This window comes from Pseudomonas saxonica, from assembly GCF_007858365.1.
Classification (GTDB): Bacteria; Pseudomonadota; Gammaproteobacteria; order Pseudomonadales; family Pseudomonadaceae; genus Aquipseudomonas; species Aquipseudomonas saxonica.
This window is the reverse complement of record NZ_VFIO01000003.1, coordinates 1-57,671: the sequence shown is the minus strand read 5'-3', so window position 1 is coordinate 57,671 and position 57,671 is coordinate 1. Positions and strand designations below refer to the sequence as shown.

Sequence of the window (57,671 nt, the reverse complement as noted above, 5' to 3'; positions counted from 1 at the left end):
AGGGTGCTATTCATGGCTGCCACCTCTGAGGGCATGGACGGAATACTGTTAATAGAGCAGTCTTCGTGCCAACTTGAATTCTCGATAAAATCCTTTAAATACAGCGTGTTACGGTAATTTTTAGGGGGTCTTGGATTGCAAATTGCAATGATGGCATTTGGCTGTAGTGCAAATTGCACGATGTGAGTGATGCGTGATTTATTGTTCGTATCGATATTGGCTGCAGAGTGTTCAGGCAGGGGACCCTGTCGCGCAGCGCCTGACAGTTAAAAAGCCCAAGGACGACATGACAAATTAAGGGATGCCCGTTACCATGCACGCCGTTATTTGTCTCAGTAGCTCAATTGGATAGAGCATCCCCCTCCTAAGGGGAAGGTTGCAGGTTCTTATCAGGACAAAAATCTGCTGCACATTGGAGAGAGAGCATCAGCCCCTGCTGCTGGGGGAGCTCAGCCTAGTTCCGTCAGGATCTGTCTGAGTTTGCTGCGCATTGGTGAGCATTGCCGCTCATCTTGTTTTTGAAGCAAATGTGAAGGAAAATTCTGCTGTCGTGTCCTCTTAGTTCAACGGATAGAACGAGCCCCTCCTAAGGGCTAGGTGCAGGTTCGATTCCTGCAGGGGACATATCCTCGCTTCAGTAGCTAGCTGTTTTTTATGGTTTTTCTTAGATAAGAGCCATCCCCTCCGACGGCTTGGCCAAGCCGGCCCGTGATTTATTTTTTTGCGTAATGACACGATTCGCCGTCTAGCCGAATTGCCTAAAGCCTCTCCTTAACTCGCCTCTCGTCAGATCCCTGGTTCCTGAAAATGAGCATTTGCTCGACTCCTTGGATACAGTTGATTGACATGCTCGCGTTAGAGGTTGCCTCAAGATTCGTTAAGCCAGTGAGCCAACCCATGCCGGGCGCGTATGACCGGTAGTGGCTAGTTGTAGGTGATCGAAAATGCGACGCTCCTTCACGCCTATCGATTGACCTGCTGCTCCTGGCTCAAAATCCGCTTCCAGTGACGATTGACAACGCTAGGGGAGAAACCCAATTCCTGAGCGATCTGCGCTTGTGTCATACCTTCCGCCTTGAGCTTCCTGACGGCCTCGAGGTTTTCAATTTTCTGAGGTTTTCCACGCGTACGCTGAATCAGCGCTCCATCCGCGAATTGCTCTGCTAGCAGCCCTATACCCCCCTCAGCTTCAAATGCTCGAAGCTGCTCTAGTGCCTCTTCTATGAGGCGAGGGTAGGACGTTCCAAGGCGTGCAGACATGCACAAAGCCATCAGGGCAAGCGGATCAATCTCGAGTGCTTCAGCCAAGCTTTCAAATTTTTCGAGCGTAATACTCGTTTCTCCACGCTCGAGAGCGCTGATTTTCGATCTCGCGCTGGCGTCAGATAGCTTTTCATACCGAAAGCGGCGATTCAGCCTAAGAGCCCTTAGGGCGCCGGCTAGGGCAATTTTGAGGTGCATGGGTTGGCCAAAAGTCAGGATATAGCCATACCACAGGGTTTCCGATAAACATCAATATGAGGTATTATTGTATATGTGATGGCAACTCCACTCCCGCTTCCTAAGGTCAAAGCCTCCATTTGGGGGGAGTTGGTAGCGACACGGGTCTGACAATTTATGAAAAATTCAGTGATCGGGGAGGTGGACGTGGATAGTCCCATTCAAGACGGTCTGCTGGGCGATCCCGGTGTCAGCCTGATGGGTTCTGACCTGGGTCTCGAAGCCGTGATGGCTGCAGCCAGAAAGCGCTACAAATGGATGCCCCTCTGCGCCGTAGAAGAATGGACAATCCTCGACGCCATCGTCACCGACGAAGAGCGAGCAAAAGTAACCGCTGCAGGCTGCCAGCCAATGTTTATGTTTGCCCACAAAGTCGTGGAGGATGAGCAGCGCCGTTTCGAGCCTGGTCATTGGGTGCGCTCAAGTATGGGTACGACCTTCGAAGAGGGCTTCCTGTTTGCCACACGCAACTCCGTCTACGTCTTGCTCGGGCCAGGCCATCGTAAGTCTGCTTCTATCGAAGCGATATTTTCCCTTTTCTGATTACCCACCGGTTCTGCTGGGCAACTGACGTGCTCCAGCAGCTTGAGGCGACACATGTTCAGAACCTTAGACAACGACCTGATAGGCGTCCCAGGAATGTTCGGGGAAGGCGTGTCCCATTGGCGCGGAGTCTCAAGGCTGCTCCGAACGCCTTGGTATCACTTAACCCTTAGCGTCGAAAACGAGGGTCGGCTCAGCGAGTGCGCGGTGATGATTGACGACACCCACCAGCTTCAAAAAATGTTGGTAAGCCAAGGTGCGGATTTAGCTATCACCGAGATTATGGCTGTGACGCCATCTTGGATGAATAAGTCCGGAGGCTGGCAGATGGAGCGGTTAACTAGAGTAACCGTAGGTGAGGACAGGTCTGGTTCTGAGGTTTGCTTGCTGGAAGTGGCTAAGGGGGCGGTGTATCACACCTCACACCAGCGAGACTTCAAGATTGAAGCGCTGGCCAACCTGAGGCCCGTCTTTCTCTCAAGCATGATTCGATCAGCCTGAAATTTACCAGTAATCCCCCACGATACCAGCGCGCCTGGTTGCGTGTGCAATTCTTGATAACTCCATACAGACCGCAACCGGAGCCCAACGATGCTGGACACACTAGATGTGAATTTTCACGGCAAACGCCATACAGATTTTGATCTGAAGCGAATTATAAGGGCTCAAGAGCAGGGCTTCGACATACCGGTCACTGCGTACCTTTGCGGAGTATCCATCAGGGCGCGCGCAGGTATTGGTGTGGTTTTTGGCCACAAGCGAAAAGACCAGTACGGTCGATTCGGCGATGGTCATCTGATTCGTACTTCAGACGTCTTGAAGGTCGAACGCGAGGGTAAGTTCTGGGTGATGACTACCGAGAACTCCCGCTACGTGCTTGCCACGTTTCAGCGGGGTAATGGTCGTTCGAGCCTGCATGAGTTCCTGCGGTTGTCACGAACGCTCCACCCAACCCCACGGATTTTACAGTGATTTGGAAGGGGCTATTTGCAAAAAATGTCTTTTTGTCTGACCTTGTAAGTAGCTCCTCTAAGGCTAAAAGCTCGAATCACCATTTTATGAAATGATCCTCTTGGTGAATGTAAATTCTGATCTTCTCGAAGACCCTTGTTTGTATGGTATTGTCACCTCGGTCATTCGGTTAACGCACAAGCGCTTCGATGAATGGCAACTGTTCGCTGGACAACCCTATGAAGAAATACATCCTTATCTTGGCATTGTCTGGATCGTATTTCTTACTAATCCAGACGCGCCCGCCGCTATCACACCTATTCGTTTAATATTTTATCAATGGCAGTTGTTTCATCGACAGGAATAACACCTCGAGATGCTCCATTGCCTGTCGACGACCTATGGTTATATTCAGCTCGCTGGGAGGCTATTTTCTGCTCCGTAATTGCACAGTCAGCATCCGAAATACTTTGAGATCTAATGATTTTAAGCGGTTCACTATCGATTTCGTTCGTGCCCTTTTCAAAGTACATTGCCAAATCGGCGTACCACAAAATTTCCCTTGCCAAAACCCATCGGTAGTGATTATAGATAGAGCTGCTTTCAATGAGATTAAAGCCGGTGTACCGATTTTGCGGCTGTGCACCGATTTGCCTGCGGTTTGATATATTTAAAACTTCTGAGCTAGTCGATAGGAGCCGTATCTTGGGATTTCCGCCATCCGGGGGCGACACGCCAGGCCTTGGGCTTGGATTGAAGGCCCACGCTTCAGTGATCACCTCCCCGGTCTCTTGATGGTTGGTCACGTGCGCGGCCAGTCCCCCACCGAGCGAGTTACCAGTTACAACAACCTTGTCTCCGAATAACTCTCGATGGGAGTTTCTATATTCAACAGCTTTTTTAACATACTCCCGAGCTGGCTTGTTCTGCAGTTGCCAAACAGAAAAGTTCTGAAAAAAGTAGTCTATAAATAATTGATCGGAGCCCCGAAACGCAATAATCATCTCGTTTTGGCCGGTCATTTGATTTCGATAGTTAAACGTCTCGGCTTGAAAACCATTCCACTGATCTTCGGTTAACTCTGGTATGGATTTCAAATACCCTAGTGTACCAAAGTTGTAAGGATTTTTAACGTCATCGTGCTGGAGTGTCAGTGTGGCTGCCAGCGCGTAAACATAACCGTCCTTCGCAAGCTTAAGTTTTCGTGCGGTTTCCCCGCTTGGGTTGCGTGGCGGTGTCTGGTATGCATCTACCATATCTAGGTAGCGAGAGCTGCACCATGCGTAGCCTTCGATCTTACCCCCGAATTTTGGGAAAGGTGAATATTTGAACCCACTACATCCGCTGATCGCAATCAGCATAAAAGAAGCGCATGTATAAGTAATTTTTTGTTTGAGATTCATCGCATGCCCTCTGAATTTCTCATGAGTGTAGTCAGCAAACGAAAGCTAGAGATCTTGATTAAAAAATGCATACGTTATGCCAGCGAGACTAACGCCCCCGACGAGCGGAAACAATGCTATCCATTCAATCACTTTAAGGCTGGCTTTAAGGCTTTTTGAACCCTACAAAAAATCACGGTATCAAGGCACCTGCCTCAGGATAAAACTGTCGCCGCAAGAAAATACGTTTACGCCTGATTGAGGCTGAGGCCTCTTAAACACAGGATGAATAATATTCAGCCGCCTTCGCGCACTCCCTTTAACACCGATGAATGAATCACGGGTAGCCTAGCAAGGCTTCGCCCGTGTCGTGGAAAACATCATGGCCGCAGGGGGGGCTTCGAGAGACTCTTTAGGATCGATATGCGGCTGAAGACGCACATGTTGGGATCAAGAGCTGTGCTTCACTCCATACGTCACCCAGTCGAAGAATTCTTTATCTTTATTTGTATAAGTTATGCTGTGAGGGAATTCGTAAGGTTTACTGTCGAGGTCGCGAATTTTAAGGGTTACTTCACCCTTCTGCCAGTTGAAAAATATGTGCCTAAGCTGTTTTGTACCTGACTTGTCTGTTACACAAGTGTCGATCTCATATGGGTGTCTCACCGACCATCTATCTGTTGCACTTAAAAATAGGTGTGCTACTCCAGTATAGATTTCTACCATTTCGAGTGATGGAACTTCGTAGCTATGCTCGGTAACATTTCTAAGCTTGTTGAATTTCTCCAATACGCTTGGCGAGGGTAGGCCGCATTTAAGTATATAGTCCGAAAGAAGATGGAAGTTTTTAACACGAGTTAATGAGATGCAACCGAAACCTAGGCATACATCTTCCATTCGTAGATGAAGTGCTCTTTTAGCGTTTGCTAATGCATTAATGAGATTTCTTGACTCCGTTCCATCAGCCAGATCCATTCGAGCGTATTCCAAATAGTCTTCGGCAGAAGGTGTTTCACGGCAGCTGTAGCTAGACCAGTTATAGGTGACGTCATCGGAGTCAACATCTTTCGGTTCAAACATATACTTAACATCATCATTGGTAGGGGGTACTAAGCTAGCATGGCCGTGAAGCCTAGTAAAAAGGAGTCAGTCCGACGAAGTAGGTTTCTGTTCTTGGTCGATGTATTGTAAGACAGCGCGCTCATGTGCAGCGCCGGGAGAAATGGATGACGTCGGCATTGCAGGATTTCCAGCAATTCGTTCATTGGCTTCACCGCCCAGACAGCGGAGCTTCCGACGACGCTCGTCGATTCGCCAATATGGTGTCGGAGAATTTCCCTGCCGTCGCAGCAAGCTCCAGGCAGCGCAGCCAACGATCCTCTGTGTTGAGCGAATTTGCACGCTTATCCCTCACTGCAACGTCCCCTGATGAGCCAGTGCCCCAGGCCGCCGAGGCCAGAGCAGGATGGGCTTTTCGTAAGCTGCATCATCTTACAGTGGGGCCATTTCGAGGGTTCAGACAACCTGAGCCATTCGAGCTGCAAAAACGGATTGTCATGTTTTACGGCCCGAATGGCAGCGGAAAAACCAGCCTGTGTGAGGCGTTGGAGTTTGCCTTGCTCGGGGCTGTGGACGAGGGGGACATCAAACGGATTGCAGCTGACCGTTATCTTGCCAACTCGCACGAGGGCCGTTTTGCCCGGCCAGTATTACTCGCAACCGATTTTGATGGTCGGCATAGACCTGTGATGGCGGACGCAGACACGTACCGCATCTGCTTCGTCGAGAAGAATCGAATAGACGCATTCTCTCGCATAGCTGCAAAGCCTGCAGGGCAGAAAACCGAGCTGATAGCCGCTCTCTTTGGTATAGATCAGTTCAATGATTTCGTTGGGCACTTCAATGATTCTATGGAGGGTCAACTAACGTTGGTGGCTGTGAAAAACCAGGAGCTCGTGGCCAAGCAAGCGACGTTGAATCAAGATAATGCGACCGTTGCGGACGAGGGCGCTGCATTAATCCGACATGCTCAGGCAGAGCAGAACTACGCCAATGCCTACAGCCAAGGAATGACCTATGCGCAGCTTTTGGCTGCCATAGGCAGCGCAGAGTATCCAGGGCGCTTGCAGGAACTCGAGCAGGCGATCAACCAGCCAGCCCCTACAATATTCGGCGTGAGTGCTACCGCTCTCATCAATGCCTACAGCGCATCGGAAACGGCGCAAAAGGCTCTAAATGATCTTGAAGGTCAGCTAGCAAAGCGCAGTAACGACATCTCATTTCAGGATCTATATACAGCTGTCCTAGGTCTTCAACAGGTCGTTGGCGATCAATGTCCTGCCTGTGATACCCCGCTTGCTGGCGACTATCAGGCTCTCCACAATCCGTATCAAAAGGCCAACGATGGCCTAGCAGGTTTGAGGGAGCTGGCTGAGCTGCAAGCACGTCAGCGGACTGCAATTGCTGCACGAAACGCCGCGTCGGAAGCATTGCGGATATTTCTAGCTACCTTCGCGCAACGTGTAGGAGCAACGATTCAGAGTCCATTACCTGTGCAACGCTATCTTGCGGATCCAGGTGTCGATGCTCAGCGGGCGTGGTGGGTGGATGGTTTCCAACCTGATGAAACAGGCAAATCGTTAGCCCAGAGAGCAGTTGATTTGGCAACCGAACTCGAAGCGCGTGACGTCGCATCTCGAGTGATCCTGGATAATCGCCAAGATTTAATCGACGAGCGCGACGGGCTTAATCAGGCTCGCATCGGTGTAACTACATTAGCTTCCAATCGCCTGCAAACCTTGCAAGCTGTCACAGATGCCAGAGCTAGAATCGTGGCGTTCGCTGCTGACAACGCACCGCTTATCCAACAGGTTGCTGAGGAGGTGGAAGCGATTGCTCGCGATACACGTATACGCAACGCCTACGACCAGTTTTTAAGTCTCTTGCGCCGTTACCGTACCGAACTGCCAGGTACTTTAATGGCCGGCCTGAATGCCCTGACGTTGGAGCTTTACAACGAGTTCAATGTGCGCGATTTGGACGCAGACAAGCTGTCAGCCCTGTACCTACCAGTGACAGGGGAGGGACGTATCGAGTTGAGCTTTCGTGGCACACCTGCTGCCCGCATCGACGCACTACAGATTCTCAGTGAAGGTCATGTGAGATGCCTGGGCCTTTCCATTTTGTTGGCAAAGTGTCTGAGTATCAGAGCTCCCGTAATCGTATTCGACGATGCCATTAACGCTATTGATCACGAACACCGCCAGGGCATAAGAGAGACGATATTTGAAAGCGACCGTTTCACGGGTACGCAAATCATCGTGACCTGCCACAGCAACGAATTCATCAAGGACATCCAGAACCACGTCGCGCCAGAACACTGGGCTGCTTATGCATTCAGGCATCACAGTGGAAACTACCATCCTCGCGTCCTAGGAAATGCGATGACGCAGTCCTACCTGCTCAATGCCCGTGCGGCTGTTGAGCGAGGTGATGATAGGGCGGCGTTGGGCGCGTCGCGACAAGCGTTGGAAATGCTGACCAGCAAAGTGTGGGGTTGGTTGGGGCGTTGTGAGCAAGGCATGCTGACTTTGAAAATCGCAGGCTCCGGAGCAGAGCCTGGGCTTCGTAATCTCTGCGAGGGTATTAGAGCGAAGCTGAGGGGGGCGCCGAATTTTGAACACGCAGACAAAGCACCTATTATCCAAGCCCTAGACCATATCTTGGGTATACCTGAACAGTCCTTGGTTTGGTTGTATCTGAACAAGGGGACTCACGAGGAAGCTAACCGTGAGGACTTCGACGTAGGTGTAGTCGAATTGGTGGTACAGACGCTTGAAACGCTGAACGCATTGCAGCTACGAGCCAGGTAACGGATACCCGCACTTCAGGTGCGTCTGATGAATGTTGCTGGTGAGGCTCAAACGCTCGCAGCGGCCCTTAATCACGTGCATTCAACATATCCAACGCCGTCGGTGCATCGCTTGGCGGACTCGCCATTGCTGGTGGACTCGGCTGGGCATCAACGGGTTGGGTTGGCGCAGGCCTAGCCCTGCTCGGCATCATCTTTTTCGCTATTTCCATCGGTGTTGAAAAGCGTTCCATGTCGACCGGCGCTGCAACTTCGTGATCATGAGGGCGAGACACTACCCGGTAAGCCGAAAGCATCTCACTTTGCACAGTAAGAATTTAGGAGATTGATTCATGGTAAAGCCACAGCTGACCATTCAACTATCTGACGCACAGCGCATACCCCAAATTGGTCTAGGTGTATGGCAGGCCAGTGACGAGGAGGCGCGTGCTGCTGTCCGTGTCGCGCTGGAAGAAGGTTATCGTCATGTGGATACCGCATCGATCTACGGTAACGAGAAGGGTGTCGGCGAAGGTCTACGAGGTGCAGGGGCACCTCGAGAGCAAGTATTCCTAACACCAAGATCTGGAATGACGCCCACGGATTCGAATCGGCTACCTCTGCACTGGATGCGAGTCTGGAGCGACTGAATGTCGATTACGTAGACCTGCTGCTTATCCACTGGCATACCCCCAGCCAAGATAATTACGTGGATACATGGCGTGCACTGATCAACGCACAACGTAGTGGGAAGGCTCGTTCTATTGGAGTTTCCAACTTCAATGCTGACCACCTACAAAAGCTGATCGATGAGACTGGAGTCGCGCCGGTTCTGAATCAAATCGAGCTACATCCTTTCATGCAGCAGGAGGCCCTTCGGAGTGCCCATGAATCGATGGGTATCGCTACGCAGTCCTGGAGTCCGTTGGGGCAGGGTAGTGCGCTGAGCGACCCGGTCATATTGGAAATTGCTCGAAAGCACGGTAGAGCCGCCGCTCAGGTCATCATCCGCTGGCACATGGAGCTCGGACTGATTGCGATCCCGAAGTCCATCACGCCTTCGCGTATTCGTGAAAACTTCAATGTCTTCGATTTTTCTTTGGAGACGTCTGACCTCGCCGCCATAGTTGCACTGAATAGCGGAAAAAGACTGGGCCCTGACCCAAGTACATTTGCCTGACCACTTATGGGGGGGGGTAAGGTCTAGCCACCTTTTAGCCCTGTGCTCGACATTCTTAGGAAGCGTTCGACATCTAGTGTCAGAATTTGGATTTGCAGTTGCACTCTGGATCAATCGCTGAAAACAAAGTCCCGAAATTCCGGAGTGAACCCCATTACTCCTAATTCAGGGCCAAAATGCCGTGAGGCCATTATGCTGGGATGGATCTCGTCCCAAACAGTGAGAATCTCTTTGGAGTAGGCCTTGAATTCTGGTCGCTGCAGGAATCCTTTGACGAAAAGATGAATGGTTTCATCTTTGCCGGTTGCTTTGCTGTAGTTCCAAAAAAATGACCCTAGATCTGCTGCTTGTTTTGTCATGCTGACCAAGCGTCTACGCTCTCCATCAAACTCAGATGCTTTCAGTAGGAGCTCAGTGAGCTCGTAAATGTGAGGCGCACTGAGTTCAAGCCGATAGATAGGGCTGGGATGGGAGCCCGTTATCGGTGTTACGACGTGCGGACTGGAGCCAGCGTTGAATCGGTAAAAAATGCAGGCGAGGCTGCAGGTCAGCAAATACACGCTGCCAATGAATACTTCAGCGCCATCACCTTCATCCACAAGTGGCCCTTTCAAAAAGTGGCGAGCTGATGCAATCAGACACTGAGTAATTGCCTCAGAGTCAGCTGCCAACTCTGTGGCGTGAGAAATCGAAGCCTGCCGACCGGTAAGGATTTGAGCAGCATGGGCGTCAAGCTCCTGGATGGTCGTTGTGGCAGAAGCCGAGCTCCCGTTATTTCTGACTCTCCCGTGCTCTTGCATCAGGTGCCCGAGCTCATGGAAATACACCCATGTCAGCGATCCGAGGAACATATTTTGAATGCAATCGTCAAGCGTGAAGCACTCAGGTAGGAGGGCGGTTGCGTCATCAGCAAATGTCGTATGGATCAGGCGCTTCGTTTGCTCATTCGACGCAAATGAGCAAAAGTCCTCTGCATCTCGGTAGAGCAGGCGGGCCAGCTCATAGTGCAAAACAATCTTATGCTGTGGAGGGCCGCCGACAACCGTGTCTGACTCTGCCCATGCATTGAATTTCGGTGCGGTAGCCCAACCGAACGACAGGGAACCATGGAGTTGTTTATAGATTCCATCTGTCAGGTTTTGAGTTATTTCGGCTAGCACATTGTTGGCTAGCTCATAAATTTCAGGATCTGTCCGGCTCAGCAAAGTAAATTGCTCCCTGTGATGCTTTGATGTGTCAGCTTGGCTTTCGCTGATTATACAGACTGAGACTCGGCAGTCCGCGACGATGCTTCCGCAAAGATCGAGTTACGAGAAGCCAGTTACCGCATGAGGTACGTATGGGGCCTCGAGGCGTTTGATTTCATCGCCGCTAAGCACCAGTTCGAGTGCTGTAATTGCATCGTCCAGTTGTGCTGCTTTCAAGGCGCCAACGATGGGAGCTGATACTCCGCGCTTTGCCAGTACCCATGCCAACGCTATTTGCGCCATCGGCACGCCTCTTTCATTGGCAACCTGCTCTACGACGTCAATCACCCGACCGTCTTCAGATTCTGTAGCTTGGTAAAACGACTGTCCGCTGACATCAGTTTTGGTGCGCTCGGTTTGTTGGCCATGAGGCCTGGTCAACCTGCCGCGTGCCATTGGGCTCCATGGCATCAACCCAACGCCCTGATCGAGACAGAGCGGGATCATTTCTCGCTCCTCCTCTCGATACACCAGGTTCGGGTAGTTCTGCATGGATACAAACTTGCTCCATCCGTTGGCCACGGCAACCTGCTGAGCTTTAGCGAATTGCCACGCGTACATGGAGGATGCGCCGATGTATCTGGCTTTACCTGCCTTGACGATGTCATGCAAAGCTTCCATCGTTTCCTCAATCGGGGTGTCGTAGTCCCAGCGATGAATCTGATAGCCATGATCAATGCCTTGTCGGTGACCAAACCCGGTTGAGGGTAGAATGGCCTTATTGCCTCATTAGCTGGATGTCAGTGAGCTGAATTTCCCATTTGTTAGATGTGATCCGAAAAATACACGCTAAGGAGCTACCTGCTTTTGATAATGCCAAGCGCGCGAATCCAGCAAGAAATGTATTCGTCTGAAGCAGGAGTATGGTTTATTCCCACTACGGATGGTGCATCAGTTCTGATCAAGGCCCCCATCAGCAGCCTCAAGGCTTTATCGGTGGGCTGTTCATTCGAAGTCGGTATAGGTGTGTTAGAAAATAAAGTCTGCGTTGCAGGGATTATTCACGACGCTCCAGACACACCACTCATTGTTTCTCGACCTCAGGCACATGCTGAAGAACACCAAGCACTCATAGAGGTCTTGAGTCGTGGTGACGTGAATTTTTTTCTGTTTAATGAGATGGATCACTGCGTCGGCTGGTCGCCAGGATCTCTTGCCCCGGACGATTCTGAACAAGCTTCCGAACACCTTCAGCCTATCACCAGGCTTTACACCGGAAGCGTTCTAGAGTTTGGTGAAAGTCTTCTAGATATCTTCAATGACGCAATGCACGACAACAGTACGGTGGCGAAAAATCCTGAGTTAGCTGCTGTGAAAATCCCCGTAAAACTTGTCGACTGGCATCCCAATTTTTTGTCGTACGTGGGAATGGGCACATATCAAACTGTCCAGGTTGATCATCCAGATGAGGGGGGGATGCTTGAAAATTCAGTGTGGGCGGCACTCTCCTCCGTTTACCCAGCACAACTATATAAGAGCCCTGCCGTAGAAAATGGTGAGAAAACCAGAGAGCTGACGGACGTGCTGGCCCTTTCCAGCCAAGGGAATATTCTCATTGAAACTAAAGATCTCGCGATGCTTGCCTCAAAGGGCTCCAGGGCGCATGCAAGGCGGGTTTCTGGAGTAAAGAAGCAGGCTCTTAAAGGGGTAACGCAGCTCGTAGGTGCGGCCAAAGCGCTTCGACGAAACTGCAAGATCAGCTCAAGCGAGGGCAAAGTCCTAAACGTGGATTTGTCCGATAAATTGCATTGTGTTGCGATCGTTTCAGAGCTATTTGCTGAAAACTGGGATGAGGTATATGAGGCAGCTGTTGCTGCAATGCGCGAAACCGGTGATCTATTTCACGTAATTGATTATCGTGAATTAGTCGCTGTCCTGAAAATTGCCAGGGGCCGTGACGGGACGCTCCAGATGGTTTTGACAAAGCGTCTAGAGCATGTGCTTCGTCAGCAAACGTTGAATGTGAGAAGCCGGCAGGCACCTGACTCTTCTGCGTAACGGAGACAGAACGCAATGGCGGCCACAACGGACGCCTTTGCTTAATGCCTAGATTCAGAAGATATCTTCGCCGACGGCTTGCGACGCGTGAATTACAGTTCGATCACAATCTTACCGATCTGCGCGTTGGACTCCATGTACTGATGAGCCTCAACCATTTCGCTGAGCGGGAACGTTTTTGAAATGATCGGCTGGAGGGCGCCACCTTCAAGCCCTTTAGTGATGAAGTCCTTCGCACGGTTCAGACGTTCAGGATCTTGGGTGATCTCAAAGAGCTGATAGCCGCGAATGGTCAGGTCTTTGCCCAGCAATTCCATGACCGGAACACTCAAGTCGGTGGTTTCAAGTGCTCCGTATTGCTCGGACACCTCGGGTATTTCAAATCGCAAATTTGGAGCCAGGCGCTCGAAAGGGAAAGTCCTCCTGTCTAGATCACAAGACTCCCGCCTTGAGGTGAATCGCCTTGAGGCTCCAAGCATCATCGCTTCAAGCTGCCTCTTGTCGCAGCTCCGCCATCTATAACTGAGTACAAATGACCAACTCGCTTACCCGTGTCGCTACCAGGTATCGCAAATGCGTCGAGTATTCGTGTTGATGCGAGCGTAGCCTTCACATCCGAAAGTCCCGGAGTCCGAGGGTACCTTTGGCACATTATGTAGTGCTTGAAAGTTTTTTAAATACTACATATGGTGGAGGCTACTTGGAATCACAGCAGGGCGATCCATGTCAGGTTTCATTCAATGGGCTATCACGCTCATCAGTACCTACGCCGCTTGGCACATGCGTAAGCGAAATCTAGGGCTGGCGTTAGCAACCCTTTGCGTAGGTGGGCTCGTTAGCATGTCTCTCGGCGATTTCACAGTCGAAGGTCGACAGATAGGCGGTTTCATCGAGTTCTTGAAAGTTTCCGTTACCGGTGGATTGCCGACGGCGGTTACAACATTGATCGCATGGGTTCTAATGCTTGGCTTCCTTGTCGGGGTTGTGCTCACCCTCGTGATCTATAGGAGGGAGGCAAAGGAGGCTGATACCAAGCGGGTTGCGGTCGTTGAACTTCGAGGCTTGATAGATACTTCTGATGCCCCATTGGTTTCCGCTATTCCTGCGAGGTTCATCGGGCGTAGAGAAGACTGCCGAGTAGAGCTGCGCAGCATGGTTTCGCCAAGCGAATTAAATGTTCCAGCTGCGCTCGCAGAATTGGCACATATACCTCGCAACCTCAGGCTTCGGCGCGGTGACACTTCGAGATCCGATGTACAGGTTTTCGCTGGCGGCGTGATGCAGGTTCCGCTCTTGTTTTACGCGGGGGTGCTGCTTGATGACGAAGGTCGCGTGACGCTTATGGATTGGGATCGTACAAAGGAACAATGGCGGGAGTTGACGGACATTGACTCTGGCAATCGCTTCGAGGTCGACGGACTGGATGACACAAAGCGCAGTACCCCGGTCGTAATGGCAGTTTCCGCTTCTTACACTGCAGAACTTGCTGATATTGCAGAAACGTTTCCGAGTATGCCCCTGATACATCTCTTTCGCCCTAACCCACGTGTTAACGCCTTGTGGTCAGAGAAAGAACAAGTCGCTCTTACTGATCAGTTCCTCGGCGTTCTGTCCGAGCTCCAGAATCGTGGGGTATCGTGTATACATCTCGTTCTCGCCGCCTCAGCCAGCTTGTCCATTCGATTCGGTAAAGCCTATGACGCTCGCAATATGCCAGCGCTGCAGTGTTACCAGTGGGAGAAAGGACAAACACCTGCTTACCCATGGAGTGTCCGGATGCCCTTGACGCTAGGCGCTTCTGCTACCTACGTTCCCACAGAAATTCAAACCGCTAACGCCTGAGGTGTCCATGCTGCCCATGTTCGAGCCGAAAACCCGCCTCTTGGCGAAAACCATTCAGGTGGCGAATGAGGAGACTCAGTGGGAGTCCTTTATTGTCAAGCTGCTGAAAAAACTTGAGCTGCCAGAAGAGAAGAGAAGGGCCGCTGAGGCTCGGTATTACGAGCTCGCCCGACATGTGGCGCATAAGCTCAATATGCGTGAAGAAAACGTGCATGTCGTCGTACAGGGTTCGATGCGTACCCAAACCACCGTTGCGTGCTACGGGCCGGAAAAGTTCGACCTCGATATAGTGATTAAGGTACGCGGTGGGCCTCTATCAGTTATGCCACCCGACATGTTCTTCAATGCCTTCGGGGAGGCACTCCGGGGGATCCCTGGGGCTGGTGAACCTGAGGCGAAGAACCGTTGTTGGCGACTGCGATACCCCGGGGAGTCGTTCTACTTCGACGTTACTCCTGCCGTTCCCGTTTCGTACGCCATTACGGGTGCGGACTTGCGGGTACGCGATCAGGAGAAAGGTTGGAGCCCTTCAAACCCTGAAGAGTTCGCTAGCTGGTTCTGTTCAATTGCTCAGCTCAGATTTGCTTTTGAACAGCGCCGGTGGTTGATCAAAGCCGAAGACGCTGCTGTTAAGGTAGATCCACTCCCCAGTGAGCCTGTGCGGATCGATGACATTTTGCGTCGGCTGGTACAGTTAATGAAGCTGCACCGTGATAGCTATTTTCGAAAGCTACCCGATAAGCGCCGCATGGCAATGCCGATTTCTGTGATCTTAGTTACGCTTGCGACCAAGGCGTACCAGGATATGGCAACTCAGGAGCCCAATGCTTTTGTATCGGCAATTGACGTGGTTTTGGAAGTTGTCGAGCGCATGCCTGGCTATATCAAGCGTGACCGCCAATTCGAGGTTAACAACCCTGCTTTAGAAGGCCCCTATCCAGAAAACTTCGCTGATAAGTGGAATCATGACGGTGGACTTCGTGCCCGAGAGTTCAATACTTGGCACCGTCAACTGAGCGATGATCTCTTCGCGCTCTTCGTGGCCGGTTACAGTAAGCGCTCGGAAGAAAAAATTCGTGCCGTTTTCGGGGAGGTCGGTGTGTCTGGGTGGAAGGAAATGCAGCCCCAGCCAACAGGTATTTTAGGTGGCCTCCTGGCAACTGCGCCAGGCAACTCGGCAACGCAGCCTCAACGGCCTCGCTCTACAGGGGAGCGCGACACGCTTGCTTGATCCGGGATTTGGAAGGACGCCGTATGAGCTTGCGGCACAAGCCATACAAGATTGGCTTGATGGGCCAGGCTCGACATTCGCGGTACCCTCTCGCCGCGCGCACAACAGGGGAAAGATGCATGTCTGGGATCTTGAGTTGGTACATCCCAGCCAAGGTTCCCAACGTGCCGAGATTTGTATTTCTATAGATTTTCCGGCTGTGCCCCCAGCCGTATATTTATCCAAGCGACTTTGCCTAGTATGGCCGCATGTGGAAGAGACAGGCTTGTTCTGCCACGGTGTGCAACCCTCGCCGGATGACTACGACAACCCTGTGGGTGCCGTGAAAGCAGTGCTGACAAAGCTAGAGGACTTCTGGCAAAACACTCAGGATCCAGCTTGGATTCAGGCAGAGTTCCAGAGAGAAAGCTTGTCGTACTGGGCGCGTTTTTGTCTGAGGCAAAGAGCTTTAAATGGAGGAGTGGCGCCATTCTGTGCTCGAGTAAATTATTCGCAGGTAGATGATCCAGTGGAAGGTCGGGTCGCAGCGTATTTTTCAGGGCAGAGAGAGAAACGAATTACGAGCCTGCTCGCCAACCTAGGTGATACAGATCCGCATTCCCTTGCCACCCGTCACGACTGGTCGCACGGCACTTTGAAAAGGGGGGGCTCGTTATTTCTTCCTTTACCGGACTCGTTTCTTTGGACTCCCGACGCCTGGCCGACCTCAATCGATGAACTCAATGCGCTAGTAAGCCATTTGACCGGCGATACTCACAGGCTTAAAGCTTGGCTAATAGAAAAGAGCCACAAAATTGAACAAATTCTGATGGTTGTTTTCGTTCAGTCCGATGTCTGTTATGGCTACCTACTTGAGGCTCCAACGATTCCGGGTATGAGCAGGCCGCGTATCACGCCGATTTACTTTGACCGTGTGGATGCTAATTGGGCCCTAGCGCGGGATCAAAACCTGGGGGCGGTGGATCGGCGCCGAAGCGTTAAGGCTTTGGTTCTAGGTTGTGGCTCGCTCGGCTCAATGGTCATTGAACACTTGGCGAGAGCAGGAGTGGGCAGCATTGACATCGTCGACAAGGAGAGTTTCGACGCTGCGAACTGCGCCAGACATGTGCTCGGTGCTGATAGTATCGATTTGGGCAAGGCGAATGAAATGGCTTCCCGTCTGCTGCGACTCGTCCCTTCAGTACAGGTGAATGCACATCGCGTTAAGGCAGAGCGCTGGGTTCCTTCACAGTGTAGGCCAGGACAGTACGAGGTTGTGGTTGATCTGACGGGTGAAGCTGCCGTGCGCAGCATGCTCGTTCGGTATCGCAATCTGTGTTTCGATGGCTCAGCAATTTTCCACGCTTGGATGGAACCGTTTTGCGCAGCAGCCCACCTAGTCCACCTGGCTCCGGCGGATCAATACCCCGTTGAAGAGCCAGCGGTTGGTGTGAACGTCGCCCAGTGGCCATCCAGCACCCTCATCCAGCTACCTGCTTGCGGAACAGGGTTTCATCCCTATGGATCATCTGATGTCGCTCAGGTCGCAGGATTTGTATCAGAGCGTACGCTCGCTGTAATAGACGGTGTGGCTAAAGACTCCCAAGTGTGGAGTTGGGTTAGATCTGAAGGGTTTTTCAGCACTCTCAGCGTTGCAGCAGTATGTGGCCCGTATGTCCCAAAGACGAAAAGCATATTTGACTCTGTTCAGTTGACTCGATCATTCCATGATATTTATGGAGGGTAGATATCCTTTGCGCTTCCAAATACCAGATGCAGCCTGGTGTCTGGAGTTTCCTAAGGAAGCGGTGCTTCAGCTACAGGCGTTTGCCCAGAAGGGTGGGCAGTCACGCGAGTTGGTTGGACAGCTATACACCCGTGATCTTCAGGCTCTTTCAGTGCAGGTAGACCACGTAACGCTAATTGCGCCACTCTGGGCCAGGTTCACTTCTGTCCGTTTAGATATGAAGGCTGTACGTCGTGAGCGAGATCGCTTGTTTGTTCAGGGGCTTCACTGCATCGGCTTCTGGCATTCGCATCCCGAGCTTGAGCCACATATTTCGCCGACTGACGTTGCCATGGCTGAGGAACAGGCACGAGCTGGAAAATCAGATTACCAGGGGCTGGTATTCATGATCCTTGGTACCGCACCTGCACCAATGGGATTTGGAGTGTGGGTACATGACGGAGCAACGCTCTGGCGTGCTGAAAGCCTCATTCGGTAACCGTCATTGAGTTGAGCTATCTAGAAGTTGCAGAACCAGCGAGGCCACATTTTTTGCATCATCAATTCCGCGATGATAAGTCCCGTCCCATACGATCCCCAGCTTTTCTATACAAGGCTTTAGGCCAGAGGGCCGTTGACCAGAATCGTATTCCACCCAATTTTTTACATTGAAGTGGGGGATGCTTTCCAGGATGGCGCTGCACTGATTGATTGCCCCATCGCGTTGAATCTGGACGGCGTCGTAACTACCCCATGAGGCCCAAGCAACATCATCATAGGCACTAATGAAGTCCCTGAGTCGCTGCATTGCGTCAGTAAAGCTGGGCGCCGAATCAATATCGCGTTGCGCTATGGTCGTCAGCTGCTTACAGAAAGGAGTGAGCACCGGGTGCAGGTGGGGACGTACAAAACTCTGAAAGCTTTTCGTCTTTTGCTTCCTATGAAGATCTATCACGACAAGGCCGATCTCAATAGTCTCCATTTCACTGGGCTTCACAACCAAGGCCCGCGAATGATCACCCTCCTGTATCTCATCACAGGTAGCCTCAAGGTCAACACACAAGAGGTACCTGAACGGCTCGAGGTCTTGGTAGATGCTCTGTATTTCTTGGTTATGCATTGGTCAGCACACCGTTTGATTGGGGTCGACTGCGACTTTACGGCTTTTTTCACCAATCGTGGCGACCTGATAGCCCATCCGACAAGAGAGGCTTAACTTCACCGCCTCCACGGAACAGTTAGCCCTCTTCAGGGGGAATTCTCTCCAAGGCGGCTTTGAGCTCGTCGATGATCTGCCGATGCCCAGCCAAGTCTGGCATGGCATTCTCCAGTATGAAAGGCTCTGATTTACCTAAGCGCTGTTGCAGGTTTGAAGACCAGATTTCCACCGACGCATTACAGTACAAGGCGAATTTAAACTCCTGTAGAGAGAGCTCCGACTGGATGTCACTTCTGCTATCACGCCGTTCATTTAGTAAGCCACAACCCGCTAGAGGATCAATTAGTAAACGCTCGTTTCTGAAATCCATCCAGAAAATAAACGCCACTCGACCGTTGGCCGACTCCAGACGAACACCTATCTTCCCGTCATCCATGCCAGCGGATATAAGGCGCATGTTTCCAAGGGGAGTGCATGACTTTCCTTTGCGTGCGAGTACGTAAAACTCATCCGGAATTTCGCATTGCCGATTCGGAGCGAGCTCACCCCGCTTCAGCCCCTCCAACTGCTCCTGGTCAAACAGAGCACGAAATCCTTCGAGCTCATACAGGTGCTCCTGTTCATATGCCCACCGTGCTGGCACTTCAAGACGCTCCTCCATAGCGAGCTCAGCAAGATGTCTCATCAGTGGCTTGTCCATGTGAATCCGCTGGTGATCATCCGGGTCATCCGGATCTACGATATCGTCGCGTTCGGCATGGGCGATAGCATGGCGGCCTTGTGTTGCTAGGTAGTCGGAAATGTCAGTCCCAAGAGCCTGCAACTCATCACGACGCGCAATTGAGTCTCTGTCCGTTAATACCGGTAGGGCTTGCCGGATCCACGGCCCTCGTTCTCGGCCAACAGGCAGAGAGCGGGCAAACGCTTTGTAGAATCCGAGAAACGAGTAGAAGGGATTGCTGAGTGACAGCCCTTCACGATAGTAGGCCATTGCTTTGCTGGCTTCATCGCTTTGAGGGGAGTGGAGGTTCTCCTCAGAAAAAAACTCTGTAAAAGCGTTGTTACGAAGCATGCCAACACGGTGTGGATGGCTACCACCACCCCACATGACGATCTCTACTTTCGCACCCTCACGCCAGGCAATTGCAGTCGCCAGGCGCATCACTGCAGCTCGCCCTTCATTGACAGTCATGCCTTGACCGTTAACTCGAAGCGCGATTGCAGGGAGGCTCCGATGCTGCCCTTCGGATATAGCCGGTTGCAGCAGAAACTCTAGCCCCTCAAAGGTTATCAGCTGAGCCCTATTCGGCCAGAAAACCTGGGTTTCCAGCCCGCCAACCACCCATTCACCTCGCTGGGCCTGATATTGCTCTGCTCGTTCGAATGGATCATCGGTCGCCAGCATTGTGAAGCTCCTAGGGTTTGGCGGTTACAGGGTTCAACCTCAGTTTATATTGGTTGCCGATGTGAGCGTGACCTGAAGGCCTAGCCATTTAAGATCGGCTCCTGCAGAACATTCGATCATGCCGGCCCATGGGAAGATGGATGCCTCTTAGCCAAGATGCATCTGAGGGAGAGCACCTGGGTTCACACCGCAGGCTTTTAAGACGCGCCCCTCTTTGGCTTAACCGGCCACGTGTTGGGGCATCGGAGTGAACGTAAGCGCCTGATCGCCCGCCCAGGCTGACATCGCAACCATCACCTCTTTACCATCTACAAGAGCGATGTCACACGTGCTCGAGACTGTTTCGCTGATGGCCGAAACTTCACTAATCAACTTAAGCATGTAGGAGACCACCAACTCTCTCACCTGATCAGTAGGATAAGAATCGAGTGCTGCAGTCACCACACTCTGTAGCTCGGCCTGCAACTCTTGCGCCTGCTCCAAGGAAAAACCGCCAGGGAAGCACATCACTCTTCCCTCGGTTAGCCCGCATAAGGATTCGGCGCTGTGATGCTGGTGGAAGTAGACGAACCGAGTAATCGCCTGATCATTTACCACAGTCGGATATGTGAACATCCATGAGGTCTCGGCTAGATCTGCATGAAGGCGAGGGCTTTCGGCATGGAATTCTGAGAACGAGTCGCGGGTACGCAGGATCAAGTCCAAGACATCATCAGGGCTATTGAAACCGTGGTCTCTGACATACGATTTGACGGGATCTAGCATCGCCACTGAGCCTGCGCCAGTTATGACGCCAACTTTAGTCCTAACAATTTTTTCCTCGGTGTCACCGTGAGGGATTTTCACGCCGTCTTGGGTGATTTGGGTGACACGCTTGTCAGCCGCGATGATGACCTCATCGCCTAGATGGGCAACCAAGATACAGGTCATGAATTCCCTCTCTATTCATGTGAGCCAGGCCGGCGAAGCCGAAGGCGTGAATGTTGAAGCTTCTCGGGTCAAGACATGGCTTGGTTCACTACAGCCAACCCAGCAAGGCGTTCACCATTGGATATGGTTTTCAGAGCGCATTCAGCAGGTTCTCAAGCGTCTGATGCTCCCACACAGATAGCAGCGCAATGGGATTTGTGCCAAACCGATCTCCGGAGTTGAATGACCAGCGGCGTGCATCCGGGCTCACACACGCTTAGCAGTAGTCCGCTCATCACAGTCGTTGAAGATCATAATGCTCTACCTGATAGCCACATTGGTGTCCTCGATGCCCTGGTGTAGTCTGAACAGTCCAGAGGGAGTCCCAATTTTATGATCGAACAGCTCTTCAAAGCGCTACATCACTACAACGAAGCATACCGCGAACTGATCAACGAAAAAGCGATGCGGCACACGCCTGATCACGGCGACTTTGAGGTCTTTATTCAATCTGCGCTCAAGCTTACAAAGCCTGAAGACTGGGGCTTCATTTGCTCATCGATGGACATTATCAACGACAGCCTTTTAGGCATTGAGCATTTTCGCAAGTATGGCCTTGATGGCCCCACGAAGTATGACGACTTCGGGGAAAAATATATCCGTTTGTACGGCGTCTTAAATGCAACATACATCCAGCAACAAGCTCTGCTCAACCTGCATCGGATTGCAAATGTCATGAACCTTCGCGACATTGAGAATACCGTAGCCAACCTCAAGGTTCGCGAAGTCAGGAATAAGCTTGGTGCGCACAGTGTAGATTATGCTAATCGCGAAGCAGGAAACACTGAAAGCTTCGTTCCAGTTCGATTTACCCTTTCGGGTATGCGTTGTGATTACTACAATAATACAACACTACAACATACCGAAGTAGATCTTAAAGTAATTCTCGGTGAGCATATTGAACTGATGAATGATATGTATGACGCCATATATCGAAAGTCAGTTAGCACAATATATAAATCCAACAAAGATAAAATTGAAGAACTTCTAGAGAAAATCGATGATGCCAAGGTACTACGAAATGGCGGTATCGTCATGAGAACACCTGACGGGAAAAGAATCTTTATTACAGCATTCGAGTCAGACAAACAGGAGTAAAGTTCACAATCACTTTGACGTAATAGAGGTAAACCTGTCCAGAAGAAGGCTTACCTCTCCATCATATGATGTATCTTCTGTCGCCTCCAAGAATCCAACCATGATTGCAAGAGTAGGCTGTGTACAAAAGTTAGCTGCACTAAACACCTCATCTTTAGTGCCAGGCCCAAACCTATAGCCACTCCACGTGTTATTTTCCTTGTCGGAAACTATATAACGCTTAAGTGAGGAGGCTGAATAGTGCATGGCATCGTCGGAAAGATGCTTATACATGAGGTAATTATTCGAAAGAGAAGACATGTCGGCTATATCTTTCCACTTCAAATATTGTCCTTTATTTCCAGATATGCGCTCATCCATAGCTGCCTCAACATCAGCAGTTAAAGAGTAGCTCCCCTCTTTCAAAGCTACAGCCTGCCCACGCTTTGCAGCTATGTTGTCGTGTTTAAGTAGAGGGATGAACTTATCCGGATTATCTACCAAGGCACCGATACAAAATGAATTCTCATATAGACACCTGGCCATGATTCTTGCTTCTACTACCATGCCGCGCTCAAGATTCATTACTGCGGACTGAAAATTGCTCAGTGACCTAATGGCAGAGAACATGGTTAGCACCTTTACATCCATGGTTTTACCATGATGCTTTTCAAATCCTGAGATGACTATCTTTTGCAGGAGCTGGTTGATATCCCTGAGCAGAGAAAACCACTCTGGATTTTCACCAGCAACCTGATCGATGGTTTCTTGTATGTCGCCAGTCAGAAATCCATGGATTCTAAATCCGGTATGGCCTGTAGCTTTGGTGCTCAAATCGATCTCCCTGCCTGGTGATTTCATAATCAGCTTAGTTTAGCAAAAGCGAAGGACTGTGTGGCCTGCATTCAAGCATTACCAGGCAGATGCTTCCTTCTTCCTGCGGATGAAGCGCGATGTTGGAACCTAGCCCCCCGGTTGAGCCGGGGGGTGGGGACGTATTAACAGTGGGGAGAGGTGATCAGGATGATCGGGATGGGTTGAGTTGTTGGTACGGTTGGAGGAAGTACGGCCATAGTGATGTTCACGGCCAGAAGAATGGCATTAAGAAGGCCGGTGATAGAGTTGATGAATTTGGACATTGTTTTTTGTCATAGTTGTCCTTTATTTAGTGTCCCTATCACAGAGCTGACCATTAAAATTGAGACTTTTTTGAAAATAAATCTACCATCCACCTCTAATCGGTTTAGAAGAATTTTGGTACAGCTTTCGACGCTACGAATTTGCGATACACATCCTGTGCCACAGCATAATTTATAATATGCCAGCCGTGTGCAGTGGGATAAATAAAGCTTTTAATCTCAACCGGGGTAAAGGTAAAATTTTCAGGCAGTCGTAGCTTTTTCTTTGCAGAGGAATCTGCGGAATTACACTGTTCACAAATTATTACCGGGGCGAATCTTGCGGCTGCAGCTCCTTGAAAGGTATACATCCCTCCATAGGCATCACTGGCGTGATCATGATGTGTATGAAGTCCAACAACCCAACCTTCAAACCGTGATGGGCTTTTAGGAAATCTCATAGTCCAGCGAAGCAACTGGAATTTAGTCCGGTTGCAACACGGGCACTGCCAATCCTCGGTTAAAGACTTATATTTCTGCTTGCAGTGACCGCCATCAAATTCCAAATACTCAATTTGTGTTGGAAGCTTTCTGACTCGATTACGGAGAATAGTAGCTTCGCGATCTCTGTTGCGTACCTTGCTACCATCGCAAGCTATGCAAAACTGGCTTATCAGGAAGTCTTGATGACAGCTGCAAGTAGTGTCGAAAGAACTCATTTCGCCTCCTTTGACCACATAGCCCGATTGCTATGTGGTCAAATTGTAGATCAGCTTGGCATATCGTTCTGGGGGCCTCCATCTCGCGTCTCCACACGTCATCCGGCGACAATACTTCACCTAGCGCGGCCATGGATCATGCCGGGATTTCTCTGACAATGTCCCCCTTGATCACGTATTGGTTTTTCACGTACTCACCATCATCACCAGGGGCTTTAACCATCATGCGCCGCCCGAAGATGGCATCGTGCAGCACCTGGAAAACCTCCCTTGCTGTGATTGCAGGCATAGGCTCGTCAGGACAATCGGTTAAAATCATAAAAGAAACCAGTCGGCTTTGATCGTTTTGCCAAAGGCACGCCGGCATGCATGAACCAGGTACCAACAGGGGAGGAGGGGATGAAGCTATTTTTGGACTGCGAGTTCACTCAGCTCAACCCAGACACTGAATCGCCTCGGGTTTCGTAGACACCTCTTTGCCTTAAACTGAGGCCAATTAGGAGGTGCTATGAGCAACCCACGTTATCCCGAAGAATTCAAAATCCAAGCGGTCAATCAAGTGACCGAAAAGAAGCTGCCTGTCGCTGATGTGGCAGCACGTCTTGGTGTGTCGACGCATAGCCTCTATGCCTGGATAAAGCGCTACAGCAAACCTCTAGAAGAGCGACAGCAAGACGATGATCAACACGCTGAACTGCGTCGTCTGCGAGCGGAGCTCAAGCGCGTCACTGAAGAGCGAGATATCTTAAAAAAGGCCGCCGCGTACTTTGCCAAGGAGTGCGGTTGAAGTACGCCTTTATCAAGCAGCGAGCCGGCGACTATTCCATTCGACGGCTTTGCCTGACGCTGAAAGTCCATCCAAGTGGCTATTACGCCTGGTTGTCTGAGCCGCAATCTGCACGCGCCAAAGACGACCAGCGACTGCTGGGTTTGATCAAGCATTCATGGCTGGAAAGTGGCGGCGTCTATGGCTATCGCAAAATCCATGACGATCTGCGCGAGGTCGGTGAAATTTGCGGGCGCCATCGCGTGGCAAGGCTGATGCGTCTTGAAGGGCTGCGCTCTCAGACAGGTTATCGACGCCGCCCTGGAAAGTACGGCGGTAAGCCAGCGGTCGCCTCACCCAATTTGCTGAAGCGCCAGTTCGATGTCGTGGAACCCAACAAGGTTTGGGTCACCGACATCACCTACATTCGTACGTATGAAGGCTGGTTGTATTTGGCGGTGGTGCTGGATCTGTTTTCTCGTCAGGTCGTTGGCTGGTCAATGAAGGCGCAGATGACCAGTGATTTGGCTATCGATGCGTTGTTGATGGCGGTTTGGAGGCGTAAACCGAAGCAAGAGGTGATGGTTCATTCCGACCAGGGCAGCCAGTACAGCAGCTCAGATTGGCGCAGCTTTTTGAGCGCAAACAATTTGGTTGCCAGCATGAGTCGCCGAGGCAACTGTCATGACAACGCCGTGGCCGAGAGTTTTTTCCAGCTTCTAAAACGGGAACGGATCAAGCGAAAAATCTACATCACGCGGGAAGATGCTCGTAGTGATGTGTTCGATTACATCGAGATGTTCTACAACGTAAAACGCCGCCATGGTTTCAACAATCAGCTGTCACCGGTAGAGTTTGAAAAGCGTTACGCAATGAGCTTGCAAGGTGTCTAGAGAATCCGGGGCGATTCAAGCAGCTGCGTATTGCATCTCATTGAAAAATAAGGGGACGTTAGTTTTTCATGGGGTGTTGTGTCCCGATTATGGTTCGAACCCCGCCTGGGACACCATATTTTCTCGCTTGCCGGTTTTAATCCTCTTTTAGCCGTAAACGAGGTTGCTTGAACCTCGCAGTATTGATGAGCCTTTCTCACAAGGCCTTGCCTTTTTCCCGCCTACTCTCAACTCACTTTATCGTCTAACGTTCTTTGCGACGTTGCAGCGTTCGGCTATCCGCTGGGTGCCTATGAGCCTGACAGGGCGATAGGTTACGCACACGCGTCGATATTTCAGGCGGTACGCGATTGCACCCCCGCAGTCGCTGGATGTTCTTTGACAGGAGTCGCGTTGATGAGACCTTTTATCGCACCACTGGTGGCCTTGACACTGATGGCGGCATCTTCCACTTCAATGAGTACAACGTCTGCCAGCGGCACGCTGTCGAACAAACAGTTGGCCATTCCTGTGATCGCCGCGTTTATGGCGTCCAGTGACCTTCCGCGGCTTAATCAGGCCTTAAACCAAGGGTTGGACGCGGGGCTGACCGTCAGTGAAACCAAGGAAATTCTGGTGCAGTTGTATGCCTATGCTGGGTTTCCGCGCAGCCTCAACGCACTCGGCGAGCTGATGAAGGTGCTGGAGGCGCGTAAACAGCGCGGTATCGAGGACGCACAGGGGCGTGACCCGGTACGGGAGATCCCCACCGGTGATGCCTTGCTTGAGGCAGGGATTGCCAATCAAACCCGCATTTCGGGGGGTGTGGTGAAGGGGCCGCTGTTCGAGTTCGCGCCGGTCATCAATCAATACCTGCAAACCCATTTGTTCGGCGACATTTTTGAGCGCGACAACCTTGACTGGCAAAGCCGTGAGCTGGCTACCGTAGGGGCCTTGGCCGCGACACCCGGTGCCGAGCCTCAACTGCTTGCCCATATGCTGGCCAGTCTGCGGGTCGGTTTGACGGCTGAACAATTGCGCCAGGTCACCCATGTGCTCTCTGAGCGTGTGGATAAGGCTGTAGCGGATCGCGCGAATGAAGCACTGACTCAAGCCTTGGCGTCGGAGAAAACAACCCGGCCATAATCGTCGACGGTTGATGAGCATTCACGGCAGTCTGCGCACTGCCTCAATGGCCTCGTACTGAAATCATCAAGCGAGGCCTTTTTGCATTTCAGCACTGTTGCTCAGCCAACACTGGCTGAACATTCGACGGCCATTGCAACACAATCACGTCTTGTAACTTGCCCTTAACCCTCCTGAAAACAGGCACTTGGCCAGTTGGCACGCTCGCTGCAATGGCTCTGTCATCGTGAGATTGACTATGCCCATAGAAACTCGCCTATCTCTTAATTCAGGTGGGGAGCAAGACTTTGAACCGTGCGCAATTGGTAACTTCGACTGTATTCCGACATTCATCCTTATTCGCTGTCAGCAGCGCTTTATTAACCTTGGCCCCCTTTGTCTCGGCCGATGATGCAAACCCCAATGCCGAAAAGCGCTTAAGTACGGTCACCGTACAGGCCGCTAAACAGAGTGATGTGCAGGCCGCTCAGGCCAAGCTCGACGAAGTCGCTGGCGGCACCAGTCTGGTGACTCAGGCTGAAGTCGAAAAAGGTCGGTCGGCCACCCTTGAAGATACGTTGGCCTATCAGCCGGGTGTCTATGCACAGGCGGCTGGCGGTAACGACGCGATCAAGATTTCGATCCGCGGTTCTGGGGCCAATACCTCACCCGGTTATTTTCGTGAAGGCACCAAATTTCTCTTCGACGGACTCGCCCTGACCGGTGCGGGCGGCACACCTTATGAGCTGCTCGATACCCAAGGCCTGAACTACACCGAAGTTCTGCGCGGCGCCAATGCTTTTGAGTACGGCGCCTTGTCGTTGGGCGGGGCGATCAACTTTGTCACCCAGTCCGGGCTGACCGCGCCGGGCAATCGGGTCAAGCTTGAAGGCGGCAGTTTTGGCTGGCAGAAGCAGACGCTGAGCACTGGCGGGGTAGTGGGGGACGGCGATTATTTTGTCAGTGTCGATAACTCACGTCGCGACGGTTATCAGGATTTCACCTTGGCCAAGGCCCAAGGTGTGGTCGGTAACTTCGGCTACCGCTTCAACCCCAAGCTGGAGACCCGCCTGATCATTCGCTACCGCGAGGAATATCACGAAAACGCCGGTTTGCTGACACTGGAGCAGTTGAAAAAGAACTCGCGCCAGACCAACATCGCCACCCGCGACACCCGTGGCGACTCGACCAAGCCCGGCTCAACCTGGGTGGGCAGCAAAACCACCTATACGTTTGACGATGACGCCACGCTGGAAGCCGGGCTGGTCTACCACAACTACCCGCAGGTTCTCAGCCGCAAAAGCACGGTCAACCCCAACTATTGGGACTGGCGTGACATCAACTACTCGCTCAAATACACCCGCAATGACGAAGTGTTCGGCCTGTCCAGCACCAGCACGGCAGGCTGGAGCAGTACCGAGCACGTTCGTGCCGGAGTGCGCACGTATCAGGGCAGTAAAGACCTCGATATCTTGCAAAAGCAGGTCAAGTACGACGGTTCTTTCGACCACGTGTTCAGCCTCGGCAATGACTTGGGCCTGACCGATAACCTGTACCTGGCCACCGGTGTGTCGGCGATCCAGATCAAGCGCGATGTCAACGTGACCTACAGCGACCGCGCCAACACCAGCGGCTTGCCCAACCATTACGACTATGACGAATGGAAGCTCGCGCCGCGCATCGGCCTGCGTTACTACATAGCCCCGGACGTGCAACTGTTCGGTAACGTCAGTCGCTCCATCGACCCACCCAGCTCGTGGTCCATCTCCGGTTCCGGGATCACCAGCAACTACGCCAAGCCGCTGGTGCCGCAAGCGGCCAACACCGTGGAGTTCGGCATCAAAGGCAAGTCGGGCATTTTCGACGGCAGTCTGGCGTTCTATAAATCGTGGATTAAAAACGAGCTGTTGAGCGTTGAAGTGCTACCGGCCACAACAACCTCGGCGGCGGTGGTCTCCACCTCCAATGCCACGCCGACCATTCACCAAGGCATTGAAGCGGGTTTGAGCACGCGACTGTGGGAGGGCAGCAATGGCGACACCCTGACGTGGCGTCAGGCTTACACCCTCAACGACTTCCATTACGAAAACGACCCGCTGTTCAACAAGAACGAACTGCCCGGCTTGCCCAAGCACGTGTATCAAGGCGAGTTGCAGTACCAGTTTGCCAGCGGCTTCTATGCCGGGGTCAACGTGCGCTCGGTGTCGAGTACGGCCGTCGATTACGCCAACACCTTCTACGCACCGTCCTACACCCTGTGGGGCGCGCGCATGGGCTATGACGATCCGGGTAAAACCTGGCAGGTGTACCTGGACCTGAAAAACCTCACCGACAAGGATTACGTCACCGCCGTATCGCCGGTCTACAACGCGCAGGGCAAGGACGTTGCGGCGCTGTATCCGGGCGATGGCTTTGGTGCCTTCACCGGCATCACTTACAACTTCTAAGCCATGCGGCGCGAGTGGAGAACCCACATGATCCTGATTACACGGCTCGCACAGCTAACGGCACTCGCCAGTGTGCTGGCGCTGGGTGCTTGCAAACCGGCCAACGAAGCGCCGCGTGCAGGGGGTGCGAACGCCGCCAGCATCAGCGACGCGCCTGATGATTATCGCGAAGTCAGCCCCGGCAAGCCGGGTGGAACGCTGCGGCTGTCGACCTCGTCTGACACCACCACCCTGGACGTTCACTCCATTTCACACGGCAACACGCAGTGGCTGGGGCGCATTCTGTTCGACTGTCTGGTGTACCAGGACGAGCACGGGAATATTTCGCCCTGGCTGGCCAAGTCCTGGGACATCTCGCCCGACGGCAAGACCTACACCTTCCACTTGCGCGACGACGTGACCTTCAGCGACGGCGAGAAATTCGACGCTCGTGCGGTGCAAGTCAACCTTGAACACATGCGCGACCCGGCGACCAAGTCGCCGTTGGCGGCTGCCTATATCGCGCCTTATGTAGACGGGCGAATCGTCGATGACTACACCTTCGAAGCCCATCTGCGCGAACCCTATTCACCTTTTCTCGACGTGCTGGCGCAGTCTTACCTGAGCATGTTGTCGCCGCGCCAGATTACTCAAGCGCCTAAATCCATTGCCGAGCATGCCATCGGTACGGGGCCGTTTGTGCTCGAAAGTTACACCCGCGATCAAGGCCTCACCTTCGTCAAGCGCAAGGGCTATCACTGGGCGCCTGCGGTCACCCGGCATCAAGGTGAGGCCTACCTTGATCGTCTGGAGGTGAGCATTGTTCCCGAGCCGATGATCCGCTTCAGCGCCCTGGAATCGGGGCAGTCGGACTTTACCGTCGATGCCCCCACCCAAAATGCGCAGGCCATTCGCAACAACCCGCAGTTGCAGATGCTCACCCGCATTCGCAAGGGCAATCCGTTTCGCAGCCTGACGTACAACGTAGAGAAATTTCCGTTTCAAGACGTGGTGGTGCGCCGAGCGGTGGCCAAGGCGATTGATCGTGATGGGCTGGCCTGGATCACCGGGTTTGGTGAATACCAGCCCAAGGGCGATTTTCTGGCCGCCAACACCCGTTACTACACCCCGGACTTCAAAGACGTACTGGCCTACGACGTGAGCGAAGCCAATCGTCTGCTGGACAGCGCCGGTTGGCAGCAGCGTGATGGTGAAGGTTATCGGGTCAAGGACGGCCAGCGTCTGGCGGCGCGGTTGGCGACTTACGAGTCCGGTGCTTACCCCAGCAGCGTGGCGGTAGCCATACAGGCCGACCTGAAAAAAGTCGGCTTCGAACTGACCATCGACATGCTGCCACTGGCGCAGCTGACTGAACGGCGATACGCCGGTAATTTCCAGCTCTTGGGCGGTGGTTATTGGCACACCAACACCCCGGACGGGCTTTACATCCTCTATCACAGCAATGCTGTCAGCACCCCCACATTTATTGGGCAAAACGTCGGTGGTTTTCGGGATGCCACGCTGGACGCGGCCTTGACGGCGGCGCGCCAGACCAGCGATCCGGTGGCGCTGAGCGGACTGTATCGGATTGCCCAGCAGCAACTGGTGGAGAACGTCCCAGCGATGCCGGTGTTCGAGAGTTATGTGCTGTTGGCCTACCGCAAAGCGGTCAAGGGATTGATCTTTGATACTTCGCACAACACCCCGGTGTTTACCACCGTCTGGCTCGATCAGGAGGCCCCATGAATCTGTTGCGTTTGGTCATGCGTCGGGTGTTGTCCGGCATAGGGGTGTTATGGGGCGCTGCCACCCTCACGTTTTTGGCCATGAACCTGAGTGCCGGCGACCCGGCGCTGGCCATACTGGGCGGCCCCGGTGCCATGCCCACGGCTGAACTGATTGCCAAGGTGCGCGCTGAATATGGCCTGGATCAATCACTGATCGTGCAATACGGCCATTATCTGGGGCGTCTGGTTCAGGGTGATTTGGGCGACTCCTACCGTCTGGGCACGCCGGTCGGCAACGTGATTGCCGGGCAATTGGGCGCCACTGTGCAACTCTCGCTCAGTGCCGCAGCCTTGGCTGTGCTGCTGGCCGTGCTGGTCGCGGTGCTGAGTGCCCATCGGGCGCCGTGGATTCGCTCGCTGGTGTCGGGTACCGAACTGGTGGTGGCCTCGGCACCGTCCTTTGTGATCGGGCTGGGCCTGCTATTGGTATTTGCCTTCGGCTGGCACCTGTTGCCGCCGTCCGGCTCCAACGGCTGGCAGGCGTTGATCCTGCCCAGCGTGGCGCTGGCCTTGCCGGTGGCGGCCGTGTTGAGCCAAGTACTGCGCCAGGCCCTTGAAGACATCCTCGAACAACCCTTTATCGCAATGGCGCGTGCGCGTGGCATGTCCGAAACCGGCGTGCGCCTCAAGCACGCGTTGCGCCATGCGCTGGTGCCGTTGGTCACGTTGTCCGGCTTCGTATTCGCCAGCTTGCTGGGCGGTGCCGTGGTGATCGAATTGCTGTTTTCCCGCCAGGGCATTGGCCGTCTGATGCTTGACTCGGCCGTGTCCAAGGATGTGCCGCTGCTGCTGGGGATAACCTTGATGGCTGCAACCATTTACGCGGTCGTGAACCTGTTCGTCGACCTGATCAACCATTGGGTGGACCCGCGAGCCACCGCCGTGTAATGCCAATCCAAGCAAGGAACTGCCATGACTGATCTCACTTCCTACCGCGCGCTCAAGGCGCGTTTCCAGCCGCTGTTCGAGCAGATCGGCGCGGGCGCCGTCGAGCGTGAACAGCATCGCCAACTGGCCTTCGAGGCGGTCAACGTATTACGCACCAGCGGCTTCAGTGCCCTGCGTGTGCCCCAGGCGCACGGCGGTGCCGGTGTCAGCCTGCCGGTGCTGTTTGGCCTGTTGATTGATCTGGCTGAAGCCGACTCGAACCTGCCGCAGATCGTGCGGGCGCATTTCGGCTTTGTCGAAGGTCGCTTGTCCAGCGGCGATGCGGCCTCGCAGGATTACTGGTTTGCCAAAGTGGTGGCGGGGCAGTTGTGGGGCGCGGCGATGGCGGAACGCAGCGACAGCAGCACCAACTCGGTCAGTCTTCACGCGCAGGGCAATGGCTGGCGTTTGAACGGTGAAAAGTATTACTGCACCGGCACGATCTATGCCGATTGGGTGGCCGCGGTGGCCATGCACGACGAGGATTTTGTCAGCGTGGTCGTGGCAGTGGACGCCCCCGGCGTCACCCGCGAAGACGACTGGGACGGCTTTGGTCAGCGTCTGAGCGGCAGCGGCACCACCCGTTTTGATCAGGTAGACGTACCGCACGCGCACATCTTACGGCGTTTCAAACCCGGTGAACTGCGGGCCGAGTCGTATCTTTCATCGTTCTACCAACTGTTCCACCTCGCCACGCTGGCCGGTATCGCTCGTGCGGCCCTACGCGACGCCACTGCGTTTGTGCAAGGACGCACCCGCGCCTTCGGCGTGCCGGGTCAATCCAGCCCCAAGGATGACCCGCTGGTGCAACGGGTGATCGGTCGCCTGTCGAGCCTGGCCTACGCCAGCGAAACACTGGTGCTGGCGACTGCCGAAGTGCTTGAGGCAGTTCACCAGCGCGAACTTGAGGGCCGTGCAGAGGAGGCGGATTACGTCGAAGCCGACATCCGTACCTTCCAGGCCCAGCAGGTGGTGCTTGAACAGGTGCTGGAAGCCACCACGCTGCTGTTCGAAGTGGGCGGTGCTTCTGCCACCAGTCAGGCGCGGCGCCTTGATCGCCATTGGCGCAACGCCCGCACACTGGCCTCGCACAACCCGGCGATCTACCGCGAGCGGGCGCTGGGCAATTACTACCTCAACGGCATCAGCCCCGGCGCTGCGTGGCGTGCACTGCATGAGCAGGACGGCGCAAACACTGCCACCCGTGATGAAGCCAGCGCGGTTTGATCCCACCCCTCAGGAGTCGTCGCCATGAACCCGCCTGTCAATCACACCGCACGCTTAGGCCTGATCGACGTCGCGCCCGTGTTCGCGGCCCACGGGGTACGCTCACGGCGCTGGACGGTGCGTCCGGGGCTGGCGTTGGCCGGATTGTTCGTATTGTTTTTGCTGATTGCCGCGCTCCAGCCCGCTTGGCTGGTGAGCGGCGATCCATTGCAGGCCAGCGCCCGAGAGGCCTTTCGTGCCCCTGACAGCGTGTATTGGCTGGGCACTGACGAAAATGGTCGAGACATCCTTACCCGGCTGGTGTACGCGGTTCGCCCGTCACTGGTGCTGGGCCTGAGCGCCACGGCCATCGGTCTGCTGGTGGGCACCGTGTTCGGGTTGGCGGCGGGGTTGGGGCCGCGCTGGCTGGACGGCGCAGTCATGCGCACGGTTGATGTGTTGCTGGCCTTTCCTGACCTGTTGCTGGCACTGGTGATCATCACCTTCTTCGGCCAAGGCCAGCTCAACCTGATTCTGGCCGTGGGCATCGCCAGCGTGCCGCGTTACGCCCGTCTGGTGCGTGCGCAAACCTTGGGGGTACGCAGTGCCGGGTATGTAGAAGCGGCCACTACCTTGGGCTTGAGCCGAGCGGCAGTGATTGTTCGGCACATCCTGCCCAATGCGATCAAGCCGGTGCTGATATTGGCCACCATCGGCATTGGCGGCAACATCGTCAACGGTGCCGCGCTGAGTTTTCTGGGCTTTGGCGCGCCGCCGCCAGCGCCGGAGTGGGGCGGCATGCTCGCGATGGGCCGCAACTATTTGGCGAACGCCGGGTGGCTAGTGGCATGGCCCGCGTTAGCCATCACCTTGACCGTGGTTTCAATCAGCGCGATCGGCCGTGAGCTGTTGCGCCGCAGCGAAGGAAAACGCCCATGAGCAACGTTCCCCTGATCGAGGTGCAAGACCTGCACGTTCGCTTTGGTGCACAGACCGCACCGACCCTCAAAGGCATCAGTTTTGAGCTACAGGCGGGTGAGTGCCTGGCGCTGGTGGGCGAGTCCGGCTCGGGCAAAAGCGTGACCTCGCGCACCCTGGCGGGGCTGACCGGTGCGAACGCTATCATCCAGGCCCGGCGACTGGCGTTTGCCGGGCGCGATCTGCGTCAGTTCGATGAACGCAGCTGGCGTCAGGTGCGTGGCGCGCAGATAGGCTTTGTGATGCAGGACGCACTGGGTTCGCTCGACCCCTTGCGCCCGGTCGGTAAGGAAATTGCCGAGCCTTTGCTCTTGCATACCGAACTGAATCGGGCGCAGCGCGAGGCGAAGGTGATTGAACTGCTGCGCGCCGTGGGCGTGCCGGAGCCCGAGTTGCGCGCCCGTCAATACCCGCATCAACTCTCGGGCGGTTTGCGCCAACGGGCCTTGATCGCCTCGGCGATTGCCTGCAACCCGCGCTTGCTGATCGCCGACGAACCGACCACTGCGCTCGACACCACGGTGCAAGCGCAGGTTCTGGCCTTGCTTGAATCACTGCGGGGCGATAGCACCGCGATGCTGATCGTCAGCCATGATTTGGCCGTGGTCTCGCGTCTGGCCAATCGGGTGGCCGTCATGCACAACGGTGTGATCGTCGAACAAGGCAGCGTCGACCAAGTGCTGCACGACCCGCAACATCCCTATACCCAATACCTGTTGCGCGCGGGCAGGGCGGTGCACTTTCGTCGAACGCCAAGCGCTGCGCGGCCACCGTTTGCCCTTGTGCCGACCCAGCAAGACGCGCCGCTGTTGCACGTGAAGGCGCTGAGCAAAGCCTTCAAAGGCCCTGACGGGCAACTGCGCACCGTGGTCAATCAAGTGTCCTTGCAACTGCGCCGTGGCAAGACTCTGGGCATCGTGGGCGAATCCGGCTCCGGTAAAACCACCTTGACGCGCATGATCCTCGGCTTGGAAACCCCCGACAGTGGCGACATTCAGATCAATGGCCAGCCGTGGCTAACCTTGTCACCGGCGCAAAAACGTCAAGTGCGGCGCAGCATCCAAGTGGTGTTTCAGGACCCGCTCAGCTCCTTTGACCCGCGTTACAACGTGCGCAAGGTGCTGTTTGAAGCCCTCCAGGTAGCCGGTCATCAGCGCGGCGAATGGCCACGACGTGCAGAAGAACTGCTTAAGCTGGTGCACCTCGATGCCGACTTGCTGGAGCGCCGCCCCATCGAACTCTCGGGCGGTCAGCGCCAGCGCATTGCGATAGCCCGTGCGTTGGCGGCGGGACCGAAGATTCTGGTGTGTGATGAACCGGTGTCTGCGCTGGATGTTTCGGTACAAGCGCAGATTCTTGAACTGCTGGACGACCTCAAGCGGCGACTGGGCCTGGCGTGCTTGTTTATCTCCCACGACCTGGGCGTGATCAACCACGTGAGCGACGACGTGCTGGTGATGAAAGACGGCGTGGCGGTGGAAAGTGGCCCGGTACGCGAGGTGTTTGATCACCCGCAGCATCCGTATACGGTGGCCTTGCTGGAAGCGATACCGCATTTGGAGAGTGGCCGCCGGGTGGCCTTTGACTTTCTTAAGTTGGCGATATGATCCGGCCTTCGCCCCGGTTTTGATCTGGTTTTTGATTTGGCTTTTGAACTTGATCTGCCGACCCTTCGGCAGGTCGAATGGATAGGTACACAGTTAAAATCGAATAAAACCTTTCCCTCACCCTAACCCTCTCCCTGTTTATATCGTGAACTTATCCAGCAGTTGCAGGGGAGAGGGGACTGGTCAGCGGTCGACATTAATAATGTTTTACCCACTCGTCCGATATACAACAATAATTAAAACTTTCTGAAGGGCGAAGTATCGGAATATTACGAGCCCTGGAGTTCGTAAATGTTAACCACAGGAAGGTATACACAATGACGACTGGCGGAAATAAATCAGACCATTCTTCCGATAAAGCCACGGATAAAAAAGGCACGCATTCGGACGATAAAAAAACCACCCAAGGTGCCCACGATAAAGACAAAGCGCACGATTCAGGGAAAAAGGCCGATGACAAAAGTCATACGGGCAAGAAGTAAATCGTGAAAAAAATAACCCCGGCTCCGGCCGGGGTTATTTATGTCGGTTATATAAGTACGTGTGTAAAAGAAATAAGCAGGCTGGGATAACGGTACAACCGGCGAACGGCATGACCCCGCAGTTCGCCGATAGGTTATTTATTCTGCCAAAGGCCGTGGATTAAAAGCGCCTTCGGGTTCAACCAAAGGCTCTGTCATACCCGTCTTGTTATTACCCGGCGTCAGAATAACCTTGCGGCATTTATCTTCTTTTTTATCGAACATCTTATAGCCTTCGGCGGCCTGTTCCAGGTTCATGCGGTGGCTAATGATCACTTCGGGGGCAAGACGACCGGTCTCGATATGGCCCAAAAGCTCTGGTAGAAAACGCTGCACATGGGTCTGGCCCATTTTGAACGTCAGCCCCTTGTCGAAAGCATCGCCAAACATGAAGCCGTGAATGAATCCGGAATAGACCCCAGGCACGCTCACCACGCCGCCACGACGAACCGCGGCAATGCACTGTCGCAACGCTTTGCCGCTGCTGCCTTCGAGCTTGAGGGTGGCCAGTACCGTTTCAGTGGTGCTGCCCTTGGCCTCGAATCCCACCGCATCGACCACACCGTCAACACCGCGCATGCCTTTGGTCTGGCGAATGATGGTGTCGGCCGGATCATTGTCGTCATCGAAGTTGATGGGGATGACGCCATAGGTTTTTTGCGCGAAGTCCAGGCGGTACTGATGGTGATCCACCATGAAGATTTGATCGGCACCCAGCATCCGGGCGCAGGCTGCGCTCATCAAGCCCACGGGGCCTGCGCCATAAATGGCCACGCTGGAACCTTGACCAATACCGGCATTGGTCACGGCCTGATAAGCCGTGGGCAGAATGTCTGACAGAAACAACACTTTCTCGTCAGCCAGGGTTCCCGGTACTTTGAAAGGCCCGGTGTTGGCTTTGGGCACGCGCACATATTCGGCTTGTCCGCCCGGTATTCCGCCATACAGATGGCTGAAACCAAACAAGGCCGCCCCCGAGGGGATGGCTTTTTTGTTGATGATTGCGCCACGGCCAGTGTTGGTGGTTTCACAGGCAGCAAACAGATCCAGGTTGCAGAAAAAGCAGCTGCCGCACGCAATCACGAACGGGATCACCACGCGGTCACCGGGTTGTACCGCCGTCACGGCCGAGCCGGTTTCCTCTACGATGCCCATGAATTCGTGGCCGAAAATGTCACCCTGTTCGGTCTTGGGAATTTTGCCGCGATACAGGTGCAAGTCAGAGCCACAAATGGCCGTGGCAGTCACCCTCAGAATGAGGTCGTCATTTTCTTCAATGACCGGGTCCGGCACAGTATCGACTTTGACGTTATGGGCGCCGTGATAAGTGAGTGCTCTCATGCGTGTACTCCTCTGACTGGTTGGCCTGTGTTAACAGCAGAGAGAGGTTTGAGTAATGAAGTTCAACCTTTTTGAACGCTCGCGTGACCAGTGGTCGTGTCAGGCGCACAGCCCACAGAGGGCCTTGCGCCTGACATCCTGCAAGGCCCTAAGCCAGCAGCCCGCGCATTGCCAGATTCTTCATCAACGCGCCTACCCCAAATGCCCATTGCGGCGCCTGATCACTGCCTGTGACCCGGTTATGCAAGGCGCCCAATGTGGGCGATGAAATGCTCACCACATCATCGGCCTTGTGGGTGAACCCTTGTCCCGGCTGATCACGGTCGTCGGTGGGGGCGAACAGGGTGCCGAGAAACAGCACAAAGCCGTCCGGGTACTGGTGATTTTCATTGAGGGTCTGCCGCGCCAGATCCGCCGGATCGCGGCTGATCTGGTTCATCGAGCTTTTGCCGTTCAGCACATAGCCGTCCACGCCCTCGACCCGCAAGGTCACTTCGCATTCACGCACATGGTCGAGGCTGAAGTGTTCGTCAAACAAACGAATAAACGGCCCCAGCGCGCAGGATGCGTTGTTGTCTTTGGCTTTGCTCAGCAGCAAAGCACTGCGCCCTTCAAAGTCGCGCAAGTTGACGTCATTACCCAGGGTGGCACCGTGGATTCGGCCCTGGCTGTCCACCGCCAACACCACTTCTGGCTCGGGGTTGTTCCAGCTCGAACCGGGGTGCACGCCAATGGCGTTGCCACTGCCAACGGCAGCGAGGACCGGTGCCTTGGTGAAGATTTCCGCATCTGGGCCAATGCCGACTTCGAGGTATTGCGACCACATGTTCTGTTCGATCAGTACCTGCTTGAGGCGCAAGGCCTCAGACGAGCCGGGACGAAGATCACGCAAGTTGTCGCCAATCACCTCCTGCACCAGCGCACGAATTTCTTGCGCGCGCAGGGCATCGCCCCCGGCTTTTTCTTCAATGACCCGTTCGATCATGCTGGCGGCAAACGTTACACCTGCGGCCTTGATCACGTGCAGGTCAGCAGGGGCCAGCAGGTAAGGTTTATTCATATCGCGCTGTTCGCCACTGTTGGCCAGCAGCGTGTGGATCGAACCCAGGGACGTACCCCTGATTTCGCGCACGGCTTGCAGCGGGTTGTCGCTGTCGAGCAACAGGCTCAGGGTCGGGAAGTGAGCGGTGCAGTCGATCACGTCGCCGTCTCGAATCACCACCACGGCCGGGCCACCCTGCTCGCCCGGCAACCAGACGCGCCCGATCAGTGTGGCGCGCTGCCAGTCGTTGGGCAGGGAGTTTTCAGCATTCAGATTCAGCGTTTGCATAGAGCCATCCTTATATCGATTCACGTGTAGCCGCTGACGAGGGACGAGGCTGCGATGGGCGGCGAAGCGGCCCCGGCCAGCGGCTCCTCAATGGCTTAGTGAGAGTGGCGGGGCGGGCCGTTTTCCGGGATTACGCGCCAGTACAGGGTCGCCGGTTCCAGGCAGCCGCCGGTGGACAGTTGGCCGACCAGTTGGCGGTACAACTCCTGCCAAGGGGTTTGCGACGGGGCCAGCGGGGGCAGCGGTTCCTGACGACGCTCATTGAGTACGCTGTCATCCACCAGCAAGTTCACGCTGCGCGCGTTGAGGTCCACACGCAGGCGGTCACCTGTGCGCAGCAGCGACAGGCCGCCACCGACGGCCGATTCCGGGGACATATTGAGAATGGACGGGCTGGCCGAGGTGCCGCTTTGGCGGCCGTCGCCCATGCACGGCAGCGAATCGATACCGGCTTTGATCATGGCCGAGGGCGGGGTCATGTTGACCACCTCGCCACTGCCGGGGAAACCAACAGTGCCGCAGCCGCGAATCACCAGGATGCAACGCTCGTCGATGTCCAGTGAAGGGTCATTGATGCGCGCCTGATAGTCTTCCGGCCCTTCAAACACAATCGCCCGGGCTTCGAAGCTATTGGGTTGCAGCGGGTCGCTGAGGTAGGTGCTGCGGAAGGCTTCGCCCACCACCGACATTTTCATGATGGCGCTGTCGAAGAAGTTGCCGCTGAGCACGATAAACCCGGCGCGGTGCATCAGCGGGTCTTCGAACGGTCGAATCACGTCGCGGTCGCCGGTCACGCAGTCGGCGACCACCTCGCCGATGCTGCGACCACTGACGGTGCGGCAATCGCGGTGCAGCAGGCCGACTTTGTCCAGCTCATGCATCACGGCCGGTACGCCGCCTGCGCGGTGGAAACTTTCGCCCAGGTATTCACCGGCCGGCATGCAGTTGACCAGCAAAGGCACGTCCTCGCCGACACGCTGCCAGTCTTCAAGCGACAGGTCGATACCGCTGTGCCGAGCGATGGCAATCAGGTGCGGCGGGCAGTTGGTTGAAGCGCCGAGTGCCGAGGCAACGGCGATGGCATTTTCAAACGCCGCGTGGGTCATGATCTGTGACGGGCGCACGTCTTCGCGCACCAGATCGACAATCCGCATACCCGTTGCATAAGCCATTTGCCCACGCTCGCGGTACGGCGCGGGAATGCTGGCGCAACCGGGCAACGACATGCCCAGGGCTTCGGCCAGCGCGTTCATCGACAGCGCGGTACCCATGGTGTTGCAGTGGCCCACTGACGGCGATGACGCGGTCGTCAGGGTCATAAACCCTTCGTAATCAATCTCGCCTGCGCTGAGCAGGTTGCGTGCATGCCACAGCACCGTGCCGGAGCCGATGCGCTGACCTTTGTGCCAGCCGTCGAGCATCGGCCCGCCCGACAGCACGATGGAGGGCAGGTCAGTGGTGGCCGCCGCCATCAAACAGGCCGGGGTGGTCTTGTCGCAACCGGTGGTCAGTACCACGCCGTCGAGCGGGTAGCCGTGCAGCACTTCAACCAGGCCCAGATAGGCCAGGTTGCGATCCAGTGCCGCGGTGGGGCGGCGTGATTGCTCGGCAATCGGGTGCACTGGAAACTCCATCGGAATACCGCCCGCATCGCGAATGCCGTCCTTGACCCGTTTGGCCAGTTCGATGTGATGGCGGTTACAGGGCGTGAGGTCGCTGCCGGTCTGGGCGATGCCGATAATCGGCCGCCCGGATTGCAGTTCGGCCCGGGTCAGGCCCTGATTCATGTAGCGTTCCACGTAGAGCGCGGTAAGGTCAGCGTGGCTCGGGTCGTCAAACCACAGCTGGCTGCGCAGGCGGCGTGGGGTTGAATCGGTCATGGCAGGCTCCAGCAAATTATTCGGGTAATGGGTTGTTGCGGCGTAACTGACGAATCAGCCCCGCGTGATCGAGTTCGCCGTCACCGGCCTCAACCATCGCGGCAAACAGGCTGTCGACCAGACTGCCGACCGGCAGCGACAGGCCGAGTTGTTGGGCGTGGGCGAGGGCGGTGCGGGTGTCCTTGAGTTGCCACTTGGCCGGGCCACCGGGGGTGAAGTCGTTGTTGAGCATGCGTTGGCCGTGCTGGCGCCAGATGGGCGAATCAACAAAGCCGCCCAGCAGTGCTTCGTGGACTTTGGCCGGATCGGCACCGCCGCGTTCGGCCAGTAACAGACCTTCAGCGACGGTGGCGATGGTGCTGGCGACGATCAGTTGATTGACCAGCTTGGCCAGCTCGCCGGTGCCCGCCGGGCCGACATGCACCGGGCGGCCCATCGCGCTCAGTACCTCGTGGCCTTGCTCAAAGGCCGCGGCTTCACCGCCGACCATGATTGCCAGGCTGGCTTCCCGCGCCCCGCGTTCGCCCCCCGACACCGGGGCGTCGAGGTAGCGCAGACCGTGCTCTGCGCACAACCGTGCCTGCTCCACCGCGGTGTCGACCGGGATTGAACTCATCACGATGACCAGCGATCCCGGCGTCAGCGCCAGCGCCGCACCGTCTTCGCCAAACAGCACGGCGTCGCAGGTGGGGCCGTCACTGAGCATGCAAATCAGCACCTGAGCACCGCTTGCGGCCTGCGCCGGGCTGCTCGCGATGTCGGCGCCGTGCGCTGAGAGTTCCTGAGCTTTGGCCGCAGAACGGTTCCATGCCCGCACCGGGAAACCGGCGTGTAACAGGTTGCGGGCCATTGGCTGGCCCATGATCCCAGTGCCTATAAAGGCGACAGTGGGCAAGTTCATGCTTTACCTCCAATCACGACTGCCGGTGGCAGCTCTGCATCAAGGGACGACACTTTGTTGCGCGGCATCAAGACCATGCCCAGGCCGCCCAGCCCGACCAGTGCTGCAATCACCAGAAAGCCCGGCGTGTAACTGCCGGTCACGTTGAACAGAAAGCCCGTCAGGTAGGGGCCGACAAACCCGCTGAGGTTGCCGATTGAGTTGATCAGGCCAATCCCCGCAGCTGCGCCGACGCCGGTCAGCACTTGGCCGGGCACCGCCCAGAACACGTTGATGGCGCTGTAAACGCCCATTGCCAGGAAGATAAAGCCCAGCACGATAATCCACGGTTGGTTGATCAGCAGGGCCAGCGCGATGGCGATAGCCGCCAGCATGGCAGCGCCGCCGGCATGCCAGTGGCGTTCTTGCAGGCGATCTGAGCGACGGCTCCACCAGATCATTGCCACGGCGGCGACCGCATAAGGCACGGCGGTGATCAGGCCGTTTTGCATCAGGCCGATTTCCAGCCCGAATGATTCCCGGAACGAGGCCAGCACGGTGGGCATAAAGAAGTTCATTGCGTTGGAGCCGGAAGTGATGCCGAAGTACACCAGCGCCAGCAACCACACTTGGCGGTTGGCCAAGGCCTTGCGAATCATTTGCCCTTTGGTCGGCTGCACACCCACCACCAGCGGTTTGCTGCGCTCTTCCTGTTCGAGGGTGTTGATCAGCCAGTTGCGTTGTTCATCGGTTAGCCAATGGGCGTCGGCGGGGCGATCGGTCAGGTAGAAGAAACAGACCACGCCGAGGATGACCGCAGGCACGGCTTCGACGATGTACATCAGGCGCCAGCCAACAAAACCCCATGCGTCGCCCAGCTCCATCAGGCCCACCGACAACGGCGCGCCGACGATTTGAGCGATGGGCACACCGAGGTAAAAGGTCGCGATCATGCGGGCGCGGTAACGGCTCGGGAACCACAGCGACAGCAGGTAGATGACCCCCGGGAAGAACCCGGCTTCGGCAATGCCCAGCAGAACGCGCAGGGAGATAAAGTGCACCGGAGTCTGCAAAAAGCCCATGGCCCCGGCAATGATGCCCCACGTCACCATGATGCGGGCGATCCACACACGCGCGCCGTAGCGGTGCAGCAGAATGTTGCTTGGCACTTCAAACATGAAATAGCCGAGGAAGAAAATCCCCGCGCCGAGGCCATAAATGGTCTGGCTGATACCGATGTCGGCGTTCATGCGCAGGGCCGCAAAACCGACGTTATTACGGTCCAGAAAAGCGACGACGAACAGCAGGACCAGAAAGGGGATCATGCGTTTTGTCACACGCTTGATGGTTTGTTGTTCGATGTTCGAGACATCCGTAAGCGGGATAGTCATGTCGCACGACCTCAGTTTTTTATTGTTATTAAGGACTTCAAATACTGCTCGTAGCAGCTGACGAGCTCAGCGAGGCTGCGTCTGGCTGCGAAGCAGTCGCTAAACCATTGACTGCAGAGTGTCAGTAAAACCTGGTTTCCAAAATTTACGGCCGCTTCGCAGCCGGACGCAGCCTCGCTGCGCTCCTCAGCTGCTACGGCGTGGGGCGGTATCCTCAATGTGGGCGCGCACAATGGCGTCGAAGTCGGGGTCGGCGGTGAAGCCCAGTGCGCGGGCGCGGGGGGCTTCAACGGTGCTCGGCCAGCTTTCAACGATGCGCTGGATGGTCGCGTCCGGTTCCCAGCGAATCAGGTTGACCACGTCATCACCCGCCACTCGCTGCAGCGCCGAGACCATGTCAGCCACGGTGGTGGTCACGCCCGGCAGCGGGATGACTCTTTGGCTGCCCAGTGTCTGCGGTGACAGGGTCATGCCCAGCAGCATCGATTCAATGATGCGGCGCGGCGAAGTGAGGTACACCTGCGTGTCCGGACGCACCGGGCACACAGCCGGCAGGCCCACCAGCGGTTCGCGGATGATCGAGCTGAAGAAGGTTGAGGCGGCCTTGTTCGGTTTGCCAGGGCGCACCGCCACAGTCGGCAGACGCAGCACGCGACCATCGACAAAGCCTTTGCGCGCATAGTCAGCGACCAGCAATTCGCCCACGGCTTTTTGCATGCCGTAGGACGATTGCGGGGTGAGGGCGGTCTCGTCATTGACCACGTCTGGCAGTGTGCCGCCAAACACGGCAAAGCCGCTGGCGTAGACAAAGCGCGGCGCATTACCTTGTTTGCGCAGGGTTTCGAGCAGCAGCATCAAACCGTGCAAATTGACCTGCATGCCCAGATCAAAATCGGCCTCTGCAGCCGAGCTGACCACGGCAGCCAAATGCCAGACCACATCCACGCCATCGGTCACGCGGGCAATGACGTCAGGGTCGGCGACGTCACCGGTCACCAACTCAATACGCGGGTCGTTGGGCACGTCTTCGCCCGCGAAGGCGTCAAACAACACGATGCGCTCAATCGGGCGGGGCGCCTGGCCTTCGAAGGTCAGGGTGTTCAAGTCCAGCAGGCGCTGGGCCAGTTGCTTGCCGATAAAGCCAGTGCCGCCAGTGATCAAAATGCGCATGAGGGTGCTCCTGTTTCTTATCGTTATTTGTTGAGTCGAGTGAGCTTAGTCGGCTTGCACGGTGCGTTGGCACTGTTCGCCAAGGCCTTCAATGCCCAAACGCATGACTTGACCCGCTCGCAAAAATACCGGTTCCGGCTTGATGCCCAGACCCACGCCCGGCGGCGTGCCTGTGGAAATGACGTCGCCCGGTTGCAGCGACATACAGCGGCTCAGGTAAGCAATCAAGGCCGGGATCTGGAAGACCATGGTGCGGGTATTGCCGTTCTGGTAGCGCTGCCCATCGACTTCAAGCCATAGGTTGAGTTGGTGCGGGTCGGGGATTTCGTCGCGGGTGACCAGCCACGGGCCGAGGGGGCCGAAGGTGTCGAACCCTTTGCCCTTGTCCCAGGTGCCGCCGCGCTCCAGTTGCCATTCGCGCTCGGACACATCGTTGATCACGCAATAACCGGCCACGTGCTCCATGGCGTTGCTTTCATCGATATAGCGACCGCCCTTGCCGATCACTACGCCCAGTTCGACTTCCCAGTCGGTCTTGGTCGAATGGCGAGGGATTTCAACGTCGTCATTGGGGCCGCAGATGGCGCTGGTCCATTTGTTGAACAGCACCGGCTCAGTCGGCACGGCCATGCCTGACTCGGCGGCGTGGTCGGCGTAATTGAGGCCGATGCAGATAAATTTGCCGACCTGGCCGACACACGCGCCCAGACGCGGCGAGCCGCTGACCAAGGGCAGGCTTGAGGGGTCGATGTTGCTCAGCGTGGCGAGACGGGCGGGGTCGAGTGCAAGGCCTGCGACATCGTGGATATGCCCGGACAAATCACGGATATGGCCTTGGGCGTCGAGCAGTCCGGGTTTTTCCTGGCCTTTTTCGCCGTAGCGCAACAGTTTCATAAAAGCTCCTTAGGGGTGAATGATTGCGAAGCCGCTGGGTGAGGCTGCAAGCGAGTCAATTACTCATTCCGCCATCAATGATCTGGGCAGTACCGGTGGTGTAGGCGCTGGCGTCGCTGGCCAGGTACAGCACCAGCCCGGCGATTTCTTCAGGCATGCCGATGCGGCCCATCGGCTGACGGTCGACAAACGCCTGATACACCTCGGCTTCGCTGCGCCCTTGTTCACGGGCCTGTTCGGCGATGCGCTGGCGCAGCGAGGGGGAGTCAACGGTGCCGGGGCAAATCGCGTTGCAGCGAATACCTTGACCCACGTAGTCGGCGGCCACGGATTTGGTCAGGCCGATGACGGCGGCTTTGCTGGCGGTGTAGGCAAATCGGTTGGGCACGCCTTTGATGCTGGAAGCCACCGAAGCCATGTTGATGATGCTGCCACCGCCGGCCGCGAGCATGCCCGGCAGAAATGCGCGGATCATCCGGTACATGGCGGTGACATTGAGGTCGAAGGAGAACTGCCAGGCTTGCTCGTCGCAGTCCAGCAACGCGCCGCTGTGCACGTAGCCTGCGCAATTGAACAGCACGTCGATGGCGCCCACTTGACGGCTCAGGGCGTCGATGTCGGCTGCCCGTGTCACGTCCAGTGCCAGGGCTTGAATGCCGGGGATGTCCTGTAGCGCTTCAATATGCAGGTCAGTGGCGATCACTTGGGCGCCGGCATCGCGCAGAGCCAGTACCGACGCTCGACCAATGCCTTGGGCCGCGGCAGTGATCAAAACGCGTTTGTGGGCGAGGTTCATGGGCAGTCCCTTATTGTTATTGGGCTCAATAAACCCACCCTAATGTTGCGTGGCGATAATCGCCAATGAGATATTCTCAAGCCTTAATAACCGGAGGTTATCGAATGGCCGATGTCGCGTTTAATCAACTGTGCAACTGGCTGCGGTTTCGCCATTTGGTGCTGATCAACACGCTGGCGCGTACGCAAAATATGCACGCCACTGCACAGGAAATGAGCATCAGCCAACCCGCCGTGAGCAAGATGCTGCGCGAGATAGAGCATCAATTGGGCTTTGAGGTGTTCGCCCGTTTGCCGCGCAGCATGACTCTCACGGATTTGGGCAACCACGTGGCCCGTTTCGCCCAGATCGCCCTGAACGATACCCAGCAGTTTGTCGGCCAGATCAACCATCTGCGTCAGGGCGGGCATGGCTTGCTCAAAGTCGGCACCATCTACGCAGCCACGGCGGTGGCGGTGCCCGCGGCGATTGTGCGGGTCAAGCAGGACTGGCCTCTGTTGACGGTACAAGTGCTGGAAGGCACCAGCGCCAACATGCTGACCCTGCTTGAGCATAAAGAACTGGATCTGGTGGTCGCCCGTTTCACCCTCGACCGTCATCGTGAATTGTTCGATTTTCAAGCCCTGGCGCCGGAGCCGCTGTGTCTGGTTACAGGCAGCCAGCACCCGTTGGCTGGGGCCAGCGAAGTACCGTTGAGTGAGTTGGGCAGTTGGCCGTGGGTGATTTACCCGACCGGCACACCGATGCGCGCACGGGTCGAAAAGGCCTTTGTCGAGGCGGGCATGCAGACCCCGGAAAACACCGTTGAAACGGTTTCCCTGCAAACCACCATGCAATTGCTGCAAACCACGCCGGTGGTGGCGATGCTGGCCGAGTCCATGGTCGAACCGGAAATTCAGGCGGGGCGGCTGGTGCGCCTGGCGTTACCGTTTCCGCTAGTGCTGGCGGACTACGGAGTGATCACCCGGCGCAATGAACCGCCGCAGTGGTCGGCAAAAGCCTTTATCGAGGCGTTGTTAACCGGACCTGATGCCATGCGCGGTGCTCAACAGACGCCTTGATAACGTCGAGTTATCAATCGATGGCATCTTGTGATTGGGCAGTGTGCGTGCGGGCAACTATAAAGGGATGGATAAAAACCGCTCATTAGAGGCGCGCATGAAAACAATAAAAAACTACAAGACGCTGACCATCTTCTTTCTGTTCCTGATTGGTGTGGTCAACTACCTGGACCGCAGTGCCCTGTCCATCGCCAACACCACGATCCAAACCGACTTGGCCATCAGCCCGATGCAAATGGGGGTGATGCTGTCGGCTTTTTCCATTGCCTATGCGTTCTCGCAACTCCCCCTTGGCGCCTTGATCGACAAACTGGGGAGCAAACTGGCGCTGGGCGGTTCACTGGTGGTGTGGTCAGTGGCGCAAGCAGCCTTCGGGCTGTTCAGCAGCTACGGCCATCTGGTGGGGTTGCGGGTGTTGCTGGGGATTGGTGAGGCGCCGGTTTTCCCCTCGGCGGCCAAGGCCTTGTCCGAGTGGTTCGACACGCAGGAGCGGGGCACCGCCACCGGCTGGGTGTGGTCATCGACCTGTATCGGACCGTGTCTGGCGCCCCCTTTGTTGACTGTATTTATGGTGCATCTGGGCTGGCGCGGGATGTTTATCCTGACCGGTGTATTGGGCTTGTTGCTGGCGGTGTGCTGGTTCAAGTTCTACAAAAGCAAAGCGCAATACATGGCTGAAACCGGCCGTGCTGAACCGGTAGCTGTTCAGCAAGCCAAGGGGCCTAAAGTGCCCTGGACTTCACTGTTCAAAGACCGCAATACCTGGGGGGCGTTTCTCGGGTTTATGGGCGTGATCTACATGATCTGGCTCAACCTCACTTGGCTGCCCGGCTACTTCGAACGCGAGCACGGCCTTGATCTATATCGCACTGCGTGGGTGGTATCGCTGGCGTATCTGTTTGGCGCCTTGGGCACCATCGTTGCGGGTAAATGCTGTGACCGTCTGGTGGCGCGTGGCATGCGAGTGCTGGCCAGCCGCAAACTGATGGTCATTCTCGGCTTGCTCGGTGGGGCGCTGTTTACCTTGATCGTGGCCTTTACCACCAACGTCGTGGTGTGTGTCGTGTTGCTGTGCCTGACGATGTTCTTTATCAATATCTCCAGTGCCACGGCCTGGATGATCGTCAACACCATCGTACCGTCGGAGCGGGTGGCATCCTTCGGCTCGATCCAGAACTTTGGCGGTTATCTGGCAGGTTCCATTGCCCCGATTCTGACCGGCTTCAGCGTGCAGCAGAGTGGCTCGTTCTCCTCAGCCTTTGTGATCAGTGCTGTGGTCGCTGCGTGCTCGGCATTTGCGTACTTTGCACTGCTGAAAGAACCTGCAGCCCCGGTGATGCGTCTGGAGGCCGTGCCGGCGGTGGTCTAGGCGCTTTTCCTTGTAACATAGCCAGTCAGTTCACCAGTGCGTGTCTCAGGATCTGGAATTACTTAATGGCTTTACGCTTAACGTTGATCGCCCATGCCCGCACGATTGCGCAGAAAAAAGCGCGTTTCGCCGCAGACGAATCCGTGGAAATGGACGGGCAGGCACCGGCTCATTCGCGCAATTTATTTTCATCCCGCACGACACGTTACCTGTGTGGGCCGGAAGCGCGGACGAGAGAGACAGCGGCGCTCTTTTCAGCGGATGCACAGCTAGATCACGGCTTGCGCGATTGTGATTTTGGCCGCTGGAAGGGGTGTTTGCTCGATGACATTGAGCCCGAGGCGCTGGGTGTGTGGATGGCGGACTGGCAGGCGACACCGCACGGCGGTGAGTCTGTAGAGCAACTGTGTCAGCGCACGGGGGAGTGGATGGCAGCGCTGACGGGGAGGGGCCATATCGTTGCAGTGACACATCCGTTGGTTATGCGTGCGGCACTGATGAACGTATTGCAATGCCCGCCGTCGGCGTTTCACGCAATTGATATCGAACCGTTATCGATGATTGATTTGCGCCACAACGGAAAGTGGCGGATGCGGGTATCGCCCTCACCCTGACCCTCTCCCAGAGGGAGAAGGGACTAAAAGCAAGTGCAGATCTGCGCAACACCACAATTCAGCCCCCTCTCCCTCTGGGAGAGGGTTGGGGTGAGGGTAACTCGACACGCCTAAAGCCAGGTTTCAATAATGCGGCTGTCCAAGTCTTCGAGATCGGCCATGCCCAATACCCGCGTTGTGTTCAAGCCGCGCAGATAGCCGCGTAGCTGAAGAGCAGTAGAGCGCACGGCTTCCTGGCTGGCGGCCGGGTCGTTTAGAACGTCCTCGTAAAGCACCAAGTATTCAGCAACCCGCTCTCGATATTCCGGCAGTACGGCATCGCGAATCCGGTCGAAGGTTCGCATTTTTTGATGTGTATTCACGGTTCCCCCTGTGCATGTTGTTATTTGAGGCTGCCCCCAATGTAGCTCACGTGCACCGGGGGTTTCTACCCAGGGTTTATGGCTAAGTGCCTATAGGGCACCCCGTCGGCCAGTACCGCGAAGGTTTTTCCTATTCAAAGGTGTAAGGCGTCAGCGCCGTCGGGTCGATATTTTGATCGACTTTACTCATGGCTTCTTTGAGGGGGCAAAGCAGGCCGACACTGGTTGTTCGGCAGTCTTTGGCGCTTTCGAAATCGGCCTTGAGGGGTTTTACGGTGCCGGTCAATTGGGTCAGGCTGCGAATTTGATCCATTGACTGCGCTTCAAAGGCTATACGCAGAAAGTACTCGCCGGTTTTGACTTCCTTGTAGCGTTCAAACTGCAACGTGCCCACGGGCGGGATGTTGTTTTCAATGTAGTCACCGAGCTTCCAGCCAAAGCCCAGCATGGTGCGCAGGTAGGAAATGTTGGTGTCGTGGGCCACCAGTAGCATCAGCGGGACATCAGGCGGAGTGCTTTCGTCGGCTTTGCCAGCCAGTGAGGTGCCTTGCTTGAGTTCCAGAGAAATCTGGTTCATCAGCTCGGAGGCGCCGCGACTGGCGATGTAGGGGATGTCATTGAGAAAATCGTATTTGGCCTTAGTCAGCACCATCAGGCTGGAAACTTCAGCTGCGGTGCGCGCATGGCCGAATGCGACTTTATCCAGCGGCAGGCCCTGGCTGTATTCCAGACGGAACACTTCACCCATATTGGCGCCGGCGCTCAGGCCCTTGATAGCAAAGCGGCCTTTGGCATTTTGCTCCAGCGTCCACTTTTCTTTACCGTAGGGGCAGTCGGCTCCGGGCAGGCAGGCGACTTCCTTGAGCTGTTCTTCGTAGGGTTTGAAGCGTGCTTGAGCGGCTTCAACGCTGCCGCCCAATGCTTGCAGGATTTGCGCGCGGGCTTTCTCGGGGTCGAGGGCCGCAAAGGGCATTTCATTGGCCTGGAACAACGGATCCTGACTGCCGCTGACGTAGGTGGGTTGAAAGCCGCAGCCGGGAAACATCCCGTCGAGCAAGGCTTGTGCGGTGGCTTTGGTGCGCTGCATGGGGCTTGCATGGGTCAGCAATTGCTTGGCGTCTGGGCAGCCTTTGGGGATCAGACCTGCACTGCGCAACACCTCGGCGCGGTAGAGGCCCATTTCGACCGCGCCGGTATAGCCGTGGCCTGTCAGGTTGCCAAAAGGCACCAGCCACACGGGCCAGTGGCGCTCTGTGACCTTGGTCAGCAGTTTTTCATTGGAGGCTGTAGGCGGGCGAACGCCATGACGGCTGATCTGAACGACTTTATCCAGTACATAACCATCACTGGTCGGGGTCTGAGCAACGGCTGCCGGGCTGAGCGTACTGGCCAGCAACAGGCCTGTGCAGAGAGGGAGAAACGTTTTCATCGGTTTTCCTTTTGGTCATCCTGGACAGCATTGCGCGGTGAGTCTAGACGGCAAACGGATCACGTAACGCAAAACCTTTGCCGCTTCTGATCTGTGTTTTTCGGTGAGTCAATGACGGCGCAGAGGCCAATTCCCGGAATCCTGCGGCCATTGCTTGAAATCCCCAGTCACTGCTGCGTATTTTGTGCCCATTGCCCCTCGTGGCGTGTTCAACAAGGAAAGCGTCATGACCACCCGTTGTCAGGCTCCACTCATGCAGCCATTGGCTGGCATTGACGAAGTTGAATGTGTGACTCCCGACCTTAACGGCGTCCCGCGTGGCAAAGTCATGACCGGGGCAGGGTTCCTTGAAGGGCGGCGTCTGCAAATGGCCCGTGGCGTGCTGCTGCAATGCATCATGGGCGGCTACCCTGAAGCCCGTTTTTATGGCGGCGAAGACGGTGATCTGGCGCTGGTGCCAGACCCTGCGCACATTCATCGTTTGCCCTGGAGTGCGCAGCCACGAGCATTGGCCATTTGCGATGCGAATGAACTCTCGGGTGGCCCTTCATCCCTGTCGACCCGTTCTCAGCTCAAGGCGGTGATTGCCCGTTACGCAGCGTTTGGGCTGGCGCCGGTGGTGGCGACAGAACTGGAGTTTTTTGTCTTTGCGCCCAATCCCGACCCGACTCAACCCTTTCGTCCGCCCGTTGGCCTGGATGGCCGCCGCGAAGACGGCAGCTCTGCGTTCAGCGTCAGTTCCAACAACGGCCTGCGGCCCTTCTTCAGCGAGGTGTATGCGAGCATGGCAGCGCTGGGGTTGCCACGTGACACCGTTATGCATGAGATGGGCGTCAGTCAGTTTGAGATCAACCTGCTGCACGGAGATCCGCTGCTGCTGGCCGATCAGACTTTTTTATTCAAGCACCTGCTCAAGGAAGTTGCCCTCAAGCACGGCCTGAACGTGGTGTGCATGGCCAAGCCGCTGGCGCACACGGCAGGCAGTTCGATGCATATTCACCAAAGCGTGGTGGAGCAGGGCAGCGGGCTTAATGTGTTCAGCGATGAGACGGGGCAACCCACCGCGATGTTTCGCCACTTTATCGGCGGGCAGCAAGCGTGCATGGCCGACTTCACGGCGCTGTTTGCGCCGAACGTCAACTCGTATCAGCGTTTGTGTCACCCGTATGCATCGCCGAACAATGCCTGCTGGTCACTGGATAACCGCTCCGCCGGGTTGCGCATTCCGGCCAGTGCACCCGTGGCACGGCGCGTCGAAAACCGCTTGCCGGGGGCAGATGCGAACCCTTATCTGGCCATTGCCGCCAGTCTGGCTGCCGGTTTGCATGGCATCGAACATAAGCTTGCGCCGACACCTGCCATCCAGGGCCAATTCGAGGTGCCGGATGCCTTGTTATTGCCCTGTACCTTGCATGCCGCTCTAGAGCGGCTCAAGCGCAGTGGTCTGGCGATTGAACTGTTCGGCACTGAGTTCATCGAAGGCTACATCGCGTCCAAGACTCTGGAGCTCACCAGCTTCTACGATGAAATCACTCCCTGGGAGCGCCGTGTATTGGCGGCTCAGGCTTAAGCAGGAGTCGCAGGGAACGCCATGCATCAAATCTGGAAATCTTTTCGCGCGTTGTATTTTGCTTCGCTGATGATGTTGATTGGCTCAGGCCTGTTAAGCACCTACCTGGCGCTGCGTTTGGCTGCCGATAATGTCGACGGCTTGTGGGTCGGCGCCTTGATGGCCGCCAACTATTTTGGTCTGGTACTGGGCGGCAAAATCGGTCACCGCTTGATTGCCCGAGTGGGGCATATCCGCGCCTACGCCACCTGTGCCGGCATTGTCGGCGCTGCGGTGCTGTGCCACGGCCTGACCGACTGGCTGCCCATGTGGCTGCTGCTACGGGTCATCGTTGGCCTGGGCATGATGTGCCAATACATGGTGATCGAAAGCTGGCTGAACGAGCAGGCCGAGGCCAAACAGCGTGGCGTGGTCTTTAGCCTGTACATGATCGCCTCCTACCTGGGGCTGGTACTGGGTCAACTGATACTGGTCATCCACCCCCAGCTCGGTCTTGAATTGCTGATGCTGGTCGCCATGTGTTTTGCCCTGTGCCTGGTGCCCGTGGCCATGACCCGACGCATTCACCCGGCGCCCTTGCACCCGGCACCGATGGACCCCAAGTTCTTTATCCAGCGCGTACCGCAATCATTGATCGCCGTACTGGGTGCGGGCTGTCTGGTCGGGTCGTTCTACGGCTTGGCGCCGCTGTACGCATCCCAACAAGGGCTGTCCACCGAACTGGTCGGCCTGTACATGGGTTGCTGCATCTTCGCCGGCCTGTTGGTGCAATGGCCGCTGGGATGGTTGTCTGATCGCTACGACCGGCCGCTGCTGATCCGAATCCTGGCGTTCTTGCTGGCCCTGGCGTCATTGCCGCTGGCGCTTTTACCGTCGGTGCCCGTTGAGGTGTTGTTTGCCGCAGGTTTTGTCAGCGCGCTGTTGCAGTTCTGCATCTACCCGCTGGCCGTCGCGTTTGCCAATGACCACATCGAACCTGAGCGGCGCGTGTCTTTGACCGCGATGCTGCTGGTGACCTACGGCATCGGTGCCAGCATCGGGCCACTGCTGGCGGGTGTACTGATGAAAGTCATGGGCAGCCAAATGCTCTACGCCTTCTTCAGCGTGGCGGGTTTACTGCTGGTGTGGCGCATCCGTCCGAATGCCGTGACCAACCTGCACCAGGTCGACGACGCACCGCTGCAACACGTTGCCATGCCGGACAGCATGTCCAGCTCCCCTCTGGTGGCTGCGCTTGACCCGCGGGTTGATGAACAAGTGGTACAGGATCAAATGGTGGATAACGTGGAACCGCACGATGAACCGGAGCCGCAGCCTGAAGTTCACCCGCAAGACGTTACCCAAGAGACTGAGCGTAAGGAGTGAGTGTCCTGTGGTCGAAGCGCCTTTAAGGCGCTTTGATCTGTTGGGCGAGAGGCGCCCAAGTGGCAGTCGGGGACTGGGTGTTAACGGTTGAGTCCATCCGTGAATTTGACGATGTTGCCGAACGCCCGGTAATACGCCGATCAGGCGGTGTAGGCTGTTGTAGCGGTAGGGGCGCATCTACTCTATTTTGAATTGAAAAAGTTGGCATGGCTGGGAGTACTCCCTGCCATGCAGTTTTAGGTACAGTAATTATTTCCATGCTTTAAAGTTGATGTAGTTGATAACGTGAGGGTAGTGTTGGGATCTCAGTTCGATGGCGTATTTTTTATTATTAATTGTTCCAAGTATAGTGATATTGTGGTCATTTCTTGTAATCGAAGAAGTTGTTGTCAGATAAGTATAAAAAGCCTGTATTTCATCGATCGGAGTATAGGTTCGTAAGTGGACTTCAAAGTCTTGCGTGGGTGCACCTAGTGAGTAAATAAAATCTTTAGAAAAGGGCCATCCTTTGGCCTCTCCCACAGTGTACTTTCCGTTAACGCCTGCGCCAACGAGTTGTGATTGAGTCAGTAGGAGGGGGATAAATTCTTTAGGCAGCTCAGCGGGCAAGTCATTGGGTGTCCATGATCGGATGTTTGGTTGTGTTGTTATATAAAGGGTTTTTGCTATTTTTTGGACCCAGTCTGTCCTGTCAGGATCTACATAAGCCATAAAAATGGTCTGCTCTGTGGGTATCTTTTTGCTCCACAGAATTAAGGGGTCTGCAATGTTTTCATGTGCCCCCTTTGGAAGAAATATGTTTAGGATGTGGCCCTTGTCGTCATTGCAAAAAACCTCCCTGTCTAAATTTCTGTGGCAATCTCGACTCACCAATGCGACAGCCAATAATTTATTGGAATCATCAAATAAAAGCGCCGCACGAGACTCTCCTCGGGTGCCTTCATTTATACCTGATATCATTTTCAGGTTCTTGGGGATGGCGTACTCGTTTGGGGTAGCTTGAGAATTAAGAGAAGTAAGTACTTGTTTGGATATAAGTGTTCCTGCAGTACTGTCTTTTATATACCCGCCTTCCTGATAGCCAAAAAAATCGACAACGGCCTTGCGTATTTCACGATTTTCACTGAGTTTTTCTGGCCTGTTTTTTTTGGGTCCTGGGCCTGGAAGAAGTACTAAGCTTACACTGCCGTCTGCGTTTATTGTTTCTTTTAAATGAGTCATGGCAGGGCGTGCAGGTATTGAAGATGTAAGAGTGGTGGCAGAATGTGCACTTATTGAAGATGTAAGAATGCAGCAGGCTAGTAATATTTTAAATAGCATGATTGTTTTTCCTGTTTTTAGAAGGCTTAATACTTAACCATATCTGGTATGTCTAGCTAGTCGCCAATTTGCATTGCTTACTTATTAAGTATGTCTGAATGTTAAGTTTGTTATGTGCAGACGCACTTCCCCATACCCACCAACCGTTCAAAGGCACTTTCTATAACCAAACTAGCGCTTGATCATGGGAAGCGGGTGCTCAAGCTTGGCCCGCACCTGCGCTTTCGCGTATTCGATCTTACGTCCCATACGACCGATCAAACTCTTATAGGCGTGCTTTTTATAGAGGCTCGGACTCGCCGCAATCGACCCGACATCTTGCGATCCTGATGCTCAGAACGCTTTTCGACCCCCGTGTATATTGTCGTTTGATAGAGTGATACTTCCAGCGCTAGATTGCTGTAGCCGAACCAATTTTGCTTCAAACGAACGCGCAACATGGCCATCGACGGGTACGCCGGGCGGCCCCCTTCGCCGTTTGGATAATATGGCTCGATCGAAGTAACCAAACTCTTCAAGGGCACGGGTTCGGTTTGTAGTCTATATTTGGCTGGTTGCTATATAGTCAGAGCCAAGTCCTGTTTGTAGGAGGTCAGCTATCAGAGCGCCTTTTTTTAATGCCCACCTGGGCCGTTAGAAGTTACCTTTTCATATCTCAATTCGTTATCAGCATTGCTAGATAACTCCTTGACAGATATTCCTAGCGAAAGATTACTGGTTTTTAGGAAAATTACCATTTGTCGTTATCTATACGCAGTGCTGCAGCGCCGTGGAATGATGGTTGGTTACCATGTTGACTGATCTTCTTTTGCGGCTTTGTATAGTTCATGTTTCCACCTATCTTGGATGATGTGGAATATATCTTCGAAGAATGTGCGTGGCGTATTTATCTCGTGTGCCTCCCAAGCTATTTGATAATTCTCATTCGGATTGTTTTCAAAGTAATTTTCGAAGTCGTGATTGGTATCGTTTAAAGCTTGTTCTAGTTTTTCTGTGAGGATGAATTTGTGTCTATAAGAAAGATTCTGCAGGTGTGGAATGATATGCTCCTTTATTATTGTGTTTCTTTGTTCGTTGTTGGGGTTCAGCTTCCACAGCTGTTCTCCGAGAGTTTCCTCTTGGTCATATATTTCAATTCCTCCTAAGAAATAATCTAAAGTAGGATTGTAGGGGCGATTTGTGTTTGGATGAGTAAGCATATTTAATCTACCGGGAAAGCAGTGAAAGGACGATCTGGATTATTTGGATCAAATTTTATTTCAACACCGCTCATTTGTTCATTGATTTTCGGGTTTTTAGGGTCTGTTTTGTTTGGTTTGTAGCCCCTGCCTGAATTTTTAAGCTGAAGTCTTACTACGGGATTGCCCTTCTTGTCTATACCTGTTTCCCTCGGTAGTCCGCGGACTATTCTTGTAGTTGCTTCATTGATTGCATGCATTTGAGTTTTCCAGTCTTTAAACTGAGAGCTAGGGTTTCCAATATTTTTGCTTGGTGTAATACCCGTAATAGGATTTGTGCCGTCAATCGCTCTTTGTTTAAGAACAGTGTCAGATATTTCGGGACTATGTTTGCCAATTGTATGCATGTCATATTTTTGCTCATAGCGCTGAACCTGACGTTTGGCATTAGCCTCAGAAAGAGCCTCTATTTCGGCACTTCGTCCACCCGGACACTCCCCCTCAACACTCATCAACCCCAACGGATCCACCCACCCCGTTGGGTTGGGCACGTACTGGTAGCTGTTGAGTCCACCCGCCAATTTGATCGGGTCGGGGGTCAGGTAGCGGCCGGTGTTGGGATTGTAGTAGCGATGGCGGTTGTAGTGTAGTCCGCTTTCTTCGTCGTAATACTGGCCCTGAAAACGCAGCGGGTTGCTGATTTCGTTGATGTCGAATTTGACGATGTTGCCGTAGGCCCGGTAATACGCCGACCAGACGATATTCCCACTTACGTCGGTGAGTTCTTGCGGGGTGCCCAAATGGTCGAGCTGGTAGTAATAAACCTCGTTGGTGGTGCCGTGGCCTTTTAGCAGGGCCATCGGTTTGAAGGTGCCGGGTTCGTATACGTAGCTGCGGTACAACGGCCAGCCCTTAACACCTTTTTGGTAGATGTTTTCGGCGATCAGCCGGTCGCCCTGCCAGATGAATTGGGTGGTTTTGCCGTCCATGTCTTTGGCGATGCGTCGGCCGAAGGCATCGTAGCGGTAGGCGACGTCGCTGCCGTCGGCCAGGGTGATGCCGATCAGGCGGTGTTGGCTGTCGTAACGGTAGTGGCGCACAAGACGTTGGCCGGCGCCGCGTCGTTCGCGGATGAGGTTGCCGTAGGCGTCGTAGTCGAAGTGGCAGTCGCCTTGCATGAGCAGGCGGTTACCTTTGATTTTGCCGTAGCTGCGGCCCTGGCCGTTGTAGCTTTGGGCGAGTAGGTTACCCGCCGGGTCGTGGGCGAAGTGTTCGACGTTGTTGGCGTTGCCGAGCACTTCGGTGAGGCGGTCAAGCGGATCATAGGCGTAGCTTTTTTGGCCTTTGCGGCTGTCGGTGAGCAGCCTCAGGTTGCTGTTGGCGTCGTATTGGTAGCTGCGCCGGTAGTGGTAGTGGCCGCTGACTTCTCCGTTGCGGTCGAGGGGGTAGACGCGGTGTTCCTTGAGGCGCTGTTGTTCGTCGTAGTGGTATTCGCTGAGCACCGAGCCTTGTTGGCGCATGATCTCGCGCCCGTGTTCAAAGCGGTGGCCGGTGAGGCGCTGGCCGTTGAGGTTGATGGCTTTGAGCGCGCCGCCGGGGTGGTAGAGGTAGTGAAGGCCGTTGCCGTCGG

General features: G+C 55.0%; 50 protein-coding genes, 2 tRNA genes and 4 pseudogenes (1 of these 56 running past the window's edge). 28 read left to right on the top strand and 28 right to left on the bottom strand.

Translation table 11 applies throughout. The annotated features are described in order from the left end of the window. On the bottom strand, window positions 1-14 hold the 5' end (the start) of the coding sequence (locus FJD38_RS09970) for a hypothetical protein (protein ID WP_122783387.1). It extends 226 nt beyond the left edge of the window; the window shows 14 of its 240 coding nt (coding positions 1-14); the start codon lies at window positions 12-14; the stop codon falls past the left edge of the window. 323 nt (window positions 15-337) lie between these two features. On the opposite strand from FJD38_RS09970, the gene FJD38_RS24450 reads away from it, so the two are divergent. Together FJD38_RS24450 and FJD38_RS09965 are read left to right on the top strand one after the other, a co-directional pair. Beyond that, a tRNA-Arg gene (locus FJD38_RS24450) sits at window positions 338-410 on the top strand. A gap of 142 nt (window positions 411-552) precedes the next feature. Then, window positions 553-624, top strand: a tRNA-Arg gene (locus tag FJD38_RS09965). Between the two features lie 339 nt (window positions 625-963). On the opposite strand, the gene FJD38_RS09960 is transcribed toward FJD38_RS09965, so the two are convergent. Beyond that, window positions 964-1,461 carry a helix-turn-helix domain-containing protein gene (locus FJD38_RS09960; RefSeq protein WP_146385159.1) on the bottom strand — a complete coding sequence of 166 codons (498 nt, stop codon included), beginning with the start codon at window positions 1,459-1,461 and terminating at the stop codon, window positions 964-966. Between the two features lie 186 nt (window positions 1,462-1,647). Between FJD38_RS09960 and FJD38_RS09955 the strand changes: the two genes are divergently transcribed. From FJD38_RS09955 to FJD38_RS09945, 3 genes are all read left to right on the top strand, one after another. Next, window positions 1,648-2,043, top strand: a complete 396-nt coding sequence (locus FJD38_RS09955) for a DUF6957 family protein (RefSeq protein WP_167654262.1) — start codon at window positions 1,648-1,650, stop codon at window positions 2,041-2,043. 210 nt (window positions 2,044-2,253) lie between these two features. Then, window positions 2,254-2,544, top strand: coding sequence for a hypothetical protein (locus tag FJD38_RS09950; RefSeq protein ID WP_223816899.1), 291 nt, complete (start codon window positions 2,254-2,256; stop codon window positions 2,542-2,544). A gap of 90 nt (window positions 2,545-2,634) precedes the next feature. Beyond that, window positions 2,635-3,015 (top strand): hypothetical protein, encoded by a 381-nt coding sequence (locus tag FJD38_RS09945; protein ID WP_146385155.1) that lies wholly within the window; start codon window positions 2,635-2,637, stop codon window positions 3,013-3,015. Between the two features lie 296 nt (window positions 3,016-3,311). Here the strand turns inward: FJD38_RS09945 and FJD38_RS09940 are convergent, their stop codons facing one another. Together FJD38_RS09940 and FJD38_RS09935 are read right to left on the bottom strand one after the other, a co-directional pair. After that, on the bottom strand, window positions 3,312-4,397 hold the full coding sequence (locus FJD38_RS09940) for a Tle-like phospholipase domain-containing protein (RefSeq protein WP_146385153.1): 1,086 nt from the start codon (window positions 4,395-4,397) through the stop codon (window positions 3,312-3,314). Between the two features lie 429 nt (window positions 4,398-4,826). Then, complete coding sequence (locus FJD38_RS09935; RefSeq protein ID WP_146385151.1) at window positions 4,827-5,456, bottom strand: hypothetical protein; 630 nt, start codon at window positions 5,454-5,456, stop codon at window positions 4,827-4,829. A gap of 146 nt (window positions 5,457-5,602) precedes the next feature. Here FJD38_RS09935 and FJD38_RS09930 point away from each other — a divergent pair, with 146 nt between their 5' ends. The 3 genes and pseudogenes from FJD38_RS09930 (at window position 5,603) to FJD38_RS09920 (ending at window position 9,406) form a co-directional block, all read left to right on the top strand. Next, complete coding sequence (locus FJD38_RS09930; RefSeq protein WP_146385149.1) at window positions 5,603-8,248, top strand: AAA family ATPase; 2,646 nt, start codon at window positions 5,603-5,605, stop codon at window positions 8,246-8,248. A 3-nt stretch (window positions 8,249-8,251) separates the two neighbouring features. Beyond that, window positions 8,252-8,505, top strand: a pseudogene (locus FJD38_RS24750) (MFS transporter); the annotation flags it as partial. Window positions 8,506-8,579: 74 nt separating this feature from the next. Beyond that, window positions 8,580-9,406 (top strand): annotated as a pseudogene (locus FJD38_RS09920) (aldo/keto reductase). A gap of 110 nt (window positions 9,407-9,516) precedes the next feature. Here the strand turns inward: FJD38_RS09920 and FJD38_RS09915 are convergent. Next, window positions 9,517-10,611 carry a hypothetical protein gene (locus tag FJD38_RS09915; protein WP_146385147.1) on the bottom strand — a complete coding sequence of 365 codons (1,095 nt, stop codon included), beginning with the start codon at window positions 10,609-10,611 and terminating at the stop codon, window positions 9,517-9,519. Window positions 10,612-10,713: 102 nt separating this feature from the next. Further along, window positions 10,714-11,319: pseudogene (locus FJD38_RS09910) on the bottom strand (aldo/keto reductase); the annotation flags it as partial. Window positions 11,320-11,460: 141 nt separating this feature from the next. Here FJD38_RS09910 and FJD38_RS09905 point away from each other — a divergent pair. After that, window positions 11,461-12,651, top strand: a complete 1,191-nt coding sequence (locus FJD38_RS09905; RefSeq protein WP_146385145.1) for a hypothetical protein — start codon at window positions 11,461-11,463, stop codon at window positions 12,649-12,651. A 92-nt stretch (window positions 12,652-12,743) separates the two neighbouring features. Here the strand turns inward: FJD38_RS09905 and FJD38_RS09900 are convergent, their stop codons facing one another. Then, a complete protein-coding gene (locus FJD38_RS09900; RefSeq protein WP_244302718.1) occupies window positions 12,744-13,040 on the bottom strand; it encodes a zinc-binding dehydrogenase in 297 nt (98 codons plus the stop codon). A gap of 334 nt (window positions 13,041-13,374) precedes the next feature. On the opposite strand from FJD38_RS09900, the gene FJD38_RS09895 reads away from it, so the two are divergent. The 4 genes from FJD38_RS09895 to FJD38_RS09880 all read left to right on the top strand — a co-directional run bounded on the left by FJD38_RS09895 (window position 13,375) and on the right by FJD38_RS09880 (window position 17,928). Next, window positions 13,375-14,493 (top strand): SAVED domain-containing protein, encoded by a 1,119-nt coding sequence (locus FJD38_RS09895; protein WP_146385141.1) that lies wholly within the window; start codon window positions 13,375-13,377, stop codon window positions 14,491-14,493. A 7-nt stretch (window positions 14,494-14,500) separates the two neighbouring features. Beyond that, window positions 14,501-15,724, top strand: a complete 1,224-nt coding sequence (locus tag FJD38_RS09890; protein WP_146385139.1) for a nucleotidyltransferase domain-containing protein — start codon at window positions 14,501-14,503, stop codon at window positions 15,722-15,724. 115 nt (window positions 15,725-15,839) lie between these two features. Beyond that, window positions 15,840-17,450 carry a ThiF family adenylyltransferase gene (locus FJD38_RS09885; RefSeq protein WP_341874134.1) on the top strand — a complete coding sequence of 537 codons (1,611 nt, stop codon included), beginning with the start codon at window positions 15,840-15,842 and terminating at the stop codon, window positions 17,448-17,450. A 7-nt stretch (window positions 17,451-17,457) separates the two neighbouring features. Continuing rightward, complete coding sequence (locus FJD38_RS09880) at window positions 17,458-17,928, top strand: Mov34/MPN/PAD-1 family protein (protein WP_158637858.1); 471 nt, start codon at window positions 17,458-17,460, stop codon at window positions 17,926-17,928. Between the two features lie 3 nt (window positions 17,929-17,931). Here the strand turns inward: FJD38_RS09880 and FJD38_RS09875 are convergent, their stop codons facing one another. The 4 genes from FJD38_RS09875 to FJD38_RS25130 all read right to left on the bottom strand — a co-directional run bounded on the left by FJD38_RS09875 (window position 17,932) and on the right by FJD38_RS25130 (window position 21,173). Further along, window positions 17,932-18,549 carry a 3'-5' exonuclease gene (locus FJD38_RS09875; protein WP_146385133.1) on the bottom strand — a complete coding sequence of 206 codons (618 nt, stop codon included), beginning with the start codon at window positions 18,547-18,549 and terminating at the stop codon, window positions 17,932-17,934. 118 nt (window positions 18,550-18,667) lie between these two features. Beyond that, window positions 18,668-19,993: a methylamine utilization protein MauJ gene (gene mauJ / locus FJD38_RS09870; protein WP_167654261.1), complete on the bottom strand. Its 1,326-nt coding sequence runs from the start codon at window positions 19,991-19,993 to the stop codon at window positions 18,668-18,670. Window positions 19,994-20,212: 219 nt separating this feature from the next. Beyond that, window positions 20,213-20,923 carry a hypothetical protein gene (locus FJD38_RS09865; protein ID WP_146385131.1) on the bottom strand — a complete coding sequence of 237 codons (711 nt, stop codon included), beginning with the start codon at window positions 20,921-20,923 and terminating at the stop codon, window positions 20,213-20,215. Between the two features lie 130 nt (window positions 20,924-21,053). Further along, entirely contained in the window at window positions 21,054-21,173 is a 120-nt protein-coding gene (locus tag FJD38_RS25130; RefSeq protein ID WP_425281166.1) for a DUF7693 family protein, read from the bottom strand. A gap of 122 nt (window positions 21,174-21,295) precedes the next feature. On the opposite strand from FJD38_RS25130, the gene FJD38_RS09860 reads away from it, so the two are divergent. Then, on the top strand, window positions 21,296-22,060 hold the full coding sequence (locus FJD38_RS09860; RefSeq protein WP_146385129.1) for a hypothetical protein: 765 nt from the start codon (window positions 21,296-21,298) through the stop codon (window positions 22,058-22,060). 9 nt (window positions 22,061-22,069) lie between these two features. Here the strand turns inward: FJD38_RS09860 and FJD38_RS09855 are convergent, their stop codons facing one another. The 3 genes from FJD38_RS09855 to FJD38_RS09845 all read right to left on the bottom strand — a co-directional run bounded on the left by FJD38_RS09855 (window position 22,070) and on the right by FJD38_RS09845 (window position 24,195). Next, a complete protein-coding gene (locus tag FJD38_RS09855) occupies window positions 22,070-22,873 on the bottom strand; it encodes a DUF5677 domain-containing protein (protein WP_146385127.1) in 804 nt (267 codons plus the stop codon). 409 nt (window positions 22,874-23,282) lie between these two features. Then, window positions 23,283-23,876 (bottom strand): hypothetical protein, encoded by a 594-nt coding sequence (locus tag FJD38_RS24745; protein ID WP_244302716.1) that lies wholly within the window; start codon window positions 23,874-23,876, stop codon window positions 23,283-23,285. A gap of 136 nt (window positions 23,877-24,012) precedes the next feature. Beyond that, entirely contained in the window at window positions 24,013-24,195 is a 183-nt protein-coding gene (locus tag FJD38_RS09845) for a hypothetical protein (RefSeq protein ID WP_167654260.1), read from the bottom strand. Window positions 24,196-24,384: 189 nt separating this feature from the next. Between FJD38_RS09845 and FJD38_RS09840 the strand changes: the two genes are divergently transcribed. From FJD38_RS09840 to FJD38_RS24445, 9 genes are all read left to right on the top strand, one after another. Next, window positions 24,385-25,535, top strand: a protein-coding gene (locus FJD38_RS09840; protein ID WP_146385123.1) for an IS3 family transposase whose coding sequence is annotated in 2 segments (ribosomal slippage) — window positions 24,385-24,619 and window positions 24,619-25,535 — 1,152 coding nt in all. Because the reading frame shifts where the segments join, the coding sequence is not laid out codon by codon here. A gap of 396 nt (window positions 25,536-25,931) precedes the next feature. Beyond that, the gene (locus tag FJD38_RS09835) at window positions 25,932-26,660 is read left to right on the top strand and encodes a carboxymuconolactone decarboxylase family protein (protein ID WP_208727510.1); all 729 of its coding nucleotides are present in this window, start codon (window positions 25,932-25,934) and stop codon (window positions 26,658-26,660) included. Window positions 26,661-26,947: 287 nt separating this feature from the next. Beyond that, the gene (locus FJD38_RS09830; protein WP_244302715.1) at window positions 26,948-29,086 is read left to right on the top strand and encodes a TonB-dependent receptor family protein; all 2,139 of its coding nucleotides are present in this window, start codon (window positions 26,948-26,950) and stop codon (window positions 29,084-29,086) included. Window positions 29,087-29,113: 27 nt separating this feature from the next. Next, window positions 29,114-30,811 (top strand): ABC transporter substrate-binding protein, encoded by a 1,698-nt coding sequence (locus FJD38_RS09825; protein ID WP_146385121.1) that lies wholly within the window; start codon window positions 29,114-29,116, stop codon window positions 30,809-30,811. Beyond that, window positions 30,808-31,740, top strand: coding sequence for an ABC transporter permease (locus FJD38_RS09820; RefSeq protein WP_146385119.1), 933 nt, complete (start codon window positions 30,808-30,810; stop codon window positions 31,738-31,740). The genes FJD38_RS09825 and FJD38_RS09820 overlap by 4 nt, the downstream gene beginning before the upstream one ends. A gap of 24 nt (window positions 31,741-31,764) precedes the next feature. After that, entirely contained in the window at window positions 31,765-33,006 is a 1,242-nt protein-coding gene (locus FJD38_RS09815) for an acyl-CoA dehydrogenase family protein (protein WP_146385117.1), read from the top strand. Between the two features lie 24 nt (window positions 33,007-33,030). After that, window positions 33,031-33,924: an ABC transporter permease gene (locus tag FJD38_RS09810; protein WP_146385115.1), complete on the top strand. Its 894-nt coding sequence runs from the start codon at window positions 33,031-33,033 to the stop codon at window positions 33,922-33,924. Continuing rightward, window positions 33,921-35,570 (top strand): dipeptide ABC transporter ATP-binding protein, encoded by a 1,650-nt coding sequence (locus tag FJD38_RS09805; protein WP_146385113.1) that lies wholly within the window; start codon window positions 33,921-33,923, stop codon window positions 35,568-35,570. The genes FJD38_RS09810 and FJD38_RS09805 overlap by 4 nt, the downstream gene beginning before the upstream one ends. Before the next feature lie 317 nt (window positions 35,571-35,887). Next, window positions 35,888-36,052 (top strand): hypothetical protein, encoded by a 165-nt coding sequence (locus FJD38_RS24445; protein WP_158637857.1) that lies wholly within the window; start codon window positions 35,888-35,890, stop codon window positions 36,050-36,052. Between the two features lie 138 nt (window positions 36,053-36,190). Here FJD38_RS24445 and FJD38_RS09800 read toward each other — a convergent pair whose 3' ends face one another. The 8 genes from FJD38_RS09800 to FJD38_RS09765 form a co-directional block, all read right to left on the bottom strand. Next, entirely contained in the window at window positions 36,191-37,432 is a 1,242-nt protein-coding gene (locus tag FJD38_RS09800; protein ID WP_240891701.1) for a zinc-dependent alcohol dehydrogenase, read from the bottom strand. Between the two features lie 148 nt (window positions 37,433-37,580). Continuing rightward, window positions 37,581-38,762, bottom strand: coding sequence for a fumarylacetoacetate hydrolase family protein (locus FJD38_RS09795; protein ID WP_146385111.1), 1,182 nt, complete (start codon window positions 38,760-38,762; stop codon window positions 37,581-37,583). 95 nt (window positions 38,763-38,857) lie between these two features. After that, a complete protein-coding gene (locus FJD38_RS09790) occupies window positions 38,858-40,642 on the bottom strand; it encodes an IlvD/Edd family dehydratase (RefSeq protein ID WP_122783380.1) in 1,785 nt (594 codons plus the stop codon). Between the two features lie 16 nt (window positions 40,643-40,658). Then, entirely contained in the window at window positions 40,659-41,543 is an 885-nt protein-coding gene (locus tag FJD38_RS09785) for an NAD(P)-dependent oxidoreductase (protein WP_146385109.1), read from the bottom strand. After that, complete coding sequence (locus tag FJD38_RS09780) at window positions 41,540-42,913, bottom strand: MFS transporter (protein ID WP_146385107.1); 1,374 nt, start codon at window positions 42,911-42,913, stop codon at window positions 41,540-41,542. Before FJD38_RS09780 ends, FJD38_RS09785 begins: the two co-directional genes overlap by 4 nt. Before the next feature lie 186 nt (window positions 42,914-43,099). Then, on the bottom strand, window positions 43,100-44,083 hold the full coding sequence (gene denD / locus FJD38_RS09775) for a D-erythronate dehydrogenase (RefSeq protein WP_122783377.1): 984 nt from the start codon (window positions 44,081-44,083) through the stop codon (window positions 43,100-43,102). A gap of 45 nt (window positions 44,084-44,128) precedes the next feature. Further along, window positions 44,129-44,977, bottom strand: a complete 849-nt coding sequence (locus FJD38_RS09770) for an ureidoglycolate lyase (protein WP_122783376.1) — start codon at window positions 44,975-44,977, stop codon at window positions 44,129-44,131. Window positions 44,978-45,032: 55 nt separating this feature from the next. After that, on the bottom strand, window positions 45,033-45,773 hold the full coding sequence (locus FJD38_RS09765) for an SDR family oxidoreductase (RefSeq protein ID WP_146385105.1): 741 nt from the start codon (window positions 45,771-45,773) through the stop codon (window positions 45,033-45,035). A gap of 104 nt (window positions 45,774-45,877) precedes the next feature. Here FJD38_RS09765 and FJD38_RS09760 point away from each other — a divergent pair, with 104 nt between their 5' ends. The 3 genes from FJD38_RS09760 (at window position 45,878) to FJD38_RS09750 (ending at window position 48,817) form a co-directional block, all read left to right on the top strand. After that, window positions 45,878-46,834, top strand: a complete 957-nt coding sequence (locus FJD38_RS09760) for a LysR family transcriptional regulator (protein WP_122783374.1) — start codon at window positions 45,878-45,880, stop codon at window positions 46,832-46,834. Between the two features lie 97 nt (window positions 46,835-46,931). After that, the gene (locus tag FJD38_RS09755) at window positions 46,932-48,203 is read left to right on the top strand and encodes an MFS transporter (RefSeq protein WP_146385103.1); all 1,272 of its coding nucleotides are present in this window, start codon (window positions 46,932-46,934) and stop codon (window positions 48,201-48,203) included. A gap of 65 nt (window positions 48,204-48,268) precedes the next feature. Next, complete coding sequence (locus FJD38_RS09750) at window positions 48,269-48,817, top strand: histidine phosphatase family protein (protein WP_146385101.1); 549 nt, start codon at window positions 48,269-48,271, stop codon at window positions 48,815-48,817. A 110-nt stretch (window positions 48,818-48,927) separates the two neighbouring features. Here FJD38_RS09750 and FJD38_RS09745 read toward each other — a convergent pair whose 3' ends face one another. Together FJD38_RS09745 and FJD38_RS09740 are read right to left on the bottom strand one after the other, a co-directional pair. Beyond that, complete coding sequence (locus tag FJD38_RS09745; protein ID WP_146385099.1) at window positions 48,928-49,179, bottom strand: hypothetical protein; 252 nt, start codon at window positions 49,177-49,179, stop codon at window positions 48,928-48,930. A 130-nt stretch (window positions 49,180-49,309) separates the two neighbouring features. Then, entirely contained in the window at window positions 49,310-50,608 is a 1,299-nt protein-coding gene (locus FJD38_RS09740) for a histidine-type phosphatase (RefSeq protein WP_146385097.1), read from the bottom strand. 328 nt (window positions 50,609-50,936) lie between these two features. Between FJD38_RS09740 and FJD38_RS09735 the strand changes: the two genes are divergently transcribed. After that, complete coding sequence (locus tag FJD38_RS09735) at window positions 50,937-52,178, top strand: glutamine synthetase family protein (protein ID WP_167654266.1); 1,242 nt, start codon at window positions 50,937-50,939, stop codon at window positions 52,176-52,178. A 21-nt stretch (window positions 52,179-52,199) separates the two neighbouring features. Then, the gene (locus FJD38_RS09730) at window positions 52,200-53,543 is read left to right on the top strand and encodes an MFS transporter (RefSeq protein WP_122783368.1); all 1,344 of its coding nucleotides are present in this window, start codon (window positions 52,200-52,202) and stop codon (window positions 53,541-53,543) included. A 249-nt stretch (window positions 53,544-53,792) separates the two neighbouring features. Here FJD38_RS09730 and FJD38_RS09725 read toward each other — a convergent pair whose 3' ends face one another. The 4 genes and pseudogenes from FJD38_RS09725 to FJD38_RS09710 all read right to left on the bottom strand — a co-directional run. Continuing rightward, window positions 53,793-54,863, bottom strand: a complete 1,071-nt coding sequence (locus tag FJD38_RS09725) for a hypothetical protein (RefSeq protein WP_146385093.1) — start codon at window positions 54,861-54,863, stop codon at window positions 53,793-53,795. A 359-nt stretch (window positions 54,864-55,222) separates the two neighbouring features. After that, window positions 55,223-55,387, bottom strand: a pseudogene (locus FJD38_RS25125) (transposase); the annotation flags it as partial. 261 nt (window positions 55,388-55,648) lie between these two features. Further along, window positions 55,649-56,062 (bottom strand): hypothetical protein, encoded by a 414-nt coding sequence (locus FJD38_RS09715; RefSeq protein WP_146385091.1) that lies wholly within the window; start codon window positions 56,060-56,062, stop codon window positions 55,649-55,651. Between the two features lie 2 nt (window positions 56,063-56,064). After that, the coding region (locus FJD38_RS09710) for an RHS repeat domain-containing protein (RefSeq protein ID WP_146385089.1) at window positions 56,065-57,671 on the bottom strand (1,607 nt) is incomplete at its 5' end.

Excerpts from the sequence above, each read along its gene's own strand:
- FJD38_RS09960 (WP_146385159.1), bottom strand. The coding sequence starts at position 1,461 with ATGCACCTCAAAATTGCCCTAGCCGGCGCCCTAAGGGCTCTTAGGCTG.
- FJD38_RS09950 (WP_223816899.1), top strand. The coding sequence starts at position 2,254 with ATGATTGACGACACCCACCAGCTTCAAAAAATGTTGGTAAGCCAAGGT.
- FJD38_RS09945 (WP_146385155.1), top strand. The coding sequence starts at position 2,635 with ATGCTGGACACACTAGATGTGAATTTTCACGGCAAACGCCATACAGAT.
- FJD38_RS09940 (WP_146385153.1), bottom strand. The coding sequence starts at position 4,397 with ATGAATCTCAAACAAAAAATTACTTATACATGCGCTTCTTTTATGCTG.
- FJD38_RS09935 (WP_146385151.1), bottom strand. The coding sequence starts at position 5,456 with ATGTTTGAACCGAAAGATGTTGACTCCGATGACGTCACCTATAACTGG.
- FJD38_RS09930 (WP_146385149.1), top strand. The coding sequence starts at position 5,603 with ATGACGTCGGCATTGCAGGATTTCCAGCAATTCGTTCATTGGCTTCAC.
- FJD38_RS09895 (WP_146385141.1), top strand. The coding sequence starts at position 13,375 with ATGTCAGGTTTCATTCAATGGGCTATCACGCTCATCAGTACCTACGCC.
- FJD38_RS09890 (WP_146385139.1), top strand. The coding sequence starts at position 14,501 with ATGCTGCCCATGTTCGAGCCGAAAACCCGCCTCTTGGCGAAAACCATT.
- FJD38_RS09885 (WP_341874134.1), top strand. The coding sequence starts at position 15,840 with ATGCATGTCTGGGATCTTGAGTTGGTACATCCCAGCCAAGGTTCCCAA.
- FJD38_RS09875 (WP_146385133.1), bottom strand. The coding sequence starts at position 18,549 with ATGCATAACCAAGAAATACAGAGCATCTACCAAGACCTCGAGCCGTTC.
- mauJ (WP_167654261.1), bottom strand. The coding sequence starts at position 19,993 with ATGCTGGCGACCGATGATCCATTCGAACGAGCAGAGCAATATCAGGCC.
- FJD38_RS09865 (WP_146385131.1), bottom strand. The coding sequence starts at position 20,923 with ATGACCTGTATCTTGGTTGCCCATCTAGGCGATGAGGTCATCATCGCG.
- FJD38_RS09860 (WP_146385129.1), top strand. The coding sequence starts at position 21,296 with ATGATCGAACAGCTCTTCAAAGCGCTACATCACTACAACGAAGCATAC.
- FJD38_RS24745 (WP_244302716.1), bottom strand. The coding sequence starts at position 23,876 with ATGAGTTCTTTCGACACTACTTGCAGCTGTCATCAAGACTTCCTGATA.
- FJD38_RS09845 (WP_167654260.1), bottom strand. The coding sequence starts at position 24,195 with ATGATTTTAACCGATTGTCCTGACGAGCCTATGCCTGCAATCACAGCA.
- FJD38_RS09835 (WP_208727510.1), top strand. The coding sequence starts at position 25,932 with ATGAGACCTTTTATCGCACCACTGGTGGCCTTGACACTGATGGCGGCA.
- FJD38_RS09825 (WP_146385121.1), top strand. The coding sequence starts at position 29,114 with ATGATCCTGATTACACGGCTCGCACAGCTAACGGCACTCGCCAGTGTG.
- FJD38_RS09820 (WP_146385119.1), top strand. The coding sequence starts at position 30,808 with ATGAATCTGTTGCGTTTGGTCATGCGTCGGGTGTTGTCCGGCATAGGG.
- FJD38_RS09815 (WP_146385117.1), top strand. The coding sequence starts at position 31,765 with ATGACTGATCTCACTTCCTACCGCGCGCTCAAGGCGCGTTTCCAGCCG.
- FJD38_RS09810 (WP_146385115.1), top strand. The coding sequence starts at position 33,031 with ATGAACCCGCCTGTCAATCACACCGCACGCTTAGGCCTGATCGACGTC.
- FJD38_RS09805 (WP_146385113.1), top strand. The coding sequence starts at position 33,921 with ATGAGCAACGTTCCCCTGATCGAGGTGCAAGACCTGCACGTTCGCTTT.
- FJD38_RS24445 (WP_158637857.1), top strand. The coding sequence starts at position 35,888 with ATGACGACTGGCGGAAATAAATCAGACCATTCTTCCGATAAAGCCACG.
- FJD38_RS09800 (WP_240891701.1), bottom strand. The coding sequence starts at position 37,432 with ATGAGAGCACTCACTTATCACGGCGCCCATAACGTCAAAGTCGATACT.
- FJD38_RS09795 (WP_146385111.1), bottom strand. The coding sequence starts at position 38,762 with ATGCAAACGCTGAATCTGAATGCTGAAAACTCCCTGCCCAACGACTGG.
- FJD38_RS09790 (WP_122783380.1), bottom strand. The coding sequence starts at position 40,642 with ATGACCGATTCAACCCCACGCCGCCTGCGCAGCCAGCTGTGGTTTGAC.
- FJD38_RS09785 (WP_146385109.1), bottom strand. The coding sequence starts at position 41,543 with ATGAACTTGCCCACTGTCGCCTTTATAGGCACTGGGATCATGGGCCAG.
- FJD38_RS09780 (WP_146385107.1), bottom strand. The coding sequence starts at position 42,913 with ATGACTATCCCGCTTACGGATGTCTCGAACATCGAACAACAAACCATC.
- denD (WP_122783377.1), bottom strand. The coding sequence starts at position 44,083 with ATGCGCATTTTGATCACTGGCGGCACTGGCTTTATCGGCAAGCAACTG.
- FJD38_RS09770 (WP_122783376.1), bottom strand. The coding sequence starts at position 44,977 with ATGAAACTGTTGCGCTACGGCGAAAAAGGCCAGGAAAAACCCGGACTG.
- FJD38_RS09765 (WP_146385105.1), bottom strand. The coding sequence starts at position 45,773 with ATGAACCTCGCCCACAAACGCGTTTTGATCACTGCCGCGGCCCAAGGC.
- FJD38_RS09760 (WP_122783374.1), top strand. The coding sequence starts at position 45,878 with ATGGCCGATGTCGCGTTTAATCAACTGTGCAACTGGCTGCGGTTTCGC.
- FJD38_RS09755 (WP_146385103.1), top strand. The coding sequence starts at position 46,932 with ATGAAAACAATAAAAAACTACAAGACGCTGACCATCTTCTTTCTGTTC.
- FJD38_RS09750 (WP_146385101.1), top strand. The coding sequence starts at position 48,269 with ATGGCTTTACGCTTAACGTTGATCGCCCATGCCCGCACGATTGCGCAG.
- FJD38_RS09740 (WP_146385097.1), bottom strand. The coding sequence starts at position 50,608 with ATGAAAACGTTTCTCCCTCTCTGCACAGGCCTGTTGCTGGCCAGTACG.
- FJD38_RS09735 (WP_167654266.1), top strand. The coding sequence starts at position 50,937 with ATGACCGGGGCAGGGTTCCTTGAAGGGCGGCGTCTGCAAATGGCCCGT.
- FJD38_RS09730 (WP_122783368.1), top strand. The coding sequence starts at position 52,200 with ATGCATCAAATCTGGAAATCTTTTCGCGCGTTGTATTTTGCTTCGCTG.
- FJD38_RS09725 (WP_146385093.1), bottom strand. The coding sequence starts at position 54,863 with ATGCTATTTAAAATATTACTAGCCTGCTGCATTCTTACATCTTCAATA.
- FJD38_RS09715 (WP_146385091.1), bottom strand. The coding sequence starts at position 56,062 with ATGCTTACTCATCCAAACACAAATCGCCCCTACAATCCTACTTTAGAT.